This is a genomic window from Candidatus Zixiibacteriota bacterium (assembly GCA_020853795.1).
Classification (GTDB): Bacteria; Zixibacteria; MSB-5A5; order CAIYYT01; family CAIYYT01; genus JADJGC01.
This window is the reverse complement of record JADYYF010000156.1, coordinates 1-46,296: the sequence shown is the minus strand read 5'-3', so window position 1 is coordinate 46,296 and position 46,296 is coordinate 1. Positions and strand designations below refer to the sequence as shown.

The following is a 46,296-nucleotide window of genomic DNA, read 5'->3' as shown; positions in this document are numbered from 1 at the left end:
CGCTCACCGCTCTCGGGCTGATTGCCGGCGCTTGCACGACTTTTTCCTTCGTGCCGCAGTTGCTCAAGATCTGGAAATCGAAGTCAACCCACGACATCTCGCTGGCGATGTACGCCGTGATCAGCACCGGCGTGCTCCTGTGGCTGGTTTACGGCTTGCTGGTGCGCGACGTGCCGATCATCGTTGCCAACGCCGTGGCGCTGTTCTTCACGGTCGGGATTCTGGCCTTCAAGCTCAAATACCGGTAGTGCAATCTTCGACACGGCGAACCCACTGTGACGGCAGTGGTTGGAGTTGGTGAGATGAAGACGATGCAGGTTCACCATGTCTGATCGCGTTGACCTGAGCCGTGCACGCTCGCTGCGAACCGGCACTCCGTCTGTCGGACCGGTCGTCTACTGGATGAGCCGTGACCAGCGCGTGCACGACAACTGGGCGCTGCTTTATGCCCAGGATTTGGCGTTGAAGCTGCGGCAGCCGCTGATCGTCGCGTTTTGCGTGCTCCCGAACTATCTCGACGCGACGCTGCGGCAATATGAGTTCATGCTCAGGGGGCTGGAGCAGGTCGAGAGCGAGTGCCGCCGACTTGCCATCGAATTTCGGTTGCTGACCGGGTCTCCCGATAGCGAAATGCCAAAGCTGGCGGCGCGGGAGAGAATCGGCGCGCTGGTGACCGATTTCACCGCTCTACGCATCAACCGCAAGTGGAAGGACGCCATCGTCCCAAAGATTGCCGCGCCCTTCTATGAAGTCGATGCGCACAACATCGTTCCGTGCTGGGTGGCATCGCCGAAGCAGGAGTTTGCGGCTTACACGTTCCGACCGAAGATCCATAAGCTCCTGCCGCACTATCTCACAGAATATCCGCGCATCAAGAAACACCCTCACCTCATGGCAGGTGAGTCCAAGCCGATCGATTGGGCGAAGGCGCGCAAGGCGCTTGCGGTCGATCGCAGTGTCGGCGCAGTTGCCGACTTCGCCCCCGGCGAAGCGGCCGCGCACAAACAGTTGCAGGCCTTCCTTCGGCGCGGGCTGCAGCGATATCATGACGAGCGTAATCTGCCGACGCACGACGCGCAATCGAATCTGTCGCCCTATCTGCACTTCGGGCAGATCGCCGCGCAACAGGTAGCGCTGGAGGCTCAGCGGTTCGATCAGAACATCGCGGCGCAGGAGAGCTTCCTCGAGGAGTTGATCGTGCGGCGTGAGTTGTCCGATAACTTCTGCCACTACAACGAACATTACGACGCGTTTGCGGGATTCCATTCCTGGGCACAGACGACTCTGAACCAACACCGCGGCGACGAGCGCAGCATCCTATATTCGCGCGCCGATTTTGAACACGCGCAGACTCACGACGAGTTGTGGAATGCAGCCCAAATCGAAATGGTGACGACCGGCAAGATGCACGGTTACATGCGCATGTACTGGGCGAAGAAAATCCTGGAGTGGACCGGATCGCCGGAGGAAGCTCTGGAGACCGCGATCGATCTGAATGACCGCTACGAACTGGACGGGCGCGATCCGAACGGCTACGCGGGCATTGCCTGGAGCATCGGCGGCGTGCATGACCGGGCTTGGGGCGAGCGAGCGGTGTTCGGCAAGATTCGTTACATGAGCTACGACGGTTGCGCGCGCAAGTTCGACGTCAAACAATACATCGCGCGCTTCGTGCCGGCAGAGAAGAAATCGTGAAAACCTACACTCTGACCGCCGAGCAATTTGTCCCGCGGCCGCTGCCGGAGGTGTTTGCATTCTTCGAGCGGCCCGAAAATCTCGCTAAGATCACGCCACCGTCGCTGGGATTTGTGATTGTCACGCCGACACCAATTGCGATGAACGCCGGCGCGTTGATCGACTACACAATCAAAGTGATGGGACTGCGCCTGCGCTGGCGGACGTTGATCTCGCATTACGATCCGCCGCATGCCTTCGTCGACGAACAGATCAATGGTCCGTACCGGCTCTGGCATCATCGGCACAGTTTCCGCGAAGTTGAAGGCGGCACCCTCATCTCTGATGAAGTGAAATATGCTCTACCGCTGGGAATTCTGGGACGGATCGCGCACTCGCTGTTCGTGAAGCGGCAATTGCGGGGGATCTTTGCGTATCGGGCAGAGGTGATCGGCGAGAAGTTCAATCAAGCGCTGCAGAACACAAGGTAGCGACGTCCCACCGCAATCCCCCGTTCCTCGGGGCTTCCGGCGATGGGGCACCATCCATCGGCAAAGAATTCATTCTCAAAAGAAAGCGTCGCTGCAGACGGTGGTCTACAGCGACGTCACATTTAAGCCAATACGCTAGTCAGGATCGCGGGGATCCTGACCTACGGTCTCTACGCTACGGCAATCTCCTTGCAGAGATAGACATCCTGAATCGCGTTCAGCAACTCGACGCCCTCCTTCATCGGACGTTGGAACGCCTTGCGACCGGAGATTAAGCCCATGCCGCCGGCGCGCTTGTTGATCACGGCCGTGGTCACGGCATCCGCCAAGTCGTTCTTGCCGGAAGCGCCGCCGGAATTGATCAAACCAGCGCGACCCATAAAGCAATTGGCCACCTGGTAGCGCACCAGGTCGATCGGATTGTCGGTCGTGAGCTGGTCGTAAACCTTCTTGCTCCACTTCGAATACGGTTTACCGGCAGCCTTCTCGACCGCTTCAAAACCGCGATTGGTTTCCGGCATCTTCTGCTTGATGATGTCAGCCTGCAAGGTGACGCCCAGATGATTGGCCTGGCCGGTAAGGTCGGCCGCGACGTGATAATCGACGCCGTCAATCTTGAAGGCGTTGTTGCGCAGGTAGCACCACAGCACGGTGACCATGCCGAGCTCGTGCGCGTGCGCAAACGCCTCCGCGACCTCGACGATCTGCCGCCGCGATTCCTGCGAGCCGAAGTAGATGGTGGCGCCGACGGCGATTGCGCCCATGTCGTACGCGCGGTCGATCGTGCCGAACATCACCTGATCGAAGGCATTCGGATAGCTCAGAAATTCGTTGTGATTGATCTTGACGATAAACGGCATCTTGTGCGCCCACTTGCGCGCCACCGAGCCGAGCACGCCGAAAGTGGAAGCGACGGCGTTGCAGCCGCCCTCGACTGCGAGCTTGACGATGCTCTCGGGGTCGAAGTAATCCGGGTTGGGCGCGAAGGAAGCGCCGCCGGAGTGTTCGATACCCTGATCCACCGGGAGAATCGACATGTAGCCGGTGTGGGCCAAGCGGCCGTGATGGATCATCCAGTTGAGGTTCTGGAGCACGGTATTCGGACGATCGGAATGAACGACGACGCGGTCGACGAAGTCAGGTCCGGGGAGATGGAGCTTGGACTTGTCGATGGTCTTGCACTGGTGTCCAAGCAAAGTTTTGGCATTCGGCCCGAGCAAAGATTCGATTTGGCTAATATTGAGGGTCATGATCAACCTCCGCTATGACTGCGATCAGATTTGAATCAGTTGCCGCGCGGCCGCAACGCGCTGCCCATCCGCTGGGCGGCCGGCCGCTCGATATTTTAATGTAATGCTTCGCCAGTTTAGAGTCCAGATACGACTTTGTTTAGTGTGTGCGCTCAATCACCACCGTCGCAATCGCCAGCGTGCTGGTATGGCTGAGAGATAAGTGCACGATCATATTGCGCAGCCCCGGGACGACAAGCTGCGGAATCCCGTCGGAATTCTGGGTAACGGTCAACTCACGCCAGTGGCCGGGGGGGATGCCCGCCTGCGAGAGGGCCTTGAAACCGGCCTCCTTGGCGGCAAATCGCGCGGCCAGCGACGGGAAGGGATTCTGCTTCATGAAACAGAACTCGATCTCTTCGAAGGAGTAGACTTTCTGCAGAAACGCGTCGCCGAAGCGCTGGTAGGCATACTTGATACGTTCGATTTCGATCAGATCGACGCCAATGCCGAGCGTCTTGCCGTTCAGACCGGGATTCTCCAACACGCCAATTAGATAGAGCGACACCAGTGTTTGTGCAAGATTTTAGTGCAAGCGAAACAAACGGCGTGCCGGGGGCGGAATAATCGGTCGGCGGTCAATTTGCTCTTGAAAAGCCGGGTTGAGGACGTATATTTCGGCAGGTGTTAGAGAGGGGATTTTGAAAATTCTCTAACATTTCAATTATGAAGGTTGCCCCCGTATATGGTTGAGCGTCCTGCCGTGACCTCATTCTCAAGGATGAGTAGCGGGAGCAAAAAGCCGTGGTGGCTGTAAAAACCCTTTAGCGTAATCGTCTGAGGAGTTATTTTCATTCAGGTGATTGAGCCTCCCCTCTCTCACCGATTTTTTTTGCCCGGCAGCTACTTGGGGACGTAACGACGGGCGGAGGCGAAGTAGTTGTAGAAGCCGATCTCGGCCAACATCTGGTGCAGTCCGAGGGTGAGCTTCTCGATGTCAAAGCCGATGGTCGAGGTCCTCGCCCCGATCAACCGCACAAAATTGGCGACCAGTTGCGCCGCTGCGGGCACCGCGTCTGCATCCATGTGTTTCTCCGCACCCTTGATCACGATAATGCCGCCGTTGGCATCGACGGTGAAGTGCTTGAGCACGGGGTAGTCTTCCAGCAACTGCGTCTTCGCCTGGCGCAGAACTTCGGCGATTTCAAAGCGTGAGACCTGTCCCTGGAAGTGGCCGAGGGCAAGATTGATTGCGCGCGAGATCGCCACGACATGATCCGGGGTGAATTCCACATATTGCAGCACAGTTGGCTGCGGCGCCGGCGTACGGACTTGCGATTCCAGCGTTGACAGCGACGATTTCATGACGAGATTGAGCGTGGTCGTGTTGAGGTCGGGCTTGGCAATCACCGCCAGCGCGAATTTGGGGCTGCAATGAATCCACAACCAGCCCGACTTGAAGCGGGCTTTCACTTCACGCACTTTGCCCGCCAGTTGGCCGAACTTGACTAACTGCCCGCAGATACTCTCCGTGTCGGCCGCCGTTAACCGCGCCGGTAGGAGCTTGTGGAATGCGTTCGCTTCGCGTTCCCACAACACCACGCCGGAAACGCCCATCACGCCGCGGATCGCCTCGATCACTTTTCTCATGCCGCCCTCGCGATCTTCCAGAGTTGTTCGAGCACCTCGCGCTTGCGCACTTTGGTGTCAACCAGCACCGCCAGGTAGCCGCCCTGGAACGGCAGCAGCAACAGGTCGTGCGAGCCGAGATTGAGCACGCAGTCTTCGCAGTCGCCGAGATTCATCGTGCGGCCGATGTCGAACAGGATCTCCGTCAGGCTGGCGATCATGGCGGCGACGATCTCGGCCTCCTTCGTGATCTTCTGCCGTGCCACCAGCTTGCCCTCGGAGGTCAAGATGAAGGCCGACTGCACGTGCTCGACCTTGCCGACCTGATCAAGAATTTGTTCGCCCCCGGGCCGGTTGCGCTGCGCCTGCACCTGCTCGACGAGCGTATGGGCGTGCTCGTGGATCAGCGCCGTGACTTCATTATGCTGCTTGTTGATGATCTCCTCGACCACCCGCATCTCGTCGATCGAGTCAATCGGCTTGCCCCAGAGCTTCTGGATCTTATGGATGACCTGCCCGGCGAGGCTGACGGAAGTGGCAATCCGGGGCTCCGGATACTTGGAAAACTCCGTTTGAATCTCGATGCGCTGATCGCCGTACTTGACGGCGGAAAGTCGGCCGGCCGGAATGAAAGTTCCCATAGCTCCAATCAGTTAGACCACCGCGTCTGCCGCCCCCGGTCACACGCGAACGGACTTAGTCACCTTGAGTTATCGGCAATTGTCCCGGAATGTGCACAGTTCAGGTTTTGTAAGTTGGGACCAGTGTTTCAGATCGGGACAACTTCGCGTCCGCAACATCGTAAATATCCGATATAGACAACGTCATCCGTGTTCGCCGCGCCGGTTGCACCGGCGCGGCTGCGGCGGAAGCGTAATCGTCAATTGATGCTCCGATGCTGCACGCCAGCGTCGGCACGCCAACCTCAGACCCATGGGAGGGGCCTATGCGCGCTGGAACATGCGCCCGGATGCGACTCGCGCCTGCGCGAGTTGCGCTGCTCTTTTCGTTGCTGTGTTTATTCGTCTATCCCACGCTCGCCGCCGCTGACTTTCCTCCGATCGATCAGGTGATTCGCGATTCGAAGGCGGCGCACGAGGCCTGCCGACAGGGCAGGGCCAGGCAACTGGTGACGGCGCTCGACGTGGGCGCGGCCAGACCGCGCGGCGGGACACCGCTGCAGGAGAAGTATGATGTCAACTATTACCGGCTGGAGATGAAGTTTGACCGGGCCAATGCGATCGTCAGTGGTAACGTGACCATGACCGCAGAGGTCGTTGCGCCGCTGGCGGTCTGTCAGATCGACTGCTACTGGATTGTCAACGTCGATTCGATTAAGCTCAACGGCGAGCCGGCCAGTTGGTGGACTGACTCGCGCCTGTTGCATATTGACCTCGGGCGCACGTACGCGCCGGGAGAAGTGTTCCAGACGCAGGTGTTTCACCACGGGGTCGAAGAACAACTGGCGTGGGCCGCATTATTTTTCGACGAGTATGACGGCCAGCCCGTCATCGGCAACCTGTCGGAGCCGTTTTACGCTTGCGCGTGGTGGCCGTGTAAGGACTATCCCAACGACAAAGCCGATTCGCTGGATATCTACATCACTTATCCTGCGAATCTATTTTGCTCCTCGAACGGCAATCTGATCAGCGATGTCGACCACGGCGACGGTTTCCGCACGACGCACTGGTCGGTGCGCTATCCGATCGCAACGTACCTGGTGAGCGTAGCCATCGCGGAATTCACCCATTGGCGCGAGTGGGCGCAGAGGACGCCGACCGACTCGCTGCCGGTGGACTACTGGGTGTATCCCGGCCTGGTGCCGCAGATTGCCGATGCCTACGCGTTTACCGTGCCGGCGATCGACACCCTGTCGCGCATCTTCGGCCGCTACCCGTTCCCCAATGAAAAGTACGCGATGTCGAACTTCACCTGGGGTGGCGCGATGGAGCACCAGACCAATACTTCGATGTCGCCGGGAATGTCGGAAAACGTCATGACGATCGTGCACGAGTTGTCGCACCAGTGGTGGGGGGATATGATCACCTGCCGCGACTGGCATCACATCTGGCTGAACGAGGGATTCGCCACCTACTCCGAGGCGCTGATGGTGGAGGCGATGCTCGGGACCGACGCGCTGCACAGCTACATGAACGCGATCGAATACTATGGACCGGGGTCAATCTACGTGCGCGACACGACTTATGCCTGGAATATCCTCGATATTATTGTCTACGACAAAGGCGGGTGGGTGCTGCATATGTTGCGCGGAGTGATCGGCGACGAGGCCTTCTTCACGGGCTTGCGCAATTACGGCGCTTCGCCGCTCAAGTACGGCACCGCCGTGACGGAGGACTTCCAGTACTACATGGAGCAATCTTCGGGGCAGGATCTGGACTGGTTCTTCAGCGAATGGGTCTATGGCTACGGCAATCCGCAATATGAATACATGTGGCAGAGCGTGCCGAGTGGGGAAGGCGGGTATCGGCTCGATCTAATCATCAAGCAGGTGCAGACGGAGTTCGAGGTGTTCGCCATGCCGATCCAGGTGATGTATCGGCTCGACGACGACAGCGAGATCTATGACACGCTCTGGAACGACCGGGCGTTCATGCTCTACCAGCGCGAGTTTGCGCAGAACGTCGCGGAGGTGCACTTCGATCCGCTCAACTGGATTCTCAAAGGTTTCAGCGAACAGCCGTTTGCGCTGACAATCGTCTCGCGTGATCTGCCGGCAGGCGAAGAGACCAAGCCGTACTACTGCGAGTTGGCGGCGCTGGGAGGGGTCCCGCCGTACAACTGGACTTTCCTCGGCGGCGATATTCCCTACGGCCTGAACTTCACCGGCGGCGAGCAGGGCATCATCGAAGGCGTGCCGACCTATCCGGCGACCTTCTACTTCACCATCCAACTGACCGACGCGAGCACGCCGCCAGCTGGCGACGTATTTGGGTTCGCGTTGAAGATCAATCCGACGGTGCACGTCGGCGACTGCGACTGCGACGGCCGCATCGCGCTGACCGATGCCGTGTATCTGGTGAATTACATCTTCGCCAGCGGCCCGGCGCCGAATCCGCCGGCAGCCGGAGATTTGGATTGCAGCGGATTTGTAAACATCTCGGATGCGGTGCACTTGATCTTGTATCTGTTTGATTTGGGGCCGGGGCCGTGTCGGTGAGCGATTCGGAGAGCATTGTTGGAAGTGGGTTTGAGACGGACGTGAGGGAGAGGGGACAACGAATGCCTATCACAGCGGCCGATAGTTGTTGACTATCGGCCGCTGTCACTGGTGTGGTGCTATTATGGTGGCTATTTGCCACAAATGGGAGCTGGTGTCGATGGATCCGGAAGACACGGCGATGGACCGCTCACAAAGATGAAATTGATAAGGGAAACAGCGTCAGAGATGTTGACGATCCCACTGCAATCAACATCACCGGCCTGACACGGCACCGGCGCGGGCCCACCGGCGAAGATATAGTATGTAGGTCCGAAGCCCTGCGCTTCGGACAGAATCCCCTGGCGTAACTCGATACCGTCCGAACCACGGGGGTTCGGACCTACGGACTACAACGCCAAATTGCACGTCGCTTTGAAGCAGCAGCAAGAGAGCACATTTTTGTGCGCGGCGGTGAGCTTCTAACGCGGCAGGGGGAAATCGCTCTGACGAGAAAATCAAAGGGCAAGGATTGCTCCTCGCCCTCATACGATTAATATCAGAGTCGGTGTTGAGACCGACCGCCCCGCCTTCAGGCAGCATGTCTTCCGAATCGGCTTAAGAGTGCCGGGTCACAACCGTGTCCGCGCTGGCGCTGGGCCAGGATCAAGACCCGGCACAACGATCAAGTGTCAGGATCGCGGGGATCCTGACCTACTAACACTTGTTATAGCCGCAGCCGCGACACGTGACGCACCCGGAATCGTGCTCCAGCTTGGTCCCGCAGTCGGGGCAGACCTCGTGATAGGTCGACTTGCGCTGCACGTCCTTGCCGTTGCCGAAATGCTTCTTCAGCACAATGCCGATCGCATCGGGAATCGACTTGATCAATTCGCCGTTCTGATACAGCGGCGATTCTCCGCCGATGCCGGCCAATTGCTCGATGATCGCGCTCACCGGCACGCCGGAACGCAGCGCCAGCGAAATCATGCGGCAGATCGCCTCGGTGTCGGCCATCGTCGACCAGCCCGACTTGCCGATCTGCGCAAACACCTCGAACGGCTTGCCGTTGTGCTCGTTGATCGTGATGTAGAGATTGCCGTAGCCGGTGCGGATGCGCTCGGTGATGCCGGTCAAAACATCGGGACGATCCTGCACCTCGGCGTGTGCCGGCGCGGCCGATTCGACCGCCGGAGTCGTCGGTGTGGCCGGAGCCGCGGCGGCAGTCGGGGCGGCAGCTTCGACCTTCGGCTCTTCCTTGGCCGCATTCGGGTCCTTGGTCTTACCGGTAGAAAGCACCTGCATCGGCCGCGAACCGTCGCGATAGATCGTCACGCCCTTGCAGCCGAGTTCGTAGGCGTACCAGTAGGCGTCGTAGACATCCTGCTGCGTCGCGGAGTTGTCCATGTTGATCGTCTTGGAGACCGACGAATCGCAGTTCTTCTGGAAGACCGCCTGCATCCGAATATGCTGGAACGGCGTGACGTCGGCGGCGGTCATGAAGAGCTCTTTCACATCGCCGGGGATATCGTCGAAGCCCTGAACGGAATTGTCGTTGGCGATCTTCTCCATCAGTTCCTGGGTATAAAAGCCGCGCTTACGAGCGATCTCTTCGAAGAGCGGGTTGACATCAACCAGCTTGGTATTGTCCATAACGTTGCGGACGAAGGAAATCGCGTAATACGGTTCAATCCCCGACGAACAGCCCGCGATGATCGAGATCGTGCCGGTCGGCGCGATCGTGGTCACAGTGGCGTTGCGCATGATCACGCCCTCGGCGGCAAAGCGCGAATGTTCCCAGTTCGGGAACTTGCCGCGCAGGCGCGCCAACTCGGAGGAGTACATGTGGCCTTCATTGTTGATGAATTCCATCACGCGCTCACCCAGTTCAAACGCCTTCTCGCTGTTGTACGGCACACGCAACTTGATCAGCATATCCGCCCAGCCCATCACGCCGAGCCCGATACGACGATTGCGGCGGGTCTGGTCTTCGATTTCGGGAATCGGATATTTGTTGGCGTCGATGATGTTGTCGAGGAAGTGCACGCAGTCCTGGATCAGCTTGCGGAACCGATCCCAGTCGATGCCGCGCGCCGGGTCAACCTTGGGATTGTAGTCGCGCGGTACTTCCGTCATCACCATTGCGCCCAGATTGATCGAGCCGAGATTGCAGGAATCGTACGGCGGCAACGGCTGTTCGCCGCAGGGATTAGTGGCCTCGATGACCTCGTACCCGGGGTTCGGCGAGAGGGCGTTCATCCGGTCGATATAGACGATCCCCGGCTCGCCGGTCTGCCAGGCGTGCTGAATGATATCGTTGAAGATCTTCGGCGCGTACTTGGTGACGGTCTTGCCGTTGACCGTGTACGGCTCGCCGGTGCGCGGGTTGAGCAGCGCGTAATCCCGGTTCTCCTTGACGGCCCGCATGAACTCATCGGTGATCGCCACCGAGATGTTGAAGTTGGTAACCTGCGCAAGGTCGTCTTTGCAGGAGACGAATTCCTCGATATCGGGATGATCGACACGCAGTATCCCCATATTGGCGCCGCGGCGCGTGCCGCCCTGTTTGACCGCTTCGGTGGCGGCATTGAACACCTTCATGAAGGAAACCGGTCCCGAGGCCACGCCCGAGGTCGAAGCAACCATCGAGTTGCGCGGGCGCAACCGCGAGAACGAGAATCCGGTGCCGCCGCCCGACTTGTGAATCAGGGCCGCATGCTTAATCGTTTCGAAAATCTCTTCCATCGAGTCGCCGACCGGCAGAACGAAGCAGGCCGACAATTGCCCGAGCGGCCTCCCGGCGTTCATCAGCGTCGGCGAGTTGGGCATGAAGTCGAGACTCGAAATCATGCGGTAGAAGGTTTCGGCCGTTTCCTGAATTTGCTCGTCGGTCGCACCGTAGTTCCGGTCCGACTGTGCGACCGCCGTTGCCACACGTCGGAAGAGTTGATCGGGTGATTCGATCACATTCCCGTGGTCATCCTTGGCCAAATAGCGCCTTTCCAAGACGCGCAGGGCGTTTTCGGTCAACGCTTTCTTCTCTGATCCCTGCATAACAGCTCTCCCTAAAAGTAGATTATCCCCACTCGAGTGATCGGAAGATCACTCGCGCCACTTCGATGTTATTCATCGGACATCCCGTCCGGAATCACTTTTTGTGTTCTTGTGCCCGAGTTGTGATCACCGGTGATCACGCGCGGGATGGCAAGAGTAAAGGCTGCAAGAGATCGGTCAAAATAAAATTTCCAGAAAAACACAATATATTGTGGTATCAATGAGTTAACAGCCACAATATATACGATTGTGCATATGTCGATGGCAGTTGCATTTTTTGAATTCTCTAACCGCTTGCCAACAAGAATCTTACAGATCAAACGTCGTAGCCGGTGCCGCAGAAAGCCTGTGAGAGACCCCATGGAATCAAGTTCAGGCGGTCTCGTATCACCAGCGGGAAGCGCTTTCACCGCTTGGAATGCGGGTGAAATCGATATTGGCGTCAGCAGGGCACAGAAGCGATGGTGGCGCCGCACGCCAAAATCGTAATTTGGCTTGACAATGTCGGAAGCGAGGAGCTAACTTTTGCAATGCGAGGATAGCAGTTGGCAGACAAAACGTTAGCGTATCGCAAAGAAATCTGCAGAGTCGGTAAGTTATTGTACGATAAAGGGTTGATTGCAGGAACCGAGGGCAACATCTCTTGTCGGCTTCCTGCAGGCGAGATCCTGATCACACCGGCCGGCGTCTGCAAAGGCATGATGAGCCCGGCTGATCTCGTGGTGCTCGATCGCACCGGCAAACCGAAGTCGAAATCACAGCGGCCATCGAGCGAATATCGGATTCATCTGCTGGCCTACGAAAAGCGGCCGGAGATCAACGCTGTTGTGCATTCCCATCCGAGTTATGCAACCGGATTCGCTCTGGCGGGTACGGCGATTGACGCTTCCGGATTGCCGGAGTTTGAGGTTAGCTTCGGCACAATTCCGTTCGTCCCTTACGCCGCGCCGGGAACCATAGAATTGTCCGACGCGCTCGCAAAGCATATTAGCAGCGGTTGTGTCTACCTGCTCGAAAACCACGGTTTGGTTGCGCTGGGGACGACGGTTTTGGAGGCATTCTTCCGGACCGAGATGGCCGAGCACTGCGCCAAGGCACTTTACCTGGCCTATCAAATCGATATGGCCATGGACATGGATGTCGGTTACGATGAGGAGGAGATCACGGCGGACGAACATTCCCTGTCGGCGATCACTATGCCGCGCGATCGGCGCCGGAGAGAGAATTGAGAATCTCCGGGCGTGTCGTCGTGGCTTCGGCCGAACGCGTGCAGCGGCTGCCGGCGCCCTTCCTGGGCGAGATGGCCGACCTGCAGGCTGCGCAGCTTCGTCGCGGGCGCCCCGTTGTCGATCTCGGACGGTTTGCGTTGCGCCGCGAGCCGGCGGATCAGAGTGCTCACCCCATCACCGAACCTGCGATTCGCCGGGTCCTGGCCGAGTACCTCGCTTCGGAGTATGAAGTCAAGCTCGACCCGCAGCGAGAAATGCTGTTGATGCCGGGCACCAAGATTGCCCTGCTGCTGCTCAACGCCTACCTGGCGGACGCCGATGCCGTCTATCACGTCCCCGATCCCGGTTACCTGAGTTATCGCGTCTTTGCCACGCTGTTTGGCGCGCAGATCAAGCCGTACCCGCTGTACCAGCGCAATGATTTCCTGCCCAACTTGGAGCAATTTCGCGCGCGCGGGGCCAGATCGTTCGGTGTGCTGCTGGTCAATTCCCCGCACAATCCGACCGGCGCCGTCTGCGACAAGGAGTTCTACCGCCGCCTACACAAGTGCGCGGTCGAGTCCAACCTGTTGACGATCGTCGACTCGTCGTACGCGCTGTCGTTTGCCGGCAATTTTCAACCGCCGTTGTTGTGCCAGACGCCGCGCAACCTGCGCACGGGGCTGGAACTGATTAGCTTCTCGACTTCGCTGCTCGCGCCCGAACTCAAACTCACCGCGCTGATTGGGCGCAAGACGCTGATCCAGCCGCTGGCGGCATTGGCACGCAGCTTGAGCTTCGAAGTGCCGCAGCCGGTGATTCGCTCCGCGGCCGCCTATCTGCGGGACGCCGACACCTTGCGCGCCCAAATTGCCGGATGCCGCAACGAAATCGCACAACGGATGACAATCGTCACCGACAAGTTGCGCTCAGCCGGAATCGAGTATTTCCCGACGGCTGGTTGCGGTTTCGTGTGGGTCCAGCTGCGGCATCGTCGTGTGGCTGTGAATTTTGCGCGTTCACTCCTGCGCTCCAAGGGCGTGCTGGTAGCGCCGGGATCGGCCTTCGGCGAAAACGGCGAGGGCTGGATCCGCATCAGCGCCAACGTCGGCGGCGAGGAGCTGGCGGCGGCACTCGATCAATTCGTCCGGCACTATCAGCCGATTCGCTCCCGCCTGCACGCGAGGCAAAAGTGATGGACGTCATCCGCCTGCAGAACATGATTTTTTACGGCTACCACGGCGTCAGCGCGGCCGAGAAAGAAACCGGCCGGCGCTACGAGGTGGACTGCGAGCTGTTTCTCGATTTGACCAAACCGGGTGCCAGCGATCGCCTGACCGATACCGTCAATTATGCGCAGGTGTACGCGACGATCGAAGACGTGATGAACGGCAAAAAGTACGCCTTGATCGAGGCGATCGCACAGGATATCGCCGGACGCATCCTGAGCGATGATCGCATCAGCACGGTCGTCGTCCGGGTGCGGAAAATGATTCCGCCGATCCCGGGGAATCTCGATCATATCGAGGTTGAGATCAAACGCGGGCGGAGTTAGTATTTCGATCTATCTGTCATTGGGATCAAATCTGGGCGACCGGAGCGAGAACATCCGGCAAGCACTGGAGCGGTTGCAGGCATCCGGAGATGTAACGGTAGTGTGCAGTTCGCAATTGTACGAGACGACGCCCGTGGATTACCAGGCCCAGCCGGACTTTTTGAACAGTGTGGTCGAGGTGAAGACGTCGTTGAGCGCAACTGAATTGCTGGCGCAGACGCGCGCCGTGGAACGCAGTTTCCCGCGGGTTCGAGCCGTTGCCCGCGGACCGCGGCAGCTCGATATCGACATCCTTGCCTTCGACGAACTCCGCAGCAACACGGCGGAACTGCAATTGCCGCACCCGCGCATGTGTTACCGCAAGTTTGTGCTGATCCCGCTTCTGGAAATCGCTCCGGATGCGTATTGTCATAAAGATGCCCGGCCGTTTGCGGACTGCTTGCGCCTGATTACGGACCCGTTACAGGGAATACGAGTTTATCATGGATGATCGTTTCGCCCACCTCCACTACGTCGCCGTCGACGGACCGATCGGCGTCGGCAAAACGACTTTCTGCAAAATCCTGGCCGACCGGATTGGCGGACATCTGGTGCTGGAGGAGGCGGCGAAAAATCCGTTTCTGAAAGACTTCTACCGCGACCGCCGGCGCTATGCCCTGCAAACGCAGTTCTTCTTCCTGCTCTCACGGTACCAGCAGCAGCGCGAACTGGTCGCGTTTGACCTGTTCAAGAAGCGGATCGTCGCGGATTACACTTTTGAGAAAGACCTGCTGTTTGCCTCGGCGAACTTGACCGAGGAGGAATTGGCGCTCTATAAGCAGGTTGCCGACCTCTTGAAGAAGAACCTGCCGCGCCCCGATCTGGCGGTCTTCCTGACCGCCTCGGTCGACGTGCTCCTGGCGCGAATCGCCAAGCGCAATGTGACCTATGAGCGTAATTTCGACGCCGAGTATCTCAAGCAGGTACTCGACGCTTACAACTATCATTTCTTCCACTACAACCGCACCCCACTGCTCGTGATCAAAACCGACAATCTGGACTTTGTCGAAAACTCGCAGCATCTGGAAGAGATCTTCAACCAGATCGCCGAGATGCGGCAGGGGACGCGCTATTTTACCCGGGGCGATCAGGAACTGGGAATCTGATGACAACTGCTAAGAACAAAATCACCGCCGCCAGCTTTGGGCCGATGAAGAAGAAGGGCGAGAAAATCGTCTGGATCACCTCCTATGACTACTACACGGCCCGGGCGCTGGATGCCGCCGGCGTCGACGGCCTGCTGGTCGGCGACACCCTCAATATGGTCGTCTACGGCCACAAGGACACCTTATCCGCGACCATGGAGACAATGCTGCGCCACACCGAAGCGGTCAGCCGTGCCGCCCAAACGGCGATGGTGGTGGGCGACATGCCGTTCGGATCGTATCAAACTTCGGATACCGACGCCGTGCGCAATGCGATGCGGTTTTTGGCGGAAGGCGGCGCCGCGGGGATCAAACTGGAAGGCGGAATCGAGATGGCGCCGCGAATCCGACGGATCACCGAGGCGGGAATCCCGGTGTTCGGGCATATCGGTCTGACGCCCCAGTCGATCAACAAATTCGGCGGCTACCGGGTGCAGGGCAAGACTGATGTCGGGAAGAACTATTTGCTCGAATCGGCACAGGCGCTCGAAGAGGCCGGCTGTTTCAGCGTCGTGCTGGAAGCGATGAAGAACGACATCGCGCGCAAGATCACCGAAAGCCTGACGATCCCGACTATCGGCATCGGCGCCGGTAAAGACACCGACGGCCAGATCATCGTGATCAATGACATTATGGGCGTCGGCGAGGACTTTATGCCGAAATTCGTGCGGCAGTACTTCAACTACCAGGCCAAGCTGCGCGAAGTCGGGGCCAAGTTCGCCGCCGACGTGCGCAGCGGTAGCTATCCCAATGACGCGGAGAGCTACGGCTAACGCCGCCATGAAACTCATCCGTTCTTCCAGTCAGATGCAAACGGCGGCGCTGAAGTTGAAGCGTCACGGCAAGACCATCGCCCTGGTACCGACGATGGGCGCGCTGCATCGCGGCCATATGGAACTGATCAAGCGCGCGAAGAAACTCGGAAAGGTCACTGTCGTCTCGATCTTCGTCAATCCGACGCAATTCGGTCCCCGCGAAGATTTCACCAAATATCCCCGCACGCTGAATGAAGATTGCCGGCTCTGCCGCGAGGCGGGGGTCGACTTCGTGTTCAATCCGGCGGCTGACGACGTCTATCCACAAGACTTCGATACCTATGTTGTGCCGGAAAAGATCGCAACGGTGCTCGAGGGCGCCTTCCGGCCGGGACATTTTCGCGGTGTCGCGACGGTTGTTCTCAAGCTGTTCAATGTCGTGCAGCCGGACGTTGCCGTTTTCGGCAAGAAGGACCTGCAGCAGTCGATCGTGATCAAACAAATGGTGCGCGATCTGAATATTCCGGTTAAAATTGTCATTGTTCCCACGGTGCGCGATCGCGATCGTCTTGCTTTGTCGTCGCGGAACGTGTATCTTTCTGAACTGGGTCGCCGGCGCGCGCGCGTGATCCCTGAAGCGCTGTTTGCGGCGCAGGAACTGATCCGGCGCGGCGAGCGTTCGGCGGCGGTGATCCGGAACTATATCACCGCCCGACTTGTTAAAGACGGGGAGGCGACGGTCGACTATGTGTCGGTCGCGGATGAGAAGTCGCTGATCGAGTTGGACCGGATCGCCGGAAATGTCGCGATCAGCCTGGCGTGCCGTATCGACGGCGTCCGACTGATTGACAATGTGACAATGAAGGTCAAGTAGCATGTACCTGACGATGTTCAAATCGAAGATCCACCGCGCCACGGTGACCGACGCCAACCTCGCCTACGAGGGCTCGCTCGAACTGGATCCGATCTTGATGAAGGCGGCCAATATCATCGAAGGCGAGAAGGTGCAGGTGGTCAACGTGGCCAATGGCGAACGGTTTGAAACCTATACGATCGCGGGCAAGAAGGGTTCCGGCACAGTGTGCCTCAACGGCCCGGCGGCGCGACTGGGGCAGGTCGGCGACGTTGTGATCGTGATCACCTACATTCTGCTGTCGCCAAGAGAGGCTGCCAAACACCAGCCCACCATCGTCAAAGTCGACAAGAAGAACCGCATCATCAAATCGTAGCCCCAAACCTTGAAGAAGTCCCCCGACATGCTCGCCATCATACTCGCCGCCGGCAAGGGCAAGCGGATGAAATCCGACCTGCCGAAAGTGTTGCACCCGATCGCCGGCAAGCCGATGGTCTGGCGCCTGACGGAATTACTCAAGAAGCTCGGTTTGACAAAGATCGTGCTGGTTGTCGGTCACGGCCGCGAGCAGGTGATGGCGCTCTACGACCACGACCCCGGCATCGAATTTGCCATCCAGCACGAACAACGCGGGACGGCCCACGCAGTCATGTCGGCCGAAACGCACTTCAAGGATTTCCAGGGCGGGATCCTGGTGCTGGCGGGGGATGTGCCGTTGTTGACGCGAAAATCGCTGACGGCGTTGATCGAACATCATCGCCGGGCCGGCGCAGCGGCGACGGTACTGACCTCGGTGCCCCCGGACGCCACCGGCTACGGCCGGATCATTCGCGGGTCGGACGACTCGGTGAAGAAAATTGTCGAACATGCCGATTGTAGTGATGAAGAGCGCGCCGTGCGCGAAATCAATACCGGAATCTTCATGTTTGACGCGGACGCGCTGCGTTCCGCTCTCCACAAAGTCGACGACAAGAACGCGCAAGGCGAATTTTATCTGACCGACGTTATGAAGATCATGATTGATGAGGGGAAGAAGACATCGGCTCTGAAACTGGCCGACTACCGCGAGGCGCTGGGAGTCAACTCGGTCAAGGAGTTACAGGAACTGGAGTCGATCTTCACGGAATTAAATCGTTGACAATTTTTTGGGCAAAAAGTAGATTCTGGGCGTATTACCAGTAGACACTGGCAGGAGATCTTATCAACATGGCATTGCGAAAGTTATCATTATCGGTGCTTGTGCTTTGGTTGACGTTGGCGTCCGTTCTGGCCGCGGAAACGCTTATCACCAAAGAGAATAGCCCGGCCAATCGCAGCAATGTCACGAGCGGTGCCGGAGCTTCCGGATTTTCGCTGTTCGATCCGTCGCGTCTTCATATGCAGCATGCCTACACGGTGAGCGTATTTTCCGGCGGCGGTCGGAGCCAGACGATTGCGGCCTACCTGAATCAGATTGACTACCAGTTTGCCAAGCCGTTGCGTTTGTCAGTGGGGCTGGCTTTCGTGCATCAGCCGCAATCCTGGTTCGGGTCGTCGGCCAGCAGTTCGCTCAACAACCGGATCCTGCCGAGTTTTCGCTTGCTGTGGGAGCCTTCGAAGAACTTCCACATGAGCATCAACTATGAGTCTTATGTGCCGGGGCTGTACAACTATAACGGATATTATTCGCCGTACGGGAGGTATGGATCGTTTTTCGACTGAGTTCAGTGATTCATTGCGCCCCCCAATTCACCAGATGTTCCAAACTTTCAATCACGATAAAGTAAGTTCTGAGCAAGGATCGCAAGAAATCTAAGTCGGCCAAACCGCGTGCGGGCAGCCGAATCATCGACATTCTCCTGATTGTCGTTGCCCTGGCGGTACTCGTCTTCGTCGGCTCATTCGTGGTGCGGATCACGCAGGGCGAATCGGCGCCGGCCGACCAGACGCCCCAGGCGATCGCGCCGGTGGCAGCGCGGGTGCAGGTGCTGAACGGCTGCGGCATCTCCGGAGCCGCTTCCCGGTTTGCGCAATTCCTTAAGAAGACGGCGCGGCCGGAGTTTGTGATCGACGTCATTGACGAACGCAATTTCGACTCCTATACGCAGGCGAAAACCTTGGTGATCGCGCGCAAGCAGCAACCGCCGACGGAGGCCAATCGCTTTGCGGCCAAACTGGGGCTGGCGGCCGATCGCGTCAGCTTCAAGCAACTGGAAAACGATTTCTTCGATCTGGACTATTCGATTGTCGTGGGAACTGACTTTGAGGCCATCATGGCCGGAAATAAACAACCGTAAGACCTGAGACCGTTCTGGAGGAGGTTTCGAAAACTCTCGTTAATGACCCCAAGTGAACTTGCGCACAGAATCGCGGATTTGGCATTAGACAAGAAAGCGTACGACATCAAGATCCTGGATCTGCGGGAACTCTCAACCATTTGCGACTACTTCGTGATCTGCTCCGCGGATGCCGACGTTCAGGTCAAGGCCATCGCGGATCATATCATGGATGAATTGAAGAAGACCGATGTCCGCGTCTGGCACAAGGAAGGCTACACCAGCCTGCGCTGGGTGCTGTTGGACTACGTCGACGTCGTGGTGCATATCTTCCACCGCGATATCCGCGAGTTCTACGGCCTCGAAGAGCTCTGGGGCGACGCCCCGACCGAAGAGATCGCCGCCGCCTGAGCCGGAATGACCCGGCCGCCGTTTTTATCGCCGTCAGTTGCACAAGTCGCCCTGACCCCAGCCGGCACCATAACAACGAAATTGATGATCTATGAGAATATTTGAAAGGATGACTCAACATGGACATTGTTGAACTGAAAAGCAAGAGCATCGCGGATTTGCTCAAAACCGCGGAAGAATTGGAGATTCCCGGCGTCTCGGGGCTGCGTAAGTCGGAACTGATCTTCAAGATTCTTGAAGCCAAGACCGAGAAGGACGGGCTGATCTTCGCCGAGGGCGTACTGGAAATCCTCGAAGAGGGTTACGGCTTCCTCCGTTCGGCCGACTACAACTACCTGCCCGGCCCCGACGACATCTACGTCTCGCCGTCGCAGATTAAGCGCTTCGACCTGCGCACCGGCGACATCATCTCCGGCCAGGTGCGCCCGCCCAAGGAATCGGAGCGGTATTTCGCTCTGCTCAAGATCGAGGCGGTCAATTTCGAGAACCCGGACGTCGCCAAGCACAAGATTCTCTTCGATAACCTGACACCGCTCTATCCGAACCAAAAATTCACGCTGGAGACATCGGCCGAAGAGCAGACGACGCGCGTCATGGATCTGATGTGCCCGCTCGGCAAGGGGCAGCGCGCCCTGATCGTCTCGCCGCCGAAAGCCGGCAAGACGATTATCCTCCAGAAAATCGCCAACGCGATCACGACCAATCACCCCGAATGCAAGCTGATCGTCCTGCTGATCGACGAGCGGCCGGAAGAAGTCACCGATATGAAACGCTCGGTCAAGGGCGAAGTGATTTCCTCGACCTTCGACGAGCCGGCGGAACGCCACGTGCAGGTGGCGGAAATGGTGCTGCAGAAAGCCAAGCGCCTGACCGAGCACCAGCACGATGTCGTGATCTTGCTTGACTCGATCACCCGTCTGGCCCGCGCCCATAACGCCGTGGTGCCGCACTCCGGTAAAATCCTCTCCGGCGGTGTCGACTCCAACGCGCTGCAGAAACCGAAGCGCTTCTTCGGTGCCGCGCGCAATATTGAGGAAGGCGGCTCGCTGACGATCATCGGCACCGCGCTGATCGAAACCGGTTCGCGCATGGACGAAGTCATTTTCGAAGAATTCAAGGGCACCGGTAACTCGGAAATCGTGCTCGACCGCCGTCTCGCCGATCGCCGCATCTTTCCGGCGATGGACATCAACCGCTCCTCGACGCGCAAGGAAGAGCTACTGCTCGACGAAGCGACGCTGGCGCGAATGTGGATTCTGCGCAAGTTCCTGGCCGATATGAATGCCATCGAAGCGATGGAATTCCTGCTCGACCGCCTGCGCAAGACCAAGTCGAACAAGAAGTTCCTGGACTCGATGAAGGATTAGTGTCCTGCCATTGGTGTCTGCTTAAAGGGGTGAACGCTGAGAGACACAAGACTGATCGGTCTATGTCGTCAAAGTCTCAGACCATTCAGGCACGTCCGATTTCCGCAACAATAGGGACAAGGAACTCGTTATTCCTCTCGGATGTTGCCGTCAGGCATCATTTTGGGAGGGAGTACATGAGTTATCGCGTCCATCGCCTGGAGGTCAAGAAAGACACCGCCCAGGCCAATCTGGAAGAGTTCTTGAACCGGCAGAGGGGGGAAATCATTGCCGTGATTCCCTACGTCAGTCCGTCATTTCAATTCATGGGCGCGACGTCCAAGGTGGATTTCTTGCTCATTGTCGAGCGCGTCTGATAGCTAATCGGGCGCGCATTCGATCGAGAGGGAGATCGATATGTCTTTGGTGACTTCGCTGATGGTGGTCGGCGCGATCGCCATGGTCTGGTATGTGGTGTCGAGCATACTGATCGTGGTTGACCTGCAGCGGCGCGGCGAGAAGCTGAATTTCCTTCTGATCCGCATGTTGCTGATCGCCTGGGTTAATCGCTACAAGAAACTGACGCTGGAAGCGACCGGGCATGTAGGCGTGCTCTACTATCACTGGCAAACGTCGGTGATCATCATGATGATTGCCTTCGTTGCCGCGGTAGCGATCAAGTTAAGCACCCGATAGACACACTGCAGAGCAACCCTACAAATGCGAAAGGCGCAGGAACCTGCGCCTTTCATCTTATCAGCAAGTCAGAATTCGGCTATTTCGCCAGCACCATCTTCCGCGATTCGACAACATCACCGACACGGATTTGATAGAAGTAAATGCCGCTGGCAGCCGGACGGCCAAGTTGATCGGTGCCGTCCCAGGTCGCCGCATACAGCCCCGGCCCCAACATCGCATCTTCGAGCACCCGCACGCGCTGGCCGAGCAGGTTGAAGACGACCAACTCGACGTGCGCCGGTTTGGGCAAACTAAAGCGAATCTCGGTCGATGGATTGAAGGGGTTGGGATAATTCTGCAATAACTGGAAATCGCGCGGAAGTTCGTCGGTATCCACCTTGACGGCCAGAATGTTTTCGTACACGAAAACGGTGCGCGAGTCGTTGACCCAGTCCTCGGCCGGAGCTTTGACCTGGCCGATTTCGAGAATCAGGTTGTCGTTGCCATCATAAGTCATATTGGATTTGTCGAGAATGCCGCTGGCAATATGGTAGGTAACAGTTTCGGTATTCAGATTGCCGGTATACTTAAGCGTATCGACGTCGGTCGGCGACCAGGCGCTGCCAACCCAGCTTGAACTACGATCCAGCGTTTGCAGCTCACCGCTGTACTCGTACTCGTTTCTGTAGACATTCGTCCAGGTGCTGCCGCCCCAAGTCTGATAGACGCTTTCGGTCTCCAGATTGCCGCTGTAGGTGCTTGTCGTCCGGTTCAGATTGACCCAGGACCCGGCCCAGTTCTGAGTCAGTAACTCGGTCTGGTTACTGTTGCCGTCGTACGAGAAAGTCTCCAGGTGAAAGTTCATCCAGGTGCCGGCATACTGCTCGGTCAAGATGGTGGCAAGGCGATCGCCGGCGCCATAGGTCATCGTCGAGCGCTGATTGTCGGCAAATGTCACACCGTTCCAGTTCTGGCCGGTAATCGTGGCAACCCGGTTTGAACCGTCGTAAGTATAAATGCTTCGCCCGAAGTTTGCCCAATCGCCCTCATTCCACATTTGATAGGTGACAGTCTGGAGGCGGTGCGAGCCGTCGTAGGTCGAGATCACCTGGAAGACATTAAGCCACTTGACCGAGTCAACGTCCCATTCTTCGGTCAGCCAGAGCGTCTGCTTGCCGTTGCCGTACGTGTAGGTGTTGCGGGCATCCGGATCCCAGGTATCGACGTTCCACAGATAGGCCGTGTCCGAAGTTGGCATCCAGGCGTTCGGTCGCAGGTTGCGCAGCAACGTCTGCACCTCCGTCTGCAGCGCTTCCTCGGAAACCAGACCGGACACCATGTGCGCGGCCACAACTACCCTCTGAGCGGGAGAAATCTCGACCGGAAGCGGCATCGCCTCCTGCAGTTGGCAGGCGTTACGCAGCAAGTTCCCCGGCTTTACTGCCCCCGAAGCCGTGGCGGTGAGGAGCAGAAGCAGAGCAGTCACAGGAACAAGCGAGCGAACGCGCATGAGCGTTTGCGACATAAAGACATCCTCCAGATTGAATGATTAAGGATCGAAACTTCCGAAATCGATCCCCCAAAGTCAAGAATTTTACGAGAAATCTGCGCTCAAGTTGCGCCGCAATTTCCTCTGGCAACCTGATGCAAATTCTTTTACAATCGAAGCCGGTGCCGGAGCGAGGTTGAGTCCGGTCAGAACGTCGAGAATTTCCCAACCCTAAGGATAGAGGATCATGAACAGCGTTCAAGTGTGGCAGACAATTAAGGACGACGTGTCGCGCGAAATCGGCGCATTTCTCAAGCACCAATTTGATTCCGGTTCGGTCGATCAGCTAATCTACGAGAAAGCGGTTTCGGACGTCGGCGTATTCGCAAACCTGTGCAAATGGATGGAGTCGCCCGCCATCGATCGGATTTCTCCCAACACCAAGCCGGGAATTCTGGCGGCGATCTTCGCCCAACGCTGGCCGGACGTCAACGAAGCCTTCTTCACCGACGTCGAGTTCGGCACCGGCGGGATTCGCGGCCGCGCGGTGATCTCGGACTGGGAGCTGGAGATGCTGCGTGACGTCGGAATTGACGCGCCCTTCCTGCGCGGGCCCAACACGATCAATGACGTGGTGCTGCTGCAAAAGTCGGCGGCGATCGCCAAATTCGCGAATATGCGCGGCTTCAAGTCGCTGGTGATCGGTTTCGACAGCCGTATCCGCGGCCGCGACTTCGCCAAGATCATCGCCGAGCTGTTCATCGACTTCGGTCTGAAGGTCTATTTGTTTGACGACGTCGTGCCGTATCCCGAAGTAACCTTTGCGATTCCGACAATGCACGCCGACATGGGCATTTTGCTTTCGGCTTCGCACAATGACCGCCGCTATAACGGCTATAAGCTGTCGTGCGGCAACGGTTCGCAGTTCTCGGTGGCGGAGCGGAGAATGATCCTGAGCGAGTATATCGGCAAGACCGGCTTCGACGAGATCCGCCGCGCTGATCTGGCCCGAGCCACGAATGAGCAGTTGACCTTCCTCGGCGGCGCCAAGCGCGTCAAGGGGATCAACTACTACAACTATCAGGGTGAGCCGGTGAACGTGCACAAGCAGCATGAAAAACAAATCATGTCGTTCCTGCTCGACAAGAAGCTGCTGGCGGCGCAAGCCAAGAAACTCAATCTCGGCTTCTGCGCCTATAACGGCGCCGGACGGGATGCCGTGCCGCGCCTGATCCACTCGCTCAAGATCGATAAGCTGGATCTGATCTCGGTAATGCAGCCGGTCGACGGCATGTTCCCGGCCTTTGACGACCTCAAGAGCCCAAAGGGGAAGAAAGTCTATCAGCAACCCGATCCTGGCGATAAGTTCGCCGCCATGAAGGCCGTGACCGAATACATCAAGGAGTTCGGTGCGGAGAAATTCGCCAAGCTCGACGCGCTGATCGGCACTGATCCCGATGCCGATCGCGTCGGCGTCGTCGTGCCGGTGCCGAAATCGCAGCGGGCGATCTACGGCTCCGACTCGACCCTGCTCGATGCCGATACCGCCTGGGCGATCCTGCTCTGGTACCGGATGGAGAAGATGAAGCAGGCGAAAGGCGACTTCTCCAGATATTTCCTCGTGCAGTCGCACACCACCACCGATGTCATTACGTTGCTGTGCGAGAAGTATGGCATTGCCTGGATCAAGACCTGGGTGGGATTTGCGCAACTGTCAGCGGCGGTCGAACGCGTTTGGAAAAACGACGAAATCTCCAAGAAGATCTACTGGACGTTGTACGACTTCAAGGGTTTGACGCCGCAGGCAACGGTCAATTTGGCGGCGCTCGAACAGTCGAACGGCTTCTCCATCCTCGGCGCGAAGCCGAGAGATGAGATGTCGATGGGCACCGACGGCCACGTGCGCGACAAGGACGGAATCTTTGCCGCGATGCTGTTCCTCGAGGTGCTCGCCTACGCCAAGGCCCAAAAGAAGTCGGTGCTGGATCTGGTCAACGAGAAGTTGTACCTCGACCCGGCCATCGGCCTGATTCGCACCGGCTATCGCCCGGCGCCGGTCTACGGACAATATGAAGGCATCGAGGGCCGTTCCACCAAGATGAAGGTGATTCACAAGGCGGAAGGCCTGATGGAGCGGCTCGCCGGCGGCGGCGCAGTGAAATTCGGCGGTCTGAAGGCCACGCACTTTGAAGTCTACAAGACCGGCAAATACGACATCCAGCACGGCTACACCAAGGGCTACAACCCGGACGACCCGTCGACCTTCGGCTTCCCGGACGAGGGCATTCGCTTCTTCTTCGGCGACTATTACAGTCATCTGACGATCCGCCCCTCGGGCACATCCCAGAGCCTGCGCTTCCACATTCAGTTGCGCGAAAAGAAGGTGTCGAAGGGCGACCTGCTAAAGAAGCGGATCGCCATGGAGCGGAAAATCACGTCGATCTTTGAGGATGTCGGCAAACAACTTGACGTCGATTGGGACGAATAAACGTTTCCGACCCGCAAGGCGGCGGCTTCCCGGTGCCACCTGGATGCAGCCCCGTTGCGCTGAGGCTCATAACCTCCGTGGAACAATTGGGCTAATCTCGATGTTGACCACATGGGTCGGCTAAGGTTAGTTTGGAGCTGGAGGGATCGATGACCCATTCGACGACTGCAACTGCATCCGCGACCGCGGGACAGGCGAGCATCAACCTGACCGTCACGGGGATGCACTGCGCCAGCTGTGTGGCTCGCGTCGAGGGCATTATCAAGGGTGTGAGCGGCGTCAATCAGGTCGCTGTCAATCTGGCCACCAGTCAGGCCGCCATCAAATACGATCCCCGGCATCTGAGTCTTGAAGTACTTGCAGCCGCTCTGGAAGCGGGTGGCTATCCGGCCGCGTTCGAGGAGACACAGATTGAAGTCACTGGAATGCACTGCGCCTCGTGCGTTGTGCGCACCGAGGACTTCATCAAGAGCATCCCCGGCGTCGTGGCCGCCTCGGTCAATTACGCGACCGGGACCGGGAGTATTCGCCACGCCGCGATCCCGGACCTGCAGGCTCAACTCGACGCGGCGCTGGCGGGATCAGGCTACCAGGCGCGAATAGCAGGCGCGCTCAACGAGCTGCAAGACCCGGCCGCCGCGGAACTGGCATCACTCAAAACCCCACTGATCTTCAGCTTGATCGCCGCGGCGATTACGATGCTGCTGATGCTATTGGAGCATCTTGAGCGGCTGCCTGCCAGTCGCGCGACATCCGGCTACGTACAGTTGGCATTGGCAACAGCGGTCTACTTCTGGGCCGGGCGCCGATTTCACCAGGGGCTCTGGAGTTCGCTGAAACATCGAACCGCGGACATGAACACGTTGATCTCGCTCGGAACGTCGGCGGCATACTGGTTCAGTGTCGCCGCGCTCCTGCAGCCCGAGCTCTTCTTCACCGGTCAACATCACCCGGAACTGTACTTCGATTCCACCGTGATGATCATCGCGCTGATTCTCCTCGGCCGCTATCTGGAAGCAAAGGCGAAAGCGCGCAGTTCCAGCGCCATTCGCAAGCTCTTGAACGCCCGACCGGAGCAGGCGGCAGTCGTGCGCGACGGCAAGGAAACGACCGTGCGGCCGGATGATCTGGTGCCGGGCGATATCGTGCGCGTGCGACCGGGGGAGAAAATCGCGGCGGACGGTGTGATCATCGCCGGCACCGGTGCCGCTGACGAGTCGATGCTGACCGGCGAGGCCTTGCCGGTGGAAAAGCAGATCGGCGATCCCGTCACCGGCGGTACCATCAACAGTAGCGGCAGTTTTGATTTCCGCGTCACAACCTATCAGCGCGATTCGCGTCTGGCGCGGATCGCGGCGCTGGTTCAGCAGGCCCTGACAACCAAACCGGCAATCCAGCGACAGGTCGACAAAGTCGCCGCCGTGTTTGTGCCAATCGTGATTGGCGTCGCCATCGTGACCCTGGTTGTCTGGCTGCTGGCTGGAGCCGAGTTCGCCTTTGCCCTTAAGTCGTTGATTGCCGTCCTGATCATTGCCTGCCCGTGCGCGCTGGGCTTGGCGACCCCGGTTGCCTTGATGGTTGCGGTTGGTCGCGGCGCCACACTCGGCATGCTGTTTCGAGGCGGCGAATCCCTCGAACAAATCGGCAAGGTTGCCAAGATCTTCTTCGACAAGACCGGCACTCTAACGGAAGGCAAGTTTCGCGTTGCCGCCGTGCACGTAGTCGGCATCGACGAACAGCAGGCCCTGACGGCGATAGCGGCCGTCGAAAACCGCTCGGAGCATCCGTTGGCCAAAGCTCTTATGGAGTACAGCGGCAGCAAATCCATCGTTCCGCCGGAAGTGGCGGACTTCATCGCCTATGCCGGCGCCGGCGCGGCGGGAGTTGTCGACGGCAACCCGGTGCTGCTGGGCACCAAGAATCTCTTCGACCATCGCAAAATCGACCTCGCGGGATTGGCACCCGCTTACGAACAGGAGACTGCACTCGGACGCAGCGTGATGCTGGCCGCTATCGACGGGCGCGCGGTGGCACTGGTTGCGTTTGCGGACGTTGTCAAACCACAGGCGCGGCCGGCGCTGGATGATTTGCGCGAGCTGCAAATCGCGCCGGCAATCCTGACCGGCGACAATCAGGCGGCAGCGGGCTTGGTCGCGCGCGAGCTGGGCGTGAGCGAAGTCCACGCAGAATTGCTGCCGCAGCAGAAACTCAATACGATTTCCGCGGCGAAGGCGGAAGGGATGCCGGTGGGCATGGTCGGCGACGGCGTCAACGACGCGCCGGCGCTGGCGATCGCCGATGTCGGCATCGCGCTCTCGTCCGGCAGCGATATCGCCATCGAAACGGCGGCGGTCACCTTGAGCAACAACGACCTGACCAAGGTGCCGCAGGTCATTCGCCTGGCGCGGGCAACACGCCGCAACATCCAGCAAAATCTCTTCTGGGCATTCTTTTACAACGTGGCCGCAATCCCGATCGCCGCCGGTGTGTTGTATCCAGCGTTTGGCTGGCAGTTGTCGCCGATGATCGCGGCGGCGGCGATGGCCATTTCGTCCGTCTTTGTCGTCACCAACGCGCTGCGGCTGCGTCGATTCAGTTGAGGAAGTAAACTTGCCGAATCCGCATCCGATCATCGTCCACTTCGCCATCGGGCTCTTTGTCACGGCGATCGTTGCCGAAATCCTGGCCTATTTCCTGAAGTCGAAACTCTGGAACCTCGTCGCGCTGGTCAACGGCGGTATCGCCGCGGCCGCGGCATTTGCAGCGGTCGTCACCGGGCTGATGGCCAAACCGCTCGTCACCGCTGGACCGGCCGTATTCGTCCTGGAATCGCACGAGACCATGGGCTATCTGGTACTGGCGACCGCTCTGGTGTTTACCGGCCTGAAGTTCTATGGGCATTGGCGTCCGAGCGAGAGATTCGTCACCGCGACGGTCGGCGCGGGATTGTTGGGACTGGTCTTTACCGTCATTGCTGCGCATGAAGGGGGCGAACTGGTGTACCGCTATGGCGTCGGAGTGCGAAAGGATGCGCCGCAGGAAGTTCAGAAATATCCTTATGGCCGGCCGCTGACCGCACCGGCGGATTCAACCGGCGACAGCACGAGTACACCTCCAGGCAACTAACTCAGGGCTTCGTGAGAATTACCCCGCGCGGGCGACGGTTGTAATCGATAATGATCTCCGGCGCGCCGTAGGCGCCGCTCTTCCGCGCGATCTCCGTCACGGCTGCGGCATGGTCGATACCGAACTCCAGCACGAGCGCACTTCCCGCCTTAAGATTCTTCGGTGCCAATTCGATCAGCGGCCGCACCGCTTCGAGACCGTCCGCTCCGCCAACCAGGGCGCCGCGCGGCTCGAAATCACGGACCTCCGGCATTAACCCGGGATACTCGCTTTCACGGACATAAGGCGGATTGGAAATGATCAAGTCGAATTCCTCTTTGCCGAGCGGTTCCAGCAGTTCGCCCGGACGCAACAAGATGCGATGACCGAACTGATGTGCAATTACGTTCTCCTGCGCCAATTGCAGTGCCGTCGGCGATAGGTCGGTGGCGATGACTGTGGCATCCTCACGAGTTGCCGCAATCGCGAGGGCGATGCAGCCGGTGCCGGTGCCGATATCAGCGATCCGCGGTGCCTGGCAGTCTTTGACGATCGCCAGCGCCTTCTCGACGACAATCTCGGTTTCGGGTCGTGGCACCAGGGCGCGGCGGTCGCACTTGATCGTCAGGCCATACCACTCGGTCGAGCCGACGATATACTGCAGCGGCTCATGGTAAGTCTTGCGTCCGATCATATCGCGGAACTTCGCCGCCAAATCGCCATCGATGGTGCGGTTGATGTCAAGAAAGAGGTCGATCCGGCGGAGATTCAGCAGTGCCCGCAGCATGACTTCCGCGGCGAAGCGCGGGTTCTCGATTCCGGCGGTGCGCAATTCTTCCCGCCCCCAATCGAGCAGTTCCCGGACGGTCTTGGTCATTGCGGGCGGTTAATACAGGGCGTCGGAGATACGGCGAATATCCATGTTGGTCGGATCGTGGGCACAGCCGTCGCGCTTGTGGCCGTAAAGCCGAAACTCCGACGAGTGGGAAGCGGTAGTCACGGCCTCGGCCTCCGGTGTGAAGTCAAAACTCGGTAGGCCGATGACGGCGACCGCGAGCAGCAGGCCGGAATGCTTGATAAACTCTCTGCGTTGCATCGCTCAACCCTCCGTCGACTCAAGGGTGAAGTTGTTGATTTTCATCGCCGGCACCAGCATCACCACTGAGTATTGCGGATACAGCTCACGCCTCGCGGAAATCATTTCGGCGTTCGCAAAGGCATCCAGGATCGACTGGTTTAGGCGCATGTTCCTCACAGCGCGGGTCACCTTGCCGTTCTCGATCAGAAATGTGCCGTCGCGCGTCGTGCCGGTGACCTGAGTCTTCATTGGATTCAGGAAGTTCACATACCAGAAATGTGTGATGTACACGCCGCGCGCGGTCGAGGCGATCATCTCCTCCAGCGTCTTATCACCCGGCGCGATGGCCATGTGCTTGGGGTAGGGACCGTATGTATTGTTTGGCGGCAACGCGTGCCCGGTGGATTCAGAGTCGAGCAGGCGCGCATAGTACGAGTTGGTCACGACGCCGCGCGCAATGCCGCTTTCGATCAGCACCACCTTGCGCCGCGGCACCCCTTCATAATCGAACGGCACACCGGCCAACTGCGGATCGAACGGATCCTCGATGATCGCAATGTTGTCGCCGGTAATCTTCTCGCCGATCTTGCCTGCCATGAACGAGCGCTGCTGCTGCAGTGTCTTGCCGCCAAAACCCATGAACGCGAGGAAGAGCAAGAGCTGGCCAACTGCCGCGGGTTCGAGAATCACGGTATACGCGCCCGATTCCAGCGCGATCGGATCGCGCGATCGAATAGCCTTGTCGGCGGCCGTCTCGGCCAAGCCGGCCGCATCGATTTTGCTGATATCACGGCTATAACCGATTGCCCAGCCGGAGTTCTGCTGCTCGCCGACCGCCGTCAACGACAATTCGGCCTTGGTCGATGCATTGTACTGCCGGACACCCAGCGAGTTGAGCACGGCCACGGTCTCCGTTGTGACACGAAACGCTCCGGCCGTCTGCAATTTCTGCTTCGCACAAATTCCGACAATCAACTTGACCGCCTCGGCGCGCTGCTCCGGCAAACTCGCCGCCGTCGCCGGAACAAAACAGACGGCGTCACTCGGCGTCTCGGAGCTTATCGGCTGCGGCAGCGACTCGAAATCGGGATCTTCCGGCATCAGGTCGGCAATCGCGCCGGCAGCGGCAACTGCCTGCCTGACCGCGTCCGGGCTGAGATCGCCGGTGGAAGACACGCCGATCTTCTTGCCCCTGACCGCCCGCACAAACAGCGTTGAGTCGGAGCGATACATATTCTGATGAATCGTCGATTCGGCAAAACGGGTGAGACTGAAGTCCTCGCCCATCAGCACCAACTCGGTCTGATCGGCGGCGGAGGTTGCCAGTCCCGTCTCCAGAATTTGCAGCGCGCGCGCCTTGTCGATCATGCTCCCACCTTGATCTGGCGGAAGCGCACATAGGCCGCGCCTTGCGCCGTGCGGGCGTTCTGCCCCGGTTCGCCCTTGCCGCAATTGGGTGTACCCCACAGCGTCCACTCGTCGGGGTGGCCGGTGGCGTCGCAACTATTCCAGAATTGCACGGTGTTTCCGCTATAGGTCGGTGACTTGATCATACCGCCGAGTTGGCCGTTCTTGATCTCCCAACCGATCTCGCCGCCCAAAGTGAAGTTGTCGCGGTTGTCGTCAATCGACCATGACTCGACGCCTTCGATATACATGCCGTCCTCAATCTCGGCAATCATGTCCGCGAACTTCTTGTTGCCCGGTTCCAACACCAGGTTGGTCATGCGCACCAGCGGGATATTGCCCCAGCCGTCAGAGCGGGCGGCCGCGCTGGAGGGCAACATAATCCGCGCTGCGGTCTCGAGCGAACTGAGATAGCCGACGAGAACACCCTTCTCGATCAACGGCATGCGCTTGGCCGGGACGCCTTCGTCATCGAACTGATAAGTCGCCAATCCGCCGGCCACCGTCGGATCGCTGAAGACCGACACGACGTCGGAAGCATACTTGAGCTTGTTCAGTTGATCGACGGTAGCGAAACTGGTGCCGGAGAAGTTGCGCTCCGAGCCGAAGACGCGGTCGAGTTCGAGCGGATGGCCGATCGACTCGTGGATCTGCAGTGAAGCTAAATCGGGTGACAGGATTATGTCGCAGGTCTTCGCCGGACAATCGGCGGCCGTCTGCATCGTCACGACCTGCTCGATGATTTTTGGGATATTCTCTTCGATCTTGAAGATCGTTATCTTCTCGTATCCGCCCGAAACGAATTGCCCCGAAGCGGTCGGGAAGGAGCGCTCATACCGTTCGCGCCGGCTCTTAACGATCCCGCCGGTTACGCCGGCGCCGACGTGCGTGAGCACCTGCGAGATGTCACCGCCGGCCAGTGAGCGGAAGAACTTGGTTTCGCGGCGAAAATCAAGAAACGTCGAGGTCGCTGTGATCGCCGCATCGGCGTGCAGGAGATCTTCCCAATGCTGCAACAGCCCCAATTTCTCCGGCAGGGAGATGGCAAAAGGGTCTTGCTGGACCGGCGTGCGGTAGCTGCCGGTCTGCGCCGGCCAACGGTCGATCTGCACCTCGCGCCCCATCACCTTGTGTGATGCCGCGGCAATCGCCAGTGCCAGCTTGGTGACGCGCTCATACTCTTTGTCGTCAAACAGCGACGAGGCGGTAAATCCCCAGGCGCCGTCTTTGAGCACGCGCACAGCGAAACCCATCGAGACCGACTTCTCTATCGGTTCGGCTTGGCGCGATGCGGTCGCCAGCCGCTCGGTTTCGACTTGCTGCAGGCGCAGGTCGGCATATTGGCACTTGCCTTTGGTGAACTTCCGGAAGACGCTGTCAATCCGATCCAGCAACTCGATCACAACGGTATCCCTATAAAGTGTCCGCCGATGAGATATACGCCGATCATAAATAAAACGCCGACGAGAGTCAAGATAACAGCGCCGGGAACACCGACGAGGTTCTTGTCGGGATTGAAGCCGAAGATTGTACCGCGGAAGATGACGGCCAGGAATAAGAAGTAGAGAATCAGCAACATCATCAGCGTCTGGGACGCATTGCCGCCAAACGGCCAGCCGCCCCAGAAGTAGCCGAAACGGGCGTGCGAGATCAGCGCGCCGACTGTAACCGTACCGATCAGCATCAATGCGCCGGCGATCAGCACCTTGCGCGAGAGGCGCTTCAGGTTCCGCTCATACGAACGCAGCCCGAAGGCATTGAACAGCGCCGAAAAGGCGAACATCGCGGCCACGAACATCAACGCGACGTGGATCGCCCACAGCAGCAGCGACGGCTGGCCCTCGAATAACACCCGTACGGTTTGCGCCGGATTCTGTGGCAACCGTAGTGTCAGCGTGTCTTGCTGCGCGCGCAGTTCCACGAAGTAGTTGTAAACCGCGCCGCGATCGAGTCGCGGCAACGATGTCTCATACTGGTCGAGGGTCTCGAGATTGCGCATCAGGATCAGCGAATCGAAATTGTCCTGCCCGCTGCGGCGATAGTGCAGCCAAAGTTGAAATTGCATTGAATCGGAAGGCACTGCCACCCAGACGCGGATGCGCGGATCGACGGCAACCGTCCCCGGCGAAGTATGGTCGATCATGATTCCGTGACCGGAAGCCTGGTAGTAACGGGATTCAGCGAGCTTGGTACTAAAACGCGGGGCAGCGGCAAACAGCAGCAGCGTCAGGATGAACGCAAGGAAGAGTCGAACACTGCTCAACTCACCCCCGCCAGCTCGCCTGCTTTCTTCAGCCGCTCTTCCTGCTCCTGCTGTTGGAGCGGCAAAATCAGATCATCGAGGTCTCCGGCGAGGATATCATTGAGTTTATGCAAAGTCAGATTGATGCGGTGGTCGGTCACGCGGCTCTGCGGGAAATTATACGTCCGGATCTTGGCCGATCGGTCCCCCGAGCCCACCATCGAGCGGCGGGTCGAGGCGATCTTCTCCTGCTGCTCGGCAATGGCGCGATCCAGCAGCCGTGCGCGCAGCACTTTGATCGCTTTGGCCTTGTTCTTGATCTGCGATTTCTCATCCTGGCACGACACCACCAACCCGGTCGGCAGGTGCGTCACGCGGACGGCGGAATCGGTCGTGTTGACCGACTGGCCGCCGGGCCCGGAAGAGCGGAAAACGTCGATCCGCAGTTCGTTGGGATTGATTTCGATGTCCACGTCGTCGGCCTCGGCCAGCACCGCTACTGACGCGGCGGAGGTGTGAATCCGTCCCGAAGCCTCGGTCGCCGGCACGCGCTGCACGCGGTGGACACCGGACTCATATTTCAGCAGCGAATACACGTCCTGCCCCGAAATCGAGAGGATGATTTCCTTGAAACCGCCGACGCCGGTCGGATTCGAACTCATCACCTCAACTTTGAAGCCCTTGTTGTCGGCATAACGTGTGTACATCCGGTACAGGTCCGAGGCAAACAGCGCCGCTTCCTCGCCGCCGGTGCCGGCACGAATTTCCAAAATGACGTCCTTGGCGTCGTTGGGATCACGCGGCGACAGCAGCAGTTTGAGCCGGCGCGCAACCTCGTCAAGCTTGCCGGTCGCTTCGATCTTCTCCTGCGTGGCCAGCTCCAGCATCTCGATGTCGGACTCGCTGGCCAGAAGCTTGTCGCTGTCCTCGATCGTTTGCAGCAACTTGCGATATTCCCGGCCGACCGTCACGATTTCGGTCAGATCCTTATGTTCCCGGGAGAGTGTCTTGAAGCGCTGATTATCGGAGATGACCTTGGGATCGGTCAACTGCTCGTTGAGCTTCTCCAGTTTCTCTTCAATGGCTTTGACGAGATCAAGCATCGGCGAGTTCGCGAACTTCGATATCCTGTGGCAGCCCCAGCGACGCTTTGACTGCGACGAGCGCGACCTCCAGTTGGTCGAGCGAAGGTTCTTTGGTGGTGATCAGCTGCAACCACAGGCCGGGCTTGATCAGGGCGCGCACGAGCGGGTTCTTGCAGCTCCGGGCCGACGCCTTGAGAATCTCATACGAGCCGCCCGCAACCAGCGGCAGCAGCGCAAAGTGGATGGCAAACCGCACCAGAATTTGCGGCGGATGGCCCGTGAGGATCTGGAACAGCGTGTCGGCGATCGCGAAAATCAGGATGGCGAAGAGCGCGACGATCAGAATGAACGAGGTGCCGCAGCGCGGATGCAGGGTCGTGTACTTCTGCGCATTCTCCGGCGTCAGCGGATCCTGGTTCTCGTACGCCCAGATTGACTTGTGCTCGGCGCCGTGATACTCGAAGATGCGCCGAAAATCTTTGAAGTAGCTGAGGGCCGTAACATATCCCAGGAAGAGCGTAATCCGGATCGCGCCGGCAATCAAATTGAACAGCAGCGCGTCCTTGCCGAAGCCCAACAGCGACGCCACCCACAGCGGCAGGAAGAAGAAAACGAGGATGCCGATGCCGAGCGCGAAAATAATGCTGAGGGCGATCATCAGTCCGCTCGATTTCTTGGTTTCGGCGGCAGCGCGACCCTCGGCTTTGTCGATATCCTGCGCCGCGATCTCAGCGGAGAAATTCAGCGAGGTGATGCCGATCACGAGCATCTCGAACAGGCCGATGAAGCCGCGAATGATCGGCAGGGCGATGATCTTGTTGCGGCGCGCCAACGGCTTGTAGTCGGATGATTTCACGACAATCGTGTTGTCCGCCCGCCGCACCGCGGTGGCAATGCGCGACTCGGAGCGTATCATCACGCCTTCGATCACGGCTTGTCCGCCGACCTGGAAATCCGCCATGGTGTCCTTATCTCGCAGCTAATGAAAAGCAGGAGCGGGTATACCACTCCTGCTGATGATAGCGCAACAAAGTTACTTTTCGGTCTTGGTGTCGGTTTGGTTGAGCTTGGCGTACTTGCGGCGGAACCGGTCGACGCGTCCGGCCGTGTCGATCAGCTTCTGCTTGCCGGTATAAAACGGATGGCAATTCGAGCAGATTTCCACCATGATCGCGTCCTTCGTCGTCGAGCGCGTTTCAAATTCGTTGCCGCACGCGCACTTGATCATCACCTTGAAATATTTGGGATGAATGTCAGCTTTCACTTGTTTCAATCTCCTGTTCACAAATCTCTAAGACCAATATTATACGGCAAATCACTTCATCAGGCAAGCAAATCTTCGCATTGCCGCGCCGCCCACCGCTATCCAGAACCCCTGATCCGGCAAGAAGTTCCGTCGTTCCTCACCTGCCATCGCCGGCAGCAAGCCGTGCCGGATCCGGAAAATCACGATAGAGGGCGGAACGAAAATCGGTGACGGCGGAGTAAACTAATCGGTGCAGGCGCTCGATCTCGCCACTTCGGGCGGCGACGTGCTGGAACGTCTCTTCCAATTTCGCCAGGCTTTCAGTCTTGATCGTGATGTTAAACTCACCCAACTCCGCCGGTCCGAATCCCAGCTTGCGCCGCGTGATTGTGAAGCCGCTGATCGTGCCCTGGCTTTGCAGATGGCCGAGATACCTGCGCACGTTCTCGCAGAATTCGAGGTCCTGGTGTGAGTCAATCAGATTGCACCAGATTTGGTAATAGTCCATTCGCTTTTCCTTTGTCGTCCAACCGAGCCTGCCGGCCGTGGCCGCTTGAACTTGCCGACGACATGATCATTATCGAGTTAATAGCTGTACGAAGTCTATTACGTGGCTCTCTGTCCAGTAGTTGTTATGGAAATGTGCTAACAAACAGGACGAAAGGAGTCTAAGATGGACAGCAAGCAATTCATTCGCAAGCAACTGCTGAGCGTCGCGCTCGCGGCGGCATCAATTTTCGCCGGATGTTCCGATCAAGCGCCGCTGGCGCCGGCCGTTGGCGCAGTGCCGGCAATGCAGCGCGAAAGTCGTCCGGCCGGCGATCTGGTCAAATTTGGTGGCCAGTTGACCGGTGTGGACGTCGATTCGCGGACGCTGACTTTGGCGGAACGGCCGGAGAAGTTGATCCTGGCCGATGGCGCTCGGATCGTGTCGGAACGCTTCAGCACCATCAGTTCCCGCCTGACGATCAAGGATCTGAGCGTGGGTCAGTACGTGCAGGTCGAGGGCAATCGGCTCGACCGCGAAACCATCATGATTGAAACGGTGACGGTCAGCAGCCGCAGTTTCAATGATAGCGAACGCTCGCGCTCGGCCACGCAGTGACGATTCAGTTTGTATTGGTTTTCTGCCGGCTCCTCGCACGAACCGAGTCGGGCCGGTTGATATGATCGCAGCGATTCGCACTAACTCCCTCGATCGCGCTTCCTGAGCAACGCCCGACCTCCATCGGGCGTTGCTTCAAGAGGATTCCCAATCCTTAACAAGAGTTTGACATTGGGCTCACTGGAATCAAAGCAGACCGAGCGAGATTGCTCGACATACCCGAAACCCTTCGGGGACCTTACCCTCCCCTGCGCCCGAATCTCTTCTACGCCTGAATGGGGGCCGGATTCGGGCGCTTCTCTTTCCAACTCCCAAATCGCTTGGTCGATTAACGGAATTGCGTATAATAGAGCAACGATGTCTGGTACCGATCAAGAGTTATGGCCGGCGGTGGTTTCGGGCGATGCCAAGGCCTGGGGCGTCATTGTCAAACGCTATCAGTCCCTGGTATATGCCGTTGCAACCCGGGCCGGATTATCCCAGGTCGACGCCGCCGATTGTTTCCAGCAAACCTGGCTGCTGCTCTACAACAATCGCCGCAAACTGAATGACCCGAGTCGTCTATCGGCGTGGTTGGTGACGACCGCCAAGCGCGAGGCGTTGCGACTGAAACGGCGCCTCGGCAACGATCCCGGAGAGGAGGCTACCGATGAAGCTGTCGATGGTGCTCTCCTGCCCGACGATGAGTTGATTGCTCTCGAACGGCAATCGCAACTGGAGTCCGCGATCGCCCAACTCGATCGCCGCTGTCAGGACCTCGTGGACGCGTTCTTCTTCGCCGATGAAGAGCAATCGTATGAGGCGATCGCGCAGTCGCTGGGAATTGCCGCGAACAGCCTGGGTCCGATCCGCCGTCGATGTCTGGAACGCCTGAAGCGGATTCTCGAACAAAACGGCCACTTGGAAGTACGAAATGCCGACGGCGATGCTCTGTAATGTGACGAGAGGAAGAGAGTTACGATGGAACGACATTTAACGCGCCGAGAATTGATCCAAGCCGCTCAACAGCAAGAGGTTAGCAAGGACGGGCACGTGGCGGAGTGCGTCGAATGCCGCGAGCTGGTCGAGCTGTTACGTGTCTTCCAGGTCGCCGGAAAGCTGCATCTGCCGGATGCCCCGGCCGGTTGGACCGAGAAGGCCGCAGCCATCGCCCAAGGACAGAGCCTTGGCGAGAAAGTCCGGGCAATCGTGGCGCGGCTGGCGTTTGACTCGTGGGCCATGCCGCAAGCTGTAGGCGTGCGCGGATCCAGCATCGAATCCGACCGGCGGTTGCGCTTTGAGACGTCGGAACTGCTCTTCGATTTGCGCGCGGAAGAGCAAGCGAAGGGCTGGGCATTTGTGGCGCAGGTTCGCAAAGCCGGCGCACCGGTTGTCGTAGTTGCTGACACGAAGAAGTTACTTCCTGATCCTGCGGGGCTCTACCAGTGGTCAAGCTCCCGCCCCCCGCGCAAAATTACTCTCCGCTCGGACGACCTGGTCGTCGAACTGCCGGAGTTGTCGTGGAAAAAGCCGCACTCGAGGTAGCCGTAGCAAGATTTCTCAGCCGGGGAGTCGTTGCGGACATTACCGAATCCGAATTGGCAGCTGCCTGCGAGGCACAGGTCCAGTCTGCGGCGCGTACGTCATTGGTGCCGGCTCTAAGACTGGCGCAGCGTTTCGCGGCGAGAGCCTCCCGCCGCGGCGATATTCTGGAGACGACCGCACAACGCGCGTTGGCACGCGCCTGCCACATGAGCGGCCGGCATGCCGAAGCGCTCGACGCCTATCTGCGCGCCCGCGAGCTCTCGCGCCGCGATCCGCTCGTGCGGGCACGGATCGATCGGGCGTTGATCGATGTCTATATGTACTTGAATAAATTCGACAGTTCGAAGCGGCATGCGCAAGCAGCGGTGAGCACGTTCACCCGATTGCGGGCGCACAACGATCTGGCCCAGACGCAAGTTAATTACGGAAATCTGCTGCACCGGCAGGATCGTCATCGCGACGCCGAGAAGCTTTACCGCGAGGCTGCCGCTGTCTTTGCAAAATCCGGGAACCGTGTCGCGCTGGCGCGCACGATCTACAATCGCGCCAATGCGCTCGTGCAAATGTTTGAGTCAGACGCGGCCGAGCGGTTGTACCGTGAAGCGTTGGAGATCTGGCAGGCGGAAGGCTTCGAACTTGATGCGAACGACACGCGCTACGGTCTGGCCTGGCTCCACATGCTGGCGGGCAAGTTTCATGTGGCACTGCGGGAACTGGCCGACTGCGAGCGGATTTATCGCGAGGCCGGCGACCCGCGCGGTGCGGCGCTCTGCAACCTCGACCGCGCTGAGGTCTATCTGAGCCTTGGTCTCTATCATGACGGCTTGACGGCCGCGCGCACCGCCGAGGCGGAATTCGGCAAATTGGGTCTGAGATACGAAACCGCAAAAGCCGCATTGTTCCGCGGGCAGGCAGCCCTCGCGCTGCAGAAGTCTCAGGAGGCGCGCGGCGCACTCGAACGTGCCCGGCGCGGCTTCGGTGCTGAACGGAATCATGGTTTTCTCGGTGCCTGCTACCTGCTCGCAGCACAGCTGGGCGAAGATGACGGCAGTGTCCGCCAACGCCAACTGGCCGCGGCGCGGCGCGAATTTGCCCGGGCGCAACTTCCGCTCTGGGAGGCGATGTGCGATCTGCAGGCACTTCAGTCAGCCCATGACCTGCGTGGCTCCCTGACGCGGCTCGAGCGTAACGCGGCGATCCGCCGCGTCCCGCAGTTGTTTGCGGTCTGGCAAACCCTTCGCGGCGATCACGAACTTGAGCGGGGCGACTTGGCGGAGGCCCGCCGCTGTTGGCGCGCGGCTGCCGACCGCCTCGATGCCGTGCGCGCCGAACTGCCGCCGCTGGAATTGCGGTCCGCTTTCGGCAAGAAACAAAGCTCGCCGCATTTGCGACTGATTGCCGCCGAACTTGAACATCGCCCCGAACAGGCCGCCGTGTGGTCGGAACGCTACAAAACCGCCGGCGTTTGGTCGCCGTTGAATCCGGATGCCGCCACGACTGGCTCGCGCCGCCGCGTAACGGCCAGCCTGGAAGCCCTCGCCCGCGAAGTGGCGGCGCTGTCGCACCGTATCGCCGGCAGCGGCGAACGTGGTCTGGCGACGGCGAGCGGGAGTCGGCGCTTGACCCAACTGCAAAATCAGATCCGCGAGCAATTGATCGAAATCGAAAGCAATCCCCGACAAACCCTGACCAACAATGAGCGCCTGCTGGCGGCAATGCGTCGCACCTCGTCGCGCCTGCCGATCGTGCAGTTCCACCTGCGCGAAGACGACATTGTCGCCTTCGTTCATCAGAACGGCGCAATCACGTTCCGCCGACTTCGGGGTGGACGTCAACGCCTGGCCGAGGCGATGCAGCGCTGGCGGTTTATCCTCGAGAGTGAGTTGCTGTCCGGCCATTTGCACGGTGCCACCGACCTTACGCTGGAGCAGCGGCTCTGGGCTGATTTAGGCGATTGGCTCTGGCGGCCGCTCGAATTGCCGGCTACGATCGAGACCGTCTTGCTGTTGCCGGAAGGCGAATTGGCGAATCTGCCTTGGCGGGCCTTGACGGTCGACGGGCAGCAGTTGGTCGAGCGGCACCACTTCGTAATCGCGCCCAGTTTCCGGCACTTCGAGGCGGCCCAACAGGTTGATCCGACGGAGCCGGCAGCGCATATCTTCCGCGGCGTCGCCGAGGACCTGCCCGAAGTTGACCGCGAACTGGCGGCGCTCACGGCCCAACTTGGAGCGCAGGCGCAAGTCCACGTTCCGGCCCGTCGGGCGGACTGGCCGGAAGCCGAGTCAGCCTTCTTGTGGCATTACGCCGGCCATGCGAACCTTCGCGCCGATAATCCGTTCTACTCATATCTGGTGTTGGAAGACGGCGCGATGTTCGCCGCAGATTTTCGACTGAAACGGTGCCGCGTCAAGCTGGTGACTTTGGCCGCTTGTCGGTCCGGCGAGCAGGTGGCGCTGCCGGGTGAAGAATCCACCGGCTTGGTTCGATCTTTATTAGAGATGGGCGCGCGCAACATTATCGCCGGACACTGGCCGGTGTCGGACCAGACCACGGCGCTCTGGATGACTGCCTTCTACGAGCGTTATCTGGGAGGGGCGACACTCCTCGATGCCTTGCGACAAGCGGCATTGAACGTGCGCCGGCATTACCCGTCAGCCTACCATTGGGCCGCCTATTCGGTGTTTGGAGCAGGTGATTAAAGGAGACCGATGATGATAGATCAGATGAATTCCCCACGGCGAGTCTGGCGGCTGTTGCTGCTGGGTCTGGTGATGCTCGCCTCCGCGAATGTCTGGGGCAACAACAACGGCGAATTTCAGGCGGAACGATTGGTCTGCCGAATGCGCGCCGGCTATGACATCAACTACGTCAACACGACCTACGGGACGACCACCGTCAGTATCATGCCGCAAACCGGCGCCTACTTGCTCGCGACGCAGCCCGGGCTGGATGCCGAGAGTCTGGCGACCGCGATCATGCTCGATCCGGCCGTGTTCTACTGCGGCGCCAATTATTACCTCGACGCACCCGAGCCGTTTCAGCGCAGCTCGCCGTTTCTCGACGATCAACTGATCGGCGACTTTGCCACGCAGGCGGCCGCCGTGACCCTCAACTTGGAGACGGCGCACGCAATCAGCGACGGTACCGCGGTGAAAGTGGCGATCATCGACACCGGTCTCAATTTTGATCACCCCGAATTCGCCGCCAAGTCCGCGCGCTTCGTCTCCGGCTACGATTTTGTCGACAATGATCCCGATGCCTTCGACGAACCCGGTGGCGCCGCCTCCGGACACGGCACCTTCGTCGCGGGCGCGGTGAAGTTGGTGGCGCCGGGCTCGGAATTGTGGGCGTATCGTGTCTTGGACACCTTGGGGCGCGGCGACGGCTACACGCTGGCGCTCGCCGTGGCGCGCGCAGTCGACGACGGCTGCAAAGTGATCAATCTGAGCCTGGGACTGGTCGGCAAGCATGATGCGCTTGATGATGCGATCCATTATGCTTATGACAACAACGTGATCGTCGTGGCGGCGGTCGGCAACGATTCGACCGGCGACCCCAATCTCTTCCCCTATCCCGCGAAGGAATCCTCCACGATCGCCGTCGCGGCCCTCGACTCGCTTAACCACAAGGCCGACTTCTCCAACTACGGCAGGAAAGTTGACCTGTCTGCGCCCGGGACGCGCGTGTATTCACCGTACCTGGACAGCTCGTACGCATGGTGGGACGGCACCAGTTTCGCGGCGCCGCTGGTTGCCGGTGCCGCCGCCCTGCTGTGTCAGATCGATCCTTCCCTGACGCCCTACGCGGTCGACAGCTTGCTGGAAGAGAGCGCCATCAATATCGATGATCTCAACCCTGCCTACGTTGACAGCCTGGGCAAAGGGCTCGTCAATCCCGGTGCGGCGCTGGCCATGCTGACAGCCTATGTCTGTGGTGACTCGGACGGCTCGTCGATGGTTTCGATTACGGATGCCGTCTATCTCATCAACTACATCTTCAGTGGCGGCCCGGCGCCGATTCCCTCGATGGCGGGTGATTGTGACTGCTCGGGCTCGATCAGCATTTCCGATGCCGTCTACTTGATCACCTACATCTTTGCCTCCGGCACCCCGCCGTGCGGCAGTTGCCCGTAAGCACTGTTTCTGTGCCAGAGTCCTGATTATGGGAGTCGCCCAGCGACTCCCTTTCTTTTGCCGTCGGCGACGTAAAATGGCAAAATATCTCGATGTTGCTGTACGGAAATGGCGACCAAAAACTCTGTTTTGTGAAACCAAGAACTGCCGCCAGCTACCGGGCAGGACGAATTCAACCGAGGGAGGTTGTACGATGTTCACCAATTCCTTACTGCGATCGCTTGTGCAGCAACTGGCCGTGGCCGTCCTGATGCTGGCGTTGGTCGGCTGTTCCAACGATGCGCCGGTAGCGCCGCTGAGCACGTTCTCGCGAACCTACGTCGGCCCGGACGATTGTCCCACCTGTCCGCAGGTCAGTCTGAATGCCCGGATCGCAACGGTCGACCAGAACCTGCGCCGGCTGACCTTTGCCGAACACCCCGATACCGTGGTCGCTCTCCAAAACGCTGAGATCGTCAAGTTCGCTGCGGGAGTGGAAGTCCGCATCCAACTCGGCGACCTCCGCCCCGACGATTCGGTCACCATTATCGGTCAGCGCTATCAAAACAACTACATCTACGCCCACCGGATTCGCGTCGAATCCTCTGATCCGCAGTGCGACTACGACCTGGCGTTCCGGGATACGATCGTGACCATCGACTATCCGGCGCTCTCGTTTACCGTGGCCGGACGCACGGAGACGATTCTGGTTGATCAGAACACCGTCATCTGGGGCAATATCGTGCACCCAGGCACACAGCTTGGCAATGGCGTACAGAATCAGGACCGCGAACGGGAGCAAATCAAGAATTCCATCGACACGGTTTATCAGTTCACTGACCTTCAGGTTGGTGATGTGGTTGAGGTCAGAGCGAGGGTGGTCGATGGCGCGACCCTGTTGGCCGTCAAGATTAAGCTCGCGAATTGTCAGGTGAAGCAGTGTGTGACCTTCGAAGCTGCCATCGCCACTCTTGACGTCCAGGCGCGCGCGATCACCTTTGTCGACCTCGACTGGCAGGGAGTCGTGTGCCCGCGAGCGGAACTGACCGACAGCGACGGCGCCGAACTCACTTTGGCTGACTTCGCCGTGGGCGACCTGGTCCATGTGAAGGGCTTTCCCACGGAGTCGAATCTGCAGATCTGCCTCATGACAAAGATTGAACCTTAGCTCTGCGTCGGTTCTGCCGGTGACGGCACTGTCACAAGTCCGGTAGCATCGCCGGCAACTTGAAGCCCCCGGGCGAGAATGCTCGCCCGGGGCTTCCGCTTTTACCCCGATTTCGTTAGCGAATACTAACACGGACAGATTTGGCGAACATCTCTTGATTCGGGATACTTTTATGTACGATATCGAGCCAAGCGGTCTCTGTTGGTCAGTTAATAGCAAACACCAATCTCACGGAATGAAACACGTGAAAGGAGATCAGACAATGAGACACGGTTGGCAGAAACTCGCGGGCAAAACGGCGGCAGCAGTCGCAATCCTCGCATTAATGGTCGGCTGTTCCAGCAACTCACCGCTGGCCCCCGCCGGCGACGCGCGGTCGAACCTGAAGGGCGGCACCGGCGCCGACAATAATCTGGCCGCGCAAGTCGAATTTGCGAGCGTGGTGGCGAGCACGGATGTTGCCCTGCGCAAGTTGACCTTCACCGGCAACAGCGAAATCGTCTTCGCCGCCGCCGATGCGGAAATCGTTCGCCGCCAGAGCGGCAATGAAACGCCGATTACCTTCGCGGAAATCCAGGTCGGCGATTCGGTCGAAGTGCGCGGCAATCGGCAGGGTGACAACAGCGTACTGGCCAACCGGATTCGTGTCAAGGTTGAAGATGGCAACAACGCGGAAGTCGAATTTGGCGGCCGCGTGGCGACCATCGATGCCGATGCGCGCACGATCACCTTCGTCAACAACCCGACCCTGATTAACGTCATGGCCGGCGCCGAAATCGTGAATCACGATCTGCAAATCGCGATCAACTTGAACGATATCGTTCCGGGCGACTCGGTCGAAATTCGCGGCACCAACCAGCCCAACGGCTCCGTCCTGGCCAACCGCGTCCGACTGCGCGTTACCGACGGCGCCGAGGATGCTGATGTCGAATTTAAGGGCGCGATCACCTCCATCGACTACACCGGCAGCGCACTGACTGTCAGCGGCCGCAGCGAGACAATTGTCGTGACCAGCACCACGCAGATCTTTGCCAAGCTTGATCACAGCGAGCACTCCTTCGGCAAGCGCGGTCACGGCGAGGACGACGGTTTCGTTGCCGGCCGGGATACCGCGATTGCCTTCACCTCGCTCCAGGTTGGCGATTCGGTGGAAGTTCACGCTGACATCGTGAATGCGACGACTCTGCGCGCGGTAACGATCGAAGTTGAGGACTTCCTGTTCGGCGAGCCGGTGGACGTGCAGTTCAAGGCGGCGATCGCTGCGATCGATGCCGGTAGCCGCACCGTGACCTTCGTCGGCCAGTCGTGGCAGGGCACGGTCAGCGCAACCGCCGTCCTGACCGGCCTGAACAACGAACCGCTCAGCCTTGCGGACTTTCCGATCGGGCAGTTGGTCGAAGTCAAAGGCTTCCCCGGAACCGGCACTGAGTTGACGATCGTGCGGATGCACAAGGAAGACAATATTTAGGTGGTGAAAGCAGGGAAGAGCCGCAGTTTGGATGCGGCATCGACAGGCGCTCCGGACTCCGGGGCGCCTGTTTCGTTGCCCGTGATCGACTGTGAATGGGTGTGCTGCTTCGTTACAAGCCACCTCCCGAATTTCTTGACTGACACCTGTACGAAATTGAAACACGTCGGCCTCTGTAGCTTCAGAGGTTTTAGCGCACCGGACTACGGCGACAACCTGAATCCGAGTCAAGTTTAGCACGCGCGTTCCCACGCGCCAGCGATGCGGCCGCCCGTCAGCGGCGGCTTGCCAAATTTGCAAATATGGACTATATTGAACCATCAACACCACATCCGAGGAGGTCAGAATGACGAAACGGCGAGGGAACCTGATCGCGACCGTGCTTGCGGTCGCCGTTTTCCTGGGCGCAGCGTCCGCCCGCGCCACGATCCACAATGTATCGGTCGGCAATTTCTTCTTTAACCCGGCCACGGTCAATGCCGTCGCCGGTGACACGGTGCGCTGGACCTGGACCGGCGGCGTCCACTCCACAACGTCCGATCCCGGCCAGGGAACCTCGTGGGATTCCGGCACTCTCAGCAGCATCGGCGCCACCTTTCAGTTCATTTTCGCCGATACCACGACACCGGGGGCTTACACCTACATCTGCACGGTGCATCCCCTCTCGATGAGCGGAACGATCAATATCGCGGCGCCGCCGACACCTCCCAAGCTCTTTACTTTTCTGCTGGACGACGACCAGGAACTTAGTTGCGCCGGCACCGGCAGCACGGCCACCGGCTGGGGACTGGCGATCCTCAATAGCGCGCAGACGCAACTCTCCATCTATGTTGAGCACAATGTCGTCGGCGCCAACGCCGGCCACATCCATTTCGGCGCCCCCTGTGTCGACGGCGGTGCCATTCGCTTCGGCTTCACCAGTGCCGCCAGCCCGATTCACAACACCTGGAATCTGACCCCGACCAACGTCGCGGAGTTGCTGGCCGGCAATCTCTACGTCAACATCCACTCACCCGCTTTCCCGAACGGCGAAATTCGCGGGCAGATCGTCCAGGCGCCGATCCAGTTTGTCTTCACGCTTGATGAAGCCCAGGCCCTGGCGGCTGCCGGCAGCAACAGCTTTGCCAATGGTCTCGGTGTCTGCGAACTCAATGCCCCGAGCACGGCGCTTGCCATCGATGTGACCCATGATGTTCCGAACACGATTGACGGCCACGTGCATTTCGGCGTGCCGGGGGTCGAGGGTGCAATTCGTTACGGCTTTGCCAATCCCCAAAGCCCGGTCAACGAAACCTGGAAT

General features: G+C 59.0%; 45 protein-coding genes. 30 read left to right on the top strand and 15 right to left on the bottom strand.

From position 1 onward, the window contains the following. Positions 1–17 precede the first annotated feature (17 nt). The 3 genes from IT585_12345 to IT585_12335 all read left to right on the top strand — a co-directional run bounded on the left by IT585_12345 (position 18) and on the right by IT585_12335 (position 2,165). Positions 18–248 carry a SemiSWEET transporter gene (locus tag IT585_12345; GenBank protein MCC6964036.1) on the top strand — a complete coding sequence of 77 codons (231 nt, stop codon included), beginning with the start codon at positions 18–20 and terminating at the stop codon, positions 246–248. A 76-nt stretch (positions 249–324) separates the two neighbouring features. Next, entirely contained in the window at positions 325–1,695 is a 1,371-nt protein-coding gene (locus tag IT585_12340) for a deoxyribodipyrimidine photo-lyase (GenBank protein ID MCC6964035.1), read from the top strand. After that, positions 1,692–2,165, top strand: a complete 474-nt coding sequence (locus IT585_12335) for an SRPBCC family protein (protein MCC6964034.1) — start codon at positions 1,692–1,694, stop codon at positions 2,163–2,165. The genes IT585_12340 and IT585_12335 overlap by 4 nt, the downstream gene beginning before the upstream one ends. Positions 2,166–2,335: 170 nt before the next feature. Here IT585_12335 and IT585_12330 read toward each other — a convergent pair whose 3' ends face one another. From IT585_12330 to IT585_12315, 4 genes are all read right to left on the bottom strand, one after another. Then, positions 2,336–3,415, bottom strand: coding sequence for a class I fructose-bisphosphate aldolase (locus IT585_12330; GenBank protein MCC6964033.1), 1,080 nt, complete (start codon positions 3,413–3,415; stop codon positions 2,336–2,338). A 139-nt stretch (positions 3,416–3,554) separates the two neighbouring features. Continuing rightward, positions 3,555–3,962 carry a holo-ACP synthase gene (gene acpS, locus IT585_12325; GenBank protein MCC6964032.1) on the bottom strand — a complete coding sequence of 136 codons (408 nt, stop codon included), beginning with the start codon at positions 3,960–3,962 and terminating at the stop codon, positions 3,555–3,557. 335 nt (positions 3,963–4,297) lie between these two features. After that, complete coding sequence (locus tag IT585_12320) at positions 4,298–5,044, bottom strand: hypothetical protein (protein MCC6964031.1); 747 nt, start codon at positions 5,042–5,044, stop codon at positions 4,298–4,300. Next, positions 5,041–5,664 carry a roadblock/LC7 domain-containing protein gene (locus IT585_12315; protein MCC6964030.1) on the bottom strand — a complete coding sequence of 208 codons (624 nt, stop codon included), beginning with the start codon at positions 5,662–5,664 and terminating at the stop codon, positions 5,041–5,043. Before IT585_12315 ends, IT585_12320 begins: the two co-directional genes overlap by 4 nt. A gap of 305 nt (positions 5,665–5,969) precedes the next feature. Between IT585_12315 and IT585_12310 the strand changes: the two genes are divergently transcribed. Further along, a complete protein-coding gene (locus IT585_12310; protein ID MCC6964029.1) occupies positions 5,970–8,201 on the top strand; it encodes a hypothetical protein in 2,232 nt (743 codons plus the stop codon). A gap of 696 nt (positions 8,202–8,897) precedes the next feature. Here the strand turns inward: IT585_12310 and IT585_12305 are convergent. Beyond that, on the bottom strand, positions 8,898–11,234 hold the full coding sequence (locus tag IT585_12305; protein MCC6964028.1) for a vitamin B12-dependent ribonucleotide reductase: 2,337 nt from the start codon (positions 11,232–11,234) through the stop codon (positions 8,898–8,900). 614 nt (positions 11,235–11,848) lie between these two features. Here IT585_12305 and IT585_12300 point away from each other — a divergent pair. From IT585_12300 to IT585_12230, 15 genes are all read left to right on the top strand, one after another. After that, a complete protein-coding gene (locus IT585_12300) occupies positions 11,849–12,463 on the top strand; it encodes a class II aldolase/adducin family protein (protein MCC6964027.1) in 615 nt (204 codons plus the stop codon). Continuing rightward, positions 12,460–13,638 carry an aminotransferase class I/II-fold pyridoxal phosphate-dependent enzyme gene (locus IT585_12295; GenBank protein MCC6964026.1) on the top strand — a complete coding sequence of 393 codons (1,179 nt, stop codon included), beginning with the start codon at positions 12,460–12,462 and terminating at the stop codon, positions 13,636–13,638. The genes IT585_12300 and IT585_12295 overlap by 4 nt, the downstream gene beginning before the upstream one ends. Next, positions 13,635–13,997: a dihydroneopterin aldolase gene (gene folB / locus IT585_12290; GenBank protein MCC6964025.1), complete on the top strand. Its 363-nt coding sequence runs from the start codon at positions 13,635–13,637 to the stop codon at positions 13,995–13,997. Before IT585_12295 ends, folB begins: the two co-directional genes overlap by 4 nt. 19 nt (positions 13,998–14,016) lie before the next feature. Next, positions 14,017–14,487 (top strand): 2-amino-4-hydroxy-6-hydroxymethyldihydropteridine diphosphokinase, encoded by a 471-nt coding sequence (folK, locus tag IT585_12285; protein ID MCC6964024.1) that lies wholly within the window; start codon positions 14,017–14,019, stop codon positions 14,485–14,487. Then, positions 14,480–15,142, top strand: coding sequence for a deoxynucleoside kinase (locus IT585_12280; protein ID MCC6964023.1), 663 nt, complete (start codon positions 14,480–14,482; stop codon positions 15,140–15,142). Before folK ends, IT585_12280 begins: the two co-directional genes overlap by 8 nt. Next, positions 15,142–15,954: a 3-methyl-2-oxobutanoate hydroxymethyltransferase gene (gene panB / locus IT585_12275; GenBank protein ID MCC6964022.1), complete on the top strand. Its 813-nt coding sequence runs from the start codon at positions 15,142–15,144 to the stop codon at positions 15,952–15,954. Before IT585_12280 ends, panB begins: the two co-directional genes overlap by 1 nt. 7 nt (positions 15,955–15,961) lie before the next feature. Beyond that, positions 15,962–16,810: a pantoate--beta-alanine ligase gene (locus IT585_12270; GenBank protein ID MCC6964021.1), complete on the top strand. Its 849-nt coding sequence runs from the start codon at positions 15,962–15,964 to the stop codon at positions 16,808–16,810. A gap of 1 nt (position 16,811) precedes the next feature. Beyond that, positions 16,812–17,165: an aspartate 1-decarboxylase gene (locus tag IT585_12265; GenBank protein MCC6964020.1), complete on the top strand. Its 354-nt coding sequence runs from the start codon at positions 16,812–16,814 to the stop codon at positions 17,163–17,165. 27 nt (positions 17,166–17,192) lie between these two features. Further along, positions 17,193–17,927 (top strand): NTP transferase domain-containing protein, encoded by a 735-nt coding sequence (locus tag IT585_12260; protein MCC6964019.1) that lies wholly within the window; start codon positions 17,193–17,195, stop codon positions 17,925–17,927. Between the two features lie 68 nt (positions 17,928–17,995). After that, on the top strand, positions 17,996–18,490 hold the full coding sequence (locus IT585_12255) for a hypothetical protein (GenBank protein ID MCC6964018.1): 495 nt from the start codon (positions 17,996–17,998) through the stop codon (positions 18,488–18,490). A gap of 182 nt (positions 18,491–18,672) precedes the next feature. Continuing rightward, positions 18,673–19,065: a LytR C-terminal domain-containing protein gene (locus IT585_12250; GenBank protein MCC6964017.1), complete on the top strand. Its 393-nt coding sequence runs from the start codon at positions 18,673–18,675 to the stop codon at positions 19,063–19,065. Between the two features lie 42 nt (positions 19,066–19,107). Then, positions 19,108–19,455: a ribosome silencing factor gene (gene rsfS / locus IT585_12245; protein ID MCC6964016.1), complete on the top strand. Its 348-nt coding sequence runs from the start codon at positions 19,108–19,110 to the stop codon at positions 19,453–19,455. A gap of 119 nt (positions 19,456–19,574) precedes the next feature. Further along, positions 19,575–20,822 (top strand): transcription termination factor Rho, encoded by a 1,248-nt coding sequence (gene rho / locus IT585_12240; protein ID MCC6964015.1) that lies wholly within the window; start codon positions 19,575–19,577, stop codon positions 20,820–20,822. A 176-nt stretch (positions 20,823–20,998) separates the two neighbouring features. Continuing rightward, a complete protein-coding gene (locus IT585_12235; GenBank protein MCC6964014.1) occupies positions 20,999–21,178 on the top strand; it encodes a hypothetical protein in 180 nt (59 codons plus the stop codon). 40 nt (positions 21,179–21,218) lie between these two features. Beyond that, entirely contained in the window at positions 21,219–21,497 is a 279-nt protein-coding gene (locus IT585_12230) for a hypothetical protein (protein MCC6964013.1), read from the top strand. Between the two features lie 79 nt (positions 21,498–21,576). Here IT585_12230 and IT585_12225 read toward each other — a convergent pair whose 3' ends face one another. Continuing rightward, positions 21,577–23,004 carry a T9SS type A sorting domain-containing protein gene (locus IT585_12225; protein ID MCC6964012.1) on the bottom strand — a complete coding sequence of 476 codons (1,428 nt, stop codon included), beginning with the start codon at positions 23,002–23,004 and terminating at the stop codon, positions 21,577–21,579. 211 nt (positions 23,005–23,215) lie between these two features. Between IT585_12225 and IT585_12220 the strand changes: the two genes are divergently transcribed. From IT585_12220 to IT585_12210, 3 genes are all read left to right on the top strand, one after another. Beyond that, positions 23,216–25,456: a hypothetical protein gene (locus tag IT585_12220; protein ID MCC6964011.1), complete on the top strand. Its 2,241-nt coding sequence runs from the start codon at positions 23,216–23,218 to the stop codon at positions 25,454–25,456. A gap of 149 nt (positions 25,457–25,605) precedes the next feature. Further along, positions 25,606–28,056 carry a copper-translocating P-type ATPase gene (locus IT585_12215; GenBank protein ID MCC6964010.1) on the top strand — a complete coding sequence of 817 codons (2,451 nt, stop codon included), beginning with the start codon at positions 25,606–25,608 and terminating at the stop codon, positions 28,054–28,056. A 10-nt stretch (positions 28,057–28,066) separates the two neighbouring features. Further along, a complete protein-coding gene (locus IT585_12210; GenBank protein ID MCC6964009.1) occupies positions 28,067–28,582 on the top strand; it encodes a DUF2231 domain-containing protein in 516 nt (171 codons plus the stop codon). Between the two features lies 1 nt (position 28,583). Here the strand turns inward: IT585_12210 and prmC are convergent, their stop codons facing one another. The 9 genes from prmC to IT585_12165 all read right to left on the bottom strand — a co-directional run bounded on the left by prmC (position 28,584) and on the right by IT585_12165 (position 36,127). Further along, a complete protein-coding gene (gene prmC / locus IT585_12205) occupies positions 28,584–29,438 on the bottom strand; it encodes a peptide chain release factor N(5)-glutamine methyltransferase (GenBank protein ID MCC6964008.1) in 855 nt (284 codons plus the stop codon). A 9-nt stretch (positions 29,439–29,447) separates the two neighbouring features. Next, positions 29,448–29,657, bottom strand: coding sequence for a hypothetical protein (locus IT585_12200; protein ID MCC6964007.1), 210 nt, complete (start codon positions 29,655–29,657; stop codon positions 29,448–29,450). A gap of 3 nt (positions 29,658–29,660) precedes the next feature. Further along, a complete protein-coding gene (locus tag IT585_12195; GenBank protein MCC6964006.1) occupies positions 29,661–31,007 on the bottom strand; it encodes a TldD/PmbA family protein in 1,347 nt (448 codons plus the stop codon). Beyond that, positions 31,004–32,449, bottom strand: a complete 1,446-nt coding sequence (locus tag IT585_12190; protein MCC6964005.1) for a TldD/PmbA family protein — start codon at positions 32,447–32,449, stop codon at positions 31,004–31,006. Before IT585_12190 ends, IT585_12195 begins: the two co-directional genes overlap by 4 nt. Then, the gene (locus tag IT585_12185) at positions 32,446–33,309 is read right to left on the bottom strand and encodes a hypothetical protein (protein MCC6964004.1); all 864 of its coding nucleotides are present in this window, start codon (positions 33,307–33,309) and stop codon (positions 32,446–32,448) included. Before IT585_12185 ends, IT585_12190 begins: the two co-directional genes overlap by 4 nt. Then, positions 33,306–34,391, bottom strand: coding sequence for a peptide chain release factor 1 (prfA, locus tag IT585_12180; protein ID MCC6964003.1), 1,086 nt, complete (start codon positions 34,389–34,391; stop codon positions 33,306–33,308). The genes IT585_12185 and prfA overlap by 4 nt, the downstream gene beginning before the upstream one ends. Beyond that, positions 34,384–35,334 carry a DUF1385 domain-containing protein gene (locus IT585_12175; protein ID MCC6964002.1) on the bottom strand — a complete coding sequence of 317 codons (951 nt, stop codon included), beginning with the start codon at positions 35,332–35,334 and terminating at the stop codon, positions 34,384–34,386. Before IT585_12175 ends, prfA begins: the two co-directional genes overlap by 8 nt. A 72-nt stretch (positions 35,335–35,406) precedes the next feature. Beyond that, positions 35,407–35,637, bottom strand: coding sequence for a 50S ribosomal protein L31 (rpmE, locus tag IT585_12170; protein ID MCC6964001.1), 231 nt, complete (start codon positions 35,635–35,637; stop codon positions 35,407–35,409). Positions 35,638–35,776: 139 nt separating this feature from the next. Continuing rightward, positions 35,777–36,127 (bottom strand): hypothetical protein, encoded by a 351-nt coding sequence (locus tag IT585_12165; protein MCC6964000.1) that lies wholly within the window; start codon positions 36,125–36,127, stop codon positions 35,777–35,779. A 165-nt stretch (positions 36,128–36,292) separates the two neighbouring features. On the opposite strand from IT585_12165, the gene IT585_12160 reads away from it, so the two are divergent. The 8 genes from IT585_12160 to IT585_12125 all read left to right on the top strand — a co-directional run. Then, the gene (locus IT585_12160; protein ID MCC6963999.1) at positions 36,293–36,724 is read left to right on the top strand and encodes a hypothetical protein; all 432 of its coding nucleotides are present in this window, start codon (positions 36,293–36,295) and stop codon (positions 36,722–36,724) included. Between the two features lie 357 nt (positions 36,725–37,081). Continuing rightward, positions 37,082–37,660, top strand: coding sequence for a sigma-70 family RNA polymerase sigma factor (locus IT585_12155; GenBank protein MCC6963998.1), 579 nt, complete (start codon positions 37,082–37,084; stop codon positions 37,658–37,660). A 24-nt stretch (positions 37,661–37,684) separates the two neighbouring features. Then, positions 37,685–38,248 (top strand): hypothetical protein, encoded by a 564-nt coding sequence (locus IT585_12150; protein ID MCC6963997.1) that lies wholly within the window; start codon positions 37,685–37,687, stop codon positions 38,246–38,248. Beyond that, positions 38,224–40,947 (top strand): CHAT domain-containing protein, encoded by a 2,724-nt coding sequence (locus IT585_12145; GenBank protein ID MCC6963996.1) that lies wholly within the window; start codon positions 38,224–38,226, stop codon positions 40,945–40,947. Before IT585_12150 ends, IT585_12145 begins: the two co-directional genes overlap by 25 nt. A 9-nt stretch (positions 40,948–40,956) precedes the next feature. Then, positions 40,957–42,381, top strand: coding sequence for a S8 family serine peptidase (locus IT585_12140; GenBank protein MCC6963995.1), 1,425 nt, complete (start codon positions 40,957–40,959; stop codon positions 42,379–42,381). 193 nt (positions 42,382–42,574) lie between these two features. Next, a complete protein-coding gene (locus IT585_12135; protein ID MCC6963994.1) occupies positions 42,575–43,528 on the top strand; it encodes a hypothetical protein in 954 nt (317 codons plus the stop codon). Between the two features lie 262 nt (positions 43,529–43,790). Continuing rightward, positions 43,791–44,996: a hypothetical protein gene (locus tag IT585_12130; GenBank protein ID MCC6963993.1), complete on the top strand. Its 1,206-nt coding sequence runs from the start codon at positions 43,791–43,793 to the stop codon at positions 44,994–44,996. Positions 44,997–45,342: 346 nt separating this feature from the next. Next, a partial coding sequence (locus IT585_12125) for a CHRD domain-containing protein (protein MCC6963992.1) occupies positions 45,343–46,296 on the top strand: 954 nt, incomplete at its 3' end.

What these genes read in the sequence shown, in the direction of transcription:
- IT585_12340 (MCC6964035.1), top strand. Translation starts at nt 325, where the DNA reads ATGTCTGATCGCGTTGACCTGAGCCGTGCACGCTCGCTGCGAACCGGC.
- IT585_12330 (MCC6964033.1), bottom strand. Translation starts at nt 3,415, where the DNA reads ATGACCCTCAATATTAGCCAAATCGAATCTTTGCTCGGGCCGAATGCC.
- IT585_12320 (MCC6964031.1), bottom strand. Translation starts at nt 5,044, where the DNA reads ATGAGAAAAGTGATCGAGGCGATCCGCGGCGTGATGGGCGTTTCCGGC.
- IT585_12315 (MCC6964030.1), bottom strand. Translation starts at nt 5,664, where the DNA reads ATGGGAACTTTCATTCCGGCCGGCCGACTTTCCGCCGTCAAGTACGGC.
- IT585_12310 (MCC6964029.1), top strand. Translation starts at nt 5,970, where the DNA reads ATGCGCGCTGGAACATGCGCCCGGATGCGACTCGCGCCTGCGCGAGTT.
- IT585_12305 (MCC6964028.1), bottom strand. Translation starts at nt 11,234, where the DNA reads ATGCAGGGATCAGAGAAGAAAGCGTTGACCGAAAACGCCCTGCGCGTC.
- IT585_12280 (MCC6964023.1), top strand. Translation starts at nt 14,480, where the DNA reads ATGGATGATCGTTTCGCCCACCTCCACTACGTCGCCGTCGACGGACCG.
- panB (MCC6964022.1), top strand. Translation starts at nt 15,142, where the DNA reads ATGACAACTGCTAAGAACAAAATCACCGCCGCCAGCTTTGGGCCGATG.
- IT585_12270 (MCC6964021.1), top strand. Translation starts at nt 15,962, where the DNA reads ATGAAACTCATCCGTTCTTCCAGTCAGATGCAAACGGCGGCGCTGAAG.
- IT585_12265 (MCC6964020.1), top strand. Translation starts at nt 16,812, where the DNA reads ATGTACCTGACGATGTTCAAATCGAAGATCCACCGCGCCACGGTGACC.
- IT585_12260 (MCC6964019.1), top strand. Translation starts at nt 17,193, where the DNA reads ATGCTCGCCATCATACTCGCCGCCGGCAAGGGCAAGCGGATGAAATCC.
- IT585_12255 (MCC6964018.1), top strand. Translation starts at nt 17,996, where the DNA reads ATGGCATTGCGAAAGTTATCATTATCGGTGCTTGTGCTTTGGTTGACG.
- rsfS (MCC6964016.1), top strand. Translation starts at nt 19,108, where the DNA reads ATGACCCCAAGTGAACTTGCGCACAGAATCGCGGATTTGGCATTAGAC.
- rho (MCC6964015.1), top strand. Translation starts at nt 19,575, where the DNA reads ATGGACATTGTTGAACTGAAAAGCAAGAGCATCGCGGATTTGCTCAAA.
- IT585_12235 (MCC6964014.1), top strand. Translation starts at nt 20,999, where the DNA reads ATGAGTTATCGCGTCCATCGCCTGGAGGTCAAGAAAGACACCGCCCAG.
- IT585_12230 (MCC6964013.1), top strand. Translation starts at nt 21,219, where the DNA reads ATGTCTTTGGTGACTTCGCTGATGGTGGTCGGCGCGATCGCCATGGTC.
- IT585_12225 (MCC6964012.1), bottom strand. Translation starts at nt 23,004, where the DNA reads ATGTCGCAAACGCTCATGCGCGTTCGCTCGCTTGTTCCTGTGACTGCT.
- IT585_12220 (MCC6964011.1), top strand. Translation starts at nt 23,216, where the DNA reads ATGAACAGCGTTCAAGTGTGGCAGACAATTAAGGACGACGTGTCGCGC.
- IT585_12215 (MCC6964010.1), top strand. Translation starts at nt 25,606, where the DNA reads ATGACCCATTCGACGACTGCAACTGCATCCGCGACCGCGGGACAGGCG.
- prmC (MCC6964008.1), bottom strand. Translation starts at nt 29,438, where the DNA reads ATGACCAAGACCGTCCGGGAACTGCTCGATTGGGGGCGGGAAGAATTG.
- IT585_12200 (MCC6964007.1), bottom strand. Translation starts at nt 29,657, where the DNA reads ATGCAACGCAGAGAGTTTATCAAGCATTCCGGCCTGCTGCTCGCGGTC.
- IT585_12195 (MCC6964006.1), bottom strand. Translation starts at nt 31,007, where the DNA reads ATGATCGACAAGGCGCGCGCGCTGCAAATTCTGGAGACGGGACTGGCA.
- prfA (MCC6964003.1), bottom strand. Translation starts at nt 34,391, where the DNA reads ATGCTTGATCTCGTCAAAGCCATTGAAGAGAAACTGGAGAAGCTCAAC.
- IT585_12175 (MCC6964002.1), bottom strand. Translation starts at nt 35,334, where the DNA reads ATGGCGGATTTCCAGGTCGGCGGACAAGCCGTGATCGAAGGCGTGATG.
- IT585_12165 (MCC6964000.1), bottom strand. Translation starts at nt 36,127, where the DNA reads ATGGACTATTACCAAATCTGGTGCAATCTGATTGACTCACACCAGGAC.
- IT585_12160 (MCC6963999.1), top strand. Translation starts at nt 36,293, where the DNA reads ATGGACAGCAAGCAATTCATTCGCAAGCAACTGCTGAGCGTCGCGCTC.
- IT585_12155 (MCC6963998.1), top strand. Translation starts at nt 37,082, where the DNA reads ATGTCTGGTACCGATCAAGAGTTATGGCCGGCGGTGGTTTCGGGCGAT.
- IT585_12150 (MCC6963997.1), top strand. Translation starts at nt 37,685, where the DNA reads ATGGAACGACATTTAACGCGCCGAGAATTGATCCAAGCCGCTCAACAG.
- IT585_12140 (MCC6963995.1), top strand. Translation starts at nt 40,957, where the DNA reads ATGATGATAGATCAGATGAATTCCCCACGGCGAGTCTGGCGGCTGTTG.
- IT585_12135 (MCC6963994.1), top strand. Translation starts at nt 42,575, where the DNA reads ATGTTCACCAATTCCTTACTGCGATCGCTTGTGCAGCAACTGGCCGTG.
- IT585_12130 (MCC6963993.1), top strand. Translation starts at nt 43,791, where the DNA reads ATGAGACACGGTTGGCAGAAACTCGCGGGCAAAACGGCGGCAGCAGTC.